This is a genomic window from Paenibacillus sp. ACRRY, assembly GCF_022346995.1.
Classification (GTDB): Bacteria; Bacillota; Bacilli; order Paenibacillales; family Paenibacillaceae; genus Paenibacillus.
In genome coordinates, this window is the sequence record NZ_JAKRNM010000017.1 from 1 (window position 1) to 57,671 (window position 57,671).

General features: G+C 47.6%; 56 protein-coding genes, 1 rRNA gene and 1 riboswitch (1 of these 58 running past the window's edge). Of the genes, 54 read left to right on the forward strand and 3 right to left on the reverse strand.

Annotated features, from left to right (window positions below):
- Window positions 1-105: ribosomal RNA gene (rrf, locus tag MH144_RS28495) — 5S ribosomal RNA — on the forward strand; the annotation flags it as partial.
- Window positions 106-306: 201 nt separating this feature from the next.
- Window positions 307-747, forward strand: a complete 441-nt coding sequence (locus MH144_RS28500) for a hypothetical protein (RefSeq protein WP_239305592.1) — start codon at window positions 307-309, stop codon at window positions 745-747.
- Window positions 748-1,372: 625 nt separating this feature from the next.
- Here MH144_RS28500 and MH144_RS28505 read toward each other — a convergent pair.
- Complete coding sequence (locus tag MH144_RS28505; protein WP_154896935.1) at window positions 1,373-1,897, reverse strand: hypothetical protein; 525 nt, start codon at window positions 1,895-1,897, stop codon at window positions 1,373-1,375.
- A gap of 475 nt (window positions 1,898-2,372) precedes the next feature.
- Between MH144_RS28505 and MH144_RS28510 the strand changes: the two genes are divergently transcribed.
- The 12 genes from MH144_RS28510 to rsmI all read left to right on the forward strand — a co-directional run bounded on the left by MH144_RS28510 (window position 2,373) and on the right by rsmI (window position 11,807).
- Window positions 2,373-2,558, forward strand: a complete 186-nt coding sequence (locus MH144_RS28510) for a sigma factor G inhibitor Gin (RefSeq protein ID WP_095293335.1) — start codon at window positions 2,373-2,375, stop codon at window positions 2,556-2,558.
- 289 nt (window positions 2,559-2,847) lie between these two features.
- Complete coding sequence (locus MH144_RS28515) at window positions 2,848-4,533, forward strand: aminotransferase class I/II-fold pyridoxal phosphate-dependent enzyme (RefSeq protein ID WP_239305593.1); 1,686 nt, start codon at window positions 2,848-2,850, stop codon at window positions 4,531-4,533.
- A 176-nt stretch (window positions 4,534-4,709) separates the two neighbouring features.
- A complete protein-coding gene (locus MH144_RS31130) occupies window positions 4,710-5,081 on the forward strand; it encodes a CidA/LrgA family protein (RefSeq protein ID WP_481857407.1) in 372 nt (123 codons plus the stop codon).
- A complete protein-coding gene (locus tag MH144_RS28520) occupies window positions 5,057-5,749 on the forward strand; it encodes an LrgB family protein (RefSeq protein WP_239305595.1) in 693 nt (230 codons plus the stop codon). The genes MH144_RS31130 and MH144_RS28520 overlap by 25 nt, the downstream gene beginning before the upstream one ends.
- A gap of 226 nt (window positions 5,750-5,975) precedes the next feature.
- A complete protein-coding gene (gene tmk, locus MH144_RS28525; RefSeq protein WP_239305597.1) occupies window positions 5,976-6,623 on the forward strand; it encodes a dTMP kinase in 648 nt (215 codons plus the stop codon).
- Between the two features lie 59 nt (window positions 6,624-6,682).
- A complete protein-coding gene (locus MH144_RS28530) occupies window positions 6,683-7,012 on the forward strand; it encodes a cyclic-di-AMP receptor (protein ID WP_017691391.1) in 330 nt (109 codons plus the stop codon).
- Window positions 7,013-7,297: 285 nt separating this feature from the next.
- On the forward strand, window positions 7,298-7,741 hold the full coding sequence (locus tag MH144_RS28535) for a YaaR family protein (protein ID WP_127540844.1): 444 nt from the start codon (window positions 7,298-7,300) through the stop codon (window positions 7,739-7,741).
- A 9-nt stretch (window positions 7,742-7,750) separates the two neighbouring features.
- Window positions 7,751-8,722: a DNA polymerase III subunit delta' gene (holB, locus tag MH144_RS28540; RefSeq protein ID WP_239305599.1), complete on the forward strand. Its 972-nt coding sequence runs from the start codon at window positions 7,751-7,753 to the stop codon at window positions 8,720-8,722.
- Between the two features lie 118 nt (window positions 8,723-8,840).
- The gene (locus MH144_RS28545; RefSeq protein WP_183526975.1) at window positions 8,841-9,641 is read left to right on the forward strand and encodes a PSP1 domain-containing protein; all 801 of its coding nucleotides are present in this window, start codon (window positions 8,841-8,843) and stop codon (window positions 9,639-9,641) included.
- A gap of 28 nt (window positions 9,642-9,669) precedes the next feature.
- Complete coding sequence (yabA, locus tag MH144_RS28550) at window positions 9,670-10,038, forward strand: DNA replication initiation control protein YabA (protein WP_095293343.1); 369 nt, start codon at window positions 9,670-9,672, stop codon at window positions 10,036-10,038.
- A gap of 98 nt (window positions 10,039-10,136) precedes the next feature.
- The gene (locus MH144_RS28555; protein WP_239305600.1) at window positions 10,137-10,925 is read left to right on the forward strand and encodes a tRNA1(Val) (adenine(37)-N6)-methyltransferase; all 789 of its coding nucleotides are present in this window, start codon (window positions 10,137-10,139) and stop codon (window positions 10,923-10,925) included.
- On the forward strand, window positions 10,926-11,807 hold the full coding sequence (gene rsmI, locus MH144_RS28560; RefSeq protein WP_239305601.1) for a 16S rRNA (cytidine(1402)-2'-O)-methyltransferase: 882 nt from the start codon (window positions 10,926-10,928) through the stop codon (window positions 11,805-11,807). It begins immediately after the preceding gene.
- Window positions 11,808-12,084: 277 nt separating this feature from the next.
- Here rsmI and MH144_RS28565 read toward each other — a convergent pair whose 3' ends face one another.
- Entirely contained in the window at window positions 12,085-12,339 is a 255-nt protein-coding gene (locus MH144_RS28565; protein WP_024633700.1) for an AbrB/MazE/SpoVT family DNA-binding domain-containing protein, read from the reverse strand.
- A 318-nt stretch (window positions 12,340-12,657) separates the two neighbouring features.
- Between MH144_RS28565 and MH144_RS28570 the strand changes: the two genes are divergently transcribed.
- From MH144_RS28570 to MH144_RS28630, 13 genes are all read left to right on the forward strand, one after another.
- Window positions 12,658-13,935: an HD domain-containing protein gene (locus tag MH144_RS28570; protein WP_239305602.1), complete on the forward strand. Its 1,278-nt coding sequence runs from the start codon at window positions 12,658-12,660 to the stop codon at window positions 13,933-13,935.
- Window positions 13,936-14,245: 310 nt separating this feature from the next.
- Window positions 14,246-15,016, forward strand: a complete 771-nt coding sequence (locus tag MH144_RS28575; RefSeq protein WP_170948305.1) for a TatD family hydrolase — start codon at window positions 14,246-14,248, stop codon at window positions 15,014-15,016.
- 242 nt (window positions 15,017-15,258) lie between these two features.
- Window positions 15,259-15,512, forward strand: a riboswitch (cyclic di-AMP (ydaO/yuaA leader).
- Between the two features lie 271 nt (window positions 15,513-15,783).
- Window positions 15,784-16,968 carry a ubiquitin-like domain-containing protein gene (locus tag MH144_RS28580; RefSeq protein ID WP_239305603.1) on the forward strand — a complete coding sequence of 395 codons (1,185 nt, stop codon included), beginning with the start codon at window positions 15,784-15,786 and terminating at the stop codon, window positions 16,966-16,968.
- Between the two features lie 152 nt (window positions 16,969-17,120).
- Window positions 17,121-17,666, forward strand: a complete 546-nt coding sequence (gene rnmV, locus MH144_RS28585) for a ribonuclease M5 (protein WP_095293348.1) — start codon at window positions 17,121-17,123, stop codon at window positions 17,664-17,666.
- 4 nt (window positions 17,667-17,670) lie between these two features.
- The gene (rsmA, locus tag MH144_RS28590; protein ID WP_239305634.1) at window positions 17,671-18,573 is read left to right on the forward strand and encodes a 16S rRNA (adenine(1518)-N(6)/adenine(1519)-N(6))-dimethyltransferase RsmA; all 903 of its coding nucleotides are present in this window, start codon (window positions 17,671-17,673) and stop codon (window positions 18,571-18,573) included.
- Window positions 18,574-18,635: 62 nt separating this feature from the next.
- Window positions 18,636-19,532 (forward strand): sporulation peptidase YabG, encoded by an 897-nt coding sequence (gene yabG / locus MH144_RS28595; RefSeq protein ID WP_239305604.1) that lies wholly within the window; start codon window positions 18,636-18,638, stop codon window positions 19,530-19,532.
- 153 nt (window positions 19,533-19,685) lie between these two features.
- On the forward strand, window positions 19,686-19,961 hold the full coding sequence (gene veg / locus MH144_RS28600; protein WP_095293350.1) for a biofilm formation stimulator Veg: 276 nt from the start codon (window positions 19,686-19,688) through the stop codon (window positions 19,959-19,961).
- A gap of 234 nt (window positions 19,962-20,195) precedes the next feature.
- A complete protein-coding gene (locus MH144_RS28605; protein WP_095293351.1) occupies window positions 20,196-20,372 on the forward strand; it encodes a small, acid-soluble spore protein, alpha/beta type in 177 nt (58 codons plus the stop codon).
- A gap of 148 nt (window positions 20,373-20,520) precedes the next feature.
- Window positions 20,521-21,375, forward strand: coding sequence for a 4-(cytidine 5'-diphospho)-2-C-methyl-D-erythritol kinase (gene ispE, locus MH144_RS28610; RefSeq protein ID WP_095293393.1), 855 nt, complete (start codon window positions 20,521-20,523; stop codon window positions 21,373-21,375).
- A gap of 98 nt (window positions 21,376-21,473) precedes the next feature.
- Window positions 21,474-22,301, forward strand: a complete 828-nt coding sequence (gene purR, locus MH144_RS28615; RefSeq protein WP_095293352.1) for a pur operon repressor — start codon at window positions 21,474-21,476, stop codon at window positions 22,299-22,301.
- A gap of 188 nt (window positions 22,302-22,489) precedes the next feature.
- Window positions 22,490-22,774 carry a septation regulator SpoVG gene (spoVG, locus tag MH144_RS28620; RefSeq protein ID WP_017691372.1) on the forward strand — a complete coding sequence of 95 codons (285 nt, stop codon included), beginning with the start codon at window positions 22,490-22,492 and terminating at the stop codon, window positions 22,772-22,774.
- Between the two features lie 397 nt (window positions 22,775-23,171).
- Complete coding sequence (gene glmU, locus MH144_RS28625) at window positions 23,172-24,563, forward strand: bifunctional UDP-N-acetylglucosamine diphosphorylase/glucosamine-1-phosphate N-acetyltransferase GlmU (RefSeq protein WP_481857408.1); 1,392 nt, start codon at window positions 23,172-23,174, stop codon at window positions 24,561-24,563.
- 100 nt (window positions 24,564-24,663) lie between these two features.
- A complete protein-coding gene (locus tag MH144_RS28630) occupies window positions 24,664-25,617 on the forward strand; it encodes a ribose-phosphate diphosphokinase (protein ID WP_017691370.1) in 954 nt (317 codons plus the stop codon).
- Window positions 25,618-25,720: 103 nt separating this feature from the next.
- On the opposite strand, the gene MH144_RS28635 is transcribed toward MH144_RS28630, so the two are convergent.
- Window positions 25,721-25,921, reverse strand: a complete 201-nt coding sequence (locus MH144_RS28635; protein WP_239305606.1) for a hypothetical protein — start codon at window positions 25,919-25,921, stop codon at window positions 25,721-25,723.
- Between the two features lie 139 nt (window positions 25,922-26,060).
- Between MH144_RS28635 and pth the strand changes: the two genes are divergently transcribed.
- The 27 genes from pth to MH144_RS28770 form a co-directional block, all read left to right on the forward strand.
- Window positions 26,061-26,621 (forward strand): aminoacyl-tRNA hydrolase, encoded by a 561-nt coding sequence (gene pth, locus MH144_RS28640; RefSeq protein WP_153976427.1) that lies wholly within the window; start codon window positions 26,061-26,063, stop codon window positions 26,619-26,621.
- A gap of 97 nt (window positions 26,622-26,718) precedes the next feature.
- Window positions 26,719-26,949 carry an anti-sigma-F factor Fin gene (gene fin, locus MH144_RS28645; RefSeq protein WP_095362254.1) on the forward strand — a complete coding sequence of 77 codons (231 nt, stop codon included), beginning with the start codon at window positions 26,719-26,721 and terminating at the stop codon, window positions 26,947-26,949.
- 276 nt (window positions 26,950-27,225) lie between these two features.
- The gene (mfd, locus tag MH144_RS28650) at window positions 27,226-30,753 is read left to right on the forward strand and encodes a transcription-repair coupling factor (RefSeq protein ID WP_239305607.1); all 3,528 of its coding nucleotides are present in this window, start codon (window positions 27,226-27,228) and stop codon (window positions 30,751-30,753) included.
- On the forward strand, window positions 30,737-31,903 hold the full coding sequence (locus tag MH144_RS28655) for a peptidylprolyl isomerase (RefSeq protein ID WP_481857406.1): 1,167 nt from the start codon (window positions 30,737-30,739) through the stop codon (window positions 31,901-31,903). Before mfd ends, MH144_RS28655 begins: the two co-directional genes overlap by 17 nt.
- Window positions 31,904-32,184: 281 nt before the next feature.
- Complete coding sequence (gene spoVT, locus MH144_RS28660) at window positions 32,185-32,727, forward strand: stage V sporulation protein T (RefSeq protein WP_239305608.1); 543 nt, start codon at window positions 32,185-32,187, stop codon at window positions 32,725-32,727.
- Between the two features lie 203 nt (window positions 32,728-32,930).
- Window positions 32,931-34,640: a putative polysaccharide biosynthesis protein gene (locus MH144_RS28665; RefSeq protein ID WP_239305609.1), complete on the forward strand. Its 1,710-nt coding sequence runs from the start codon at window positions 32,931-32,933 to the stop codon at window positions 34,638-34,640.
- Window positions 34,641-34,791: 151 nt separating this feature from the next.
- Entirely contained in the window at window positions 34,792-36,288 is a 1,497-nt protein-coding gene (yabN, locus tag MH144_RS28670; protein ID WP_239305610.1) for a bifunctional methyltransferase/pyrophosphohydrolase YabN, read from the forward strand.
- Between the two features lie 311 nt (window positions 36,289-36,599).
- Window positions 36,600-36,872 carry an HU family DNA-binding protein gene (locus tag MH144_RS28675; RefSeq protein WP_017691362.1) on the forward strand — a complete coding sequence of 91 codons (273 nt, stop codon included), beginning with the start codon at window positions 36,600-36,602 and terminating at the stop codon, window positions 36,870-36,872.
- Window positions 36,872-37,150, forward strand: a complete 279-nt coding sequence (locus MH144_RS28680) for an RNA-binding S4 domain-containing protein (RefSeq protein ID WP_095293361.1) — start codon at window positions 36,872-36,874, stop codon at window positions 37,148-37,150. The genes MH144_RS28675 and MH144_RS28680 overlap by 1 nt, the downstream gene beginning before the upstream one ends.
- A 184-nt stretch (window positions 37,151-37,334) precedes the next feature.
- Window positions 37,335-37,619, forward strand: coding sequence for a sporulation protein YabP (yabP, locus tag MH144_RS28685; protein WP_095293362.1), 285 nt, complete (start codon window positions 37,335-37,337; stop codon window positions 37,617-37,619).
- Window positions 37,616-38,185, forward strand: a complete 570-nt coding sequence (gene yabQ / locus MH144_RS28690) for a spore cortex biosynthesis protein YabQ (RefSeq protein ID WP_239305611.1) — start codon at window positions 37,616-37,618, stop codon at window positions 38,183-38,185. Before yabP ends, yabQ begins: the two co-directional genes overlap by 4 nt.
- A 12-nt stretch (window positions 38,186-38,197) precedes the next feature.
- Complete coding sequence (locus tag MH144_RS28695) at window positions 38,198-38,533, forward strand: FtsB family cell division protein (RefSeq protein ID WP_239305612.1); 336 nt, start codon at window positions 38,198-38,200, stop codon at window positions 38,531-38,533.
- A 199-nt stretch (window positions 38,534-38,732) separates the two neighbouring features.
- Window positions 38,733-39,257, forward strand: a complete 525-nt coding sequence (locus MH144_RS28700) for a S1 domain-containing RNA-binding protein (protein ID WP_095293365.1) — start codon at window positions 38,733-38,735, stop codon at window positions 39,255-39,257.
- A gap of 528 nt (window positions 39,258-39,785) precedes the next feature.
- A complete protein-coding gene (gene spoIIE, locus MH144_RS28705) occupies window positions 39,786-42,293 on the forward strand; it encodes a stage II sporulation protein E (protein ID WP_239305613.1) in 2,508 nt (835 codons plus the stop codon).
- A gap of 84 nt (window positions 42,294-42,377) precedes the next feature.
- Window positions 42,378-43,130, forward strand: a complete 753-nt coding sequence (locus tag MH144_RS28710) for a vWA domain-containing protein (RefSeq protein ID WP_239305614.1) — start codon at window positions 42,378-42,380, stop codon at window positions 43,128-43,130.
- Window positions 43,114-44,061, forward strand: coding sequence for a serine/threonine protein kinase (locus MH144_RS28715; protein ID WP_239305615.1), 948 nt, complete (start codon window positions 43,114-43,116; stop codon window positions 44,059-44,061). The genes MH144_RS28710 and MH144_RS28715 overlap by 17 nt, the downstream gene beginning before the upstream one ends.
- A gap of 44 nt (window positions 44,062-44,105) precedes the next feature.
- Window positions 44,106-45,545, forward strand: a complete 1,440-nt coding sequence (tilS, locus tag MH144_RS28720; protein ID WP_239305616.1) for a tRNA lysidine(34) synthetase TilS — start codon at window positions 44,106-44,108, stop codon at window positions 45,543-45,545.
- Between the two features lie 52 nt (window positions 45,546-45,597).
- Entirely contained in the window at window positions 45,598-46,137 is a 540-nt protein-coding gene (gene hpt, locus MH144_RS28725; RefSeq protein ID WP_127540872.1) for a hypoxanthine phosphoribosyltransferase, read from the forward strand.
- Window positions 46,138-46,238: 101 nt separating this feature from the next.
- Window positions 46,239-48,284: an ATP-dependent zinc metalloprotease FtsH gene (gene ftsH, locus MH144_RS28730; RefSeq protein ID WP_239305617.1), complete on the forward strand. Its 2,046-nt coding sequence runs from the start codon at window positions 46,239-46,241 to the stop codon at window positions 48,282-48,284.
- Window positions 48,285-48,578: 294 nt separating this feature from the next.
- Window positions 48,579-49,517, forward strand: a complete 939-nt coding sequence (nadA, locus tag MH144_RS28735) for a quinolinate synthase NadA (protein WP_239305618.1) — start codon at window positions 48,579-48,581, stop codon at window positions 49,515-49,517.
- Between the two features lie 35 nt (window positions 49,518-49,552).
- Entirely contained in the window at window positions 49,553-51,172 is a 1,620-nt protein-coding gene (nadB, locus tag MH144_RS28740; RefSeq protein WP_239305619.1) for an L-aspartate oxidase, read from the forward strand.
- Window positions 51,169-52,035, forward strand: coding sequence for a carboxylating nicotinate-nucleotide diphosphorylase (gene nadC, locus MH144_RS28745; protein WP_239305620.1), 867 nt, complete (start codon window positions 51,169-51,171; stop codon window positions 52,033-52,035). Before nadB ends, nadC begins: the two co-directional genes overlap by 4 nt.
- A gap of 6 nt (window positions 52,036-52,041) precedes the next feature.
- On the forward strand, window positions 52,042-52,812 hold the full coding sequence (locus MH144_RS28750) for a type III pantothenate kinase (protein WP_095293374.1): 771 nt from the start codon (window positions 52,042-52,044) through the stop codon (window positions 52,810-52,812).
- Window positions 52,813-52,970: 158 nt separating this feature from the next.
- Window positions 52,971-53,858, forward strand: coding sequence for an Hsp33 family molecular chaperone HslO (hslO, locus tag MH144_RS28755; protein WP_275440357.1), 888 nt, complete (start codon window positions 52,971-52,973; stop codon window positions 53,856-53,858).
- A gap of 23 nt (window positions 53,859-53,881) precedes the next feature.
- Complete coding sequence (locus MH144_RS28760; protein ID WP_239305621.1) at window positions 53,882-54,832, forward strand: peptidyl-prolyl cis-trans isomerase; 951 nt, start codon at window positions 53,882-53,884, stop codon at window positions 54,830-54,832.
- 339 nt (window positions 54,833-55,171) lie between these two features.
- The gene (gene cysK / locus MH144_RS28765) at window positions 55,172-56,110 is read left to right on the forward strand and encodes a cysteine synthase A (RefSeq protein ID WP_110756311.1); all 939 of its coding nucleotides are present in this window, start codon (window positions 55,172-55,174) and stop codon (window positions 56,108-56,110) included.
- A 140-nt stretch (window positions 56,111-56,250) separates the two neighbouring features.
- A protein-coding gene (locus MH144_RS28770; protein WP_239305622.1) for an anthranilate synthase component I family protein crosses the window boundary here: on the forward strand, window positions 56,251-57,671 show its 5' portion. 151 nt of this gene lie beyond the right edge of the window; the window shows 1,421 of its 1,572 coding nt (coding positions 1-1,421); the start codon lies at window positions 56,251-56,253; the stop codon falls past the right edge of the window.

Sequence of the window (57,671 nt, forward strand, 5' to 3'; positions counted from 1 at the left end):
AGCGGAGGGGTTCCACACGTACCCATCCCGAACACGACCGTTAAGCCCTCTAGCGCCGATGGTACTTGGACCGAAGGGTCCTGGGAGAGTAGGACGTTGCCAAGCAAAGAACCACTGCCGAAGATACTCGGTGGTGGTTTTTATTTGTTTATAAGGCTGTGTTAAGAGGATGCAAGCGTCATCAGAAGGTAACAGTATTGTTACAGAATATAAGTAAGAAATCAGTATAATAGGACTATGTTAAATATGCTAAAAGTACCTGACCACAGAGCTGTGAAATGTGCAGCTGTGAAAAGGAGGGTGTATGTGTTAAGTTGGCGGAGACTTGGGCTGTATTCATTTCTAATGATTGGTTTGTTGGGTGTGCTTACAGGATGCGGTGATGCAGGACCTTCCTGGACTTCATATGAAGGCGCAGTCAACGAGAAGAGTTTCCCTGTACCGAAAGTAGCGAATAAATCGGACCAATCCGGAAACAATTCGGAGATGGACTATGTTCGATATACATTGTCTGGTATTAGTGAGAGCACCAGCTTGCCTGAAGTATATCTAGACGAGATTAAAAGCTGGGGCTGGACGGAGACACAAGCCAAGAGTGCATCAAATACCTCAAACTCTCTTCGTGTGTTTGCTAAAGAGGGGCATATTGTGCATCTAGCTGTACATGATGGATTCTTTACGCTGATGGTACCTCGAAATGATACTGCGACAACAACGGTGAAATCCCTTGTTGATGATGAAGAGTAAGCGTACGGTTTGTTTTGTAACATTGTAATGTTCAGACGATACAAGTTCCCGTAAGCCTACGGGGGCTTTTTTTATTTCGGTGAAGAGGAGATACGCTGCGTTAGTTTAGAAGGCTATAAGTCCTTCCTAAACCTGATCCAGATAACTTGAGCTTCATAAGCTGCCAAGTTAATTTACGTACCATGGGCTCCATATGCTCCTGTATTAGAGGGAGGGCCCTAAAGTAGCATTTATGGGCGTGTAGCGATCTCAGTCATGGCAGTCCAAGACACTAGATAAAGTGTAGAGACACGAGCTAAGAGTAGGTTTGAGGCGAAGAGGAGCAGAAGTATAGCTGCTTATGGAGTTAGCCTAACAGCTAAAGTGTCTGATCAACAGATAGAGGAGAGAACGGGACTAAAATAAGTGGGGATAACCTTGATCGCTTGTACCCACGCTGTGGATAAAAGGAAGGTTAGCTAGAACAAACAAAGGTTATCCACTGTGGATAACCTTTGTTATTTATTAAAGAGTAGGAATGCTCGATTGCTTATGAAGACCAAAGGCCATTTTTTAAGACAAGCTGGGAGCATGGTTTATGTATTGCACTTGTACATAATGCTTTTTTAGAAATGAGGTAAGGCGTTTATTGCAGATAGTACGAAACGTCCTCTTCATTTAGTTTGATTAATCCGTCTTTGCGTTCACGTGAGAGAATCATAACCACGTACAGACGGGGGAAGAGCAGCCACAGATGCCAGAAAATCAGTGAAAGCGTGAAGGACAGCGGAGACCAGATCAGGCAAACGGTAATGATGCATAGTCCAATCCAGCTCATGTTCAAATGTACTCTGACAAACATACGGTAGCTAAAGTGCTGATCCGGAATGTAACCTAACCAAGGCATATGGAAGTTCCAGCGCCAGCGTTTGGCATAAGAAGCACGGACCAGAAGCAATATGGTTCTGGCAATGACATAATGAATCCAAAGGGTGATCGGCCCTGCCAGCAGAAAAAAGAAGAGGCCGGTCCAGGAGAATGCCAGTAAATTAAAGAAGAGCATAATGATAGGCAAGCACAGATAACTGTAGATGACACTGCGGGCAATAGCCTTTTTTTTCAGAAGCCGGTATTGATAAAATGTAGCTTTATTCTCCGGTTCAGCGGTCATACGATTAAAAATCCTCCTTTTGGGATCACGTTCGTGTGTGGACGTATGCTTATTACGTTGCTGTCATGTAAATGATCCATATGCGTATATGAACCTTGGAAGCGCTGTAGGGATAATGTACAAGTTTAAGAGTAGGAGACCTCATACAAGTATATCCTCGAACATATCGGCTGTCAGGTTCTGATGTATTATATATCGGCTGAAAATCAAAGTTTTTTTAAGATTATAGAATATAAGTTTTTAGTGGAGCCGAAGGTGAAAGTGTACATAAGAGGGAGGAGTTAATTTTATGGAGAGCATGAGGACAGAAAAGTACGAGCGGTATGCGATTTATTGAACTTTTGAATCGGTACAGACACCCAATGGGTGTTGGGCGAATATATATATTTTACAGAAAGAAAGCACTATGAAAAGGTTTAAAATAATAGAAACTGTGCAATACTGATAGTAAACGTAAAACAAGGTGGGATGGTTGATGGAAGAACACACCGAACACACATGTATTATCTGCGAACAGAAAAAAAGAGAAGGCATTTTTATTGTATCTGAATTTATATGCGATGCTTGCGAAGCAGAGATGGTTCATACTGATGCACAGGATGCCAAATATAATTATTTTATACACCAAATGAAACAGATTTGGGTGCAAAAAAACGCATAATGACCATAAACCGAAACATCCATTGATGTAGGTGTATTCAGGGGCCCATAGGGCCTTTTTCTGTTTGGTACGGGGAAATGTAGAACAGAGGATTGTGAAGAAGCCGTGGATTTGGCAAAAAGACTGATATAATAAAAGGGTTATTGAGGAACAGAATAAGAGTAATCTTGTGCTTTTCACTTAATACCTTATTGAGAGAGGGACAGTTCGCAAAAGAGCCCTTATTATAATAGGAAGTTAAAGAGCAAACGTGAATCCAAATTTAATGATTATATAGGAAGGTAATTCTATGAAATACAAACCATATCATGCTCCTTTGTACGAGGCTCTGCTTCATTACCAGGAGTCGGGAAATCGTTCTTTTCATGTGCCTGGGCATAAGAATGGACAAGCTTATCGAGGTTGGATGAATCCAGAAAATAGGAAGCAGCACGGAAGTTCTGACGTTATGCCAATGGCGGCCTTTCTCGACATGATGCAGATAGATGTAACGGAAATAACCGGTACGGATGATCTCCATCATCCAGAAGGGGTGATTCTGGGAGCTCAACAGCTGGCTGCTGATTGTTTTGGTGCGGAGGAGAGCTTCTTCCTTGTGGGTGGTAGTACGGCTGGTAATTTGGCTATGCTGCTAACAGTGTGTGATGAGCCAAACAGCATTGTACTAGTACAACGTAATGTACATAAATCAGTCATTCATGGGCTGATGCTTGCTGGCGCCAGAGCTGTGTTTCTGGAGCCACATGTTGATCCATCCAGCGGACTTGCTGTTATGCCGTCGGTAGAGACGGTCGGGGCTGCTGTCCAGGCATATCCTGAGGCAAAGGGGGTACTAGTTACTTTGCCGAATTATTACGGCATGGGCGCTGATCTGACGCCCATAGCCGACATATGTCACGCTGCTGGCATGCCACTGCTCGTGGACGAAGCGCATGGCGCACATTATGGACAGCATCCAGAGCTGCCTGCTTCAGCCCTGTCATGCGGAGCGGACGGGGTGGTGCAGTCGACCCATAAGATGCTGTCTGCCTTCACCATGGGAGCCATGCTGCACATACAGGGACCGTTGTTGAATCGGTCCCTGCTGAGGCAGCGTCTGGCCATGGTGCAGAGCTCAAGCCCATCATACCCGGTGATGGCTTCGCTTGATCTTGCACGCCGCCTGCTGCATGTGCAGGGCGCAGACACTTTCACGGCGGGGCTTGCCGCCGTGGATGCTTTCAAGCGCGGCCTTGCAGAGCTGCCGCGCTTTCAGCTGCTGCAGCCTGTGCAGGCGCTGCAGCAAGAGCAGCCAGCCGAGGCAGAGCCGGCTGCTGGCGGTAACAGGGCCGCCGATGCATCGGGGCGGCCAACAGCACCTCCCGCGGCGGCGATGCCATCTGCCGCGGGTTACACCGCTCAGGACCCGTTCAAAGCCGTCATATATGACGGGGCGGGGGTACTGAGCGGTTATGGGCTGCAGCAGCAGCTGGAAGCATACGGCTGCGTGCCCGAGATGAGCGACGAACGGTACGTCGTCCTGCTCTTCAGCCTTGGCTCAACGCGAAGTGACGCTGAGCACCTGCTGCAGGCGTTAGAGCGCATTAGTCAAGCCAATGAGAATGAGCTTAGACAAAGCCTGAACGAGCGACCAACGCAAGCTCCGAAGAAGGCAGTTCACTATATTTCCACGTGGAACAATTTACTAGATGCATCGGTGAAGTCCTTTTCAGAGCCTATATCATTCTCCCTACAACCTATATCAGAAAAAGACACAGCAGAAGTTGAACTCGAAGACTGTGCAGGCTATCGATCCGCTGAGATGATTATTCCGTACCCTCCAGGAATCCCAATTCTATATGCCGGGGAACGAATAAGTCCTGCTACAGTGAAACGTATAAAGCTTCTGAGGGATGAAGGGGCGAGGTTTCATGGTGCAGCGGATGGCACTCTTCGCTCATTGAAGATCATGAAAGAAGGGGAGAAGTTAAGTTAAACCCAAAATATGGGGCAATACTTCTCATTATGTACTCACTCCTTCACTTATTTCTCAATCATTTTATTATTCGTACCATCTAAGACATCATGTGCGGTCTGGACATAAGAAAGAAGGGAATTATTTTGGATATTCCGATAAAAAAATATACAGGAATAGTCCTGCAAGTCATGTTAATGTATGGCTTTTATTGGATAGGAACCTGGATACAGTCTATATTGCATCTACCTTTGACAGGCAGCATTGTAGGAATGCTGCTTTTGTTCATTGTCATTCAAATGGGGTGGATCAGGATCAGCTGGGGAAGTGAAGGTTCATCCTGGCTACAGTCTAATCTGCAGTTATTGTTTATCCCGCCTACGGTAGGTATCATTAATCACTTTGATTTCTTTACTGCGAATACAATTCTGCTTGTGTTGGGATTGATCCTCAGTACTCTAGTAACTTGCTTGCTATCTGCCAAAATTGGTGAGTGGCTCATGACGTGGATAAGATCGCATCGAGACAAGAAGGAGGCGATCACATGTCAACATTCATCATCGGAATAGCTATGATTGCTCTGACTGTGGCCTTGTATATCCCGGCAACTCGTCTATATAAGAAGGTAAAGTGGCCAATTCTTATGCCTGTATTAACAACAACGGCAGTAATTGTAGTTATTCTGCTTATTACAGGAATTAAACTGGATACCTATATGCTGGGTGGTAAATGGATACAGGATCTTCTGGGGCCTGCGGTCGTTTCCTTAGCCTTCCCTTTATCCAAACACATGGATGTGTTGAAACGGAACGTCATTCCTATTCTAGGTGGTACGCTTGGAGGGAGCATCGTAGGGATGTTTACCGGAGCATCGGTAGCTCTGCTGCTTGGTTATCCCAAAGATATCGTGATCGCCTTACTGCCAAAGTCAGTCACTACTCCTGTTGCCATCCAGTTGGCAGATCAGGCAGGAGGCAACGCATCATTTACGTCTCTATTTGTAATGATTGCCGGTTTTTCGGGGATATTACTTGGGCCGCTAATGATGAAATGGATTCGAATCAAGGATAATAGTGCATATGGCATTGGACTCGGCTCAGCATCTCATGCACTTGGCATGGCCAGATCTTTTGAATATGGCGAGAACGCTGTAGCATTAAGCTCCGTCTCCATGATTGTCAGTGCGATAGCTGGATCATTGTTCCTTCCCTTATGGGTATCCATTATCTATGGTTGACCGGTCTTCTCTATTGAAAATATTGGCGGAATAGCTGACCACTATCGCTTGATCATGTATAGTATTATAGTAAGAAGCTTGTACAACATGGCCCAAAGAACAATACCATGATCATGAACATACACCTCTGGGCGTGTCATTTCATAATCTGAAGTAGTAAGATCAGGCCATATAACATTCACAGCAGGGTAAGATGCCATTATCGACATAGAAAGCAGGGAAGCATATGCAGGGCAGAGGTAAATTCATTACGTTGGAAGGGGGAGAAGGGTCCGGTAAAACAACGATGATCAGCAGATTGGGTTCTTACTTCGAGGAACAGGGTATACCTTACGTAGTTACTCGTGAACCTGGCGGGATCGAGATCGCGGAGAAAATACGTGCAATTATCCTTGACCCTCTCCATACAGCAATGGATGCACGTACCGAAGCACTGCTCTATGCAGCTGCACGCAGCCAGCACTTGGCCGAGAAGGTGGAACCGGCGCTGAAGGCAGGCAAGACGGTCATCTGTGACCGCTTTGTCGACAGCAGTCTGGCATATCAAGGTCATGCACGTGGGCTCGGAATAGAGAATGTCTGGGCCATTAACCGGTTCGCAATAGGTGAACTCATGCCCGATGTTACACTATATCTGGACATCGAGCCTGAAGCTGGTCTTTCCCGGATTGATGCCCACGATGGACGTGAGGTAAACCGTCTTGATCTAGAGAGCCTGGAATTCCATCGTAAGGTTCGGGAGGGGTACTTCCTGTTGAAGGAACAATTCCCGGAACGAATCCATGTTATTGATGCTTCCAGACAACCTGATGAAGTCGCTGCAGCATTGATTTTGTCGTTAGAGACAGGGATTTTGAAGGATTTTGGCGAGTAACTGTCTAATATATAGACAGGGCATTTCAAAGGTGCTTATTCTGAAGGAGGTTATGCAGGATGAAACTGATTGTTGCGATTATACAGGATAAAGACAGCAACCGATTATCCAGCGCATTGGTCAAAGCTAATTTTCGTGCAACGAAATTGGCCAGTACCGGTGGATTTTTGAAGGCAGGCAACACGACGTTTATGATCGGTGTCGATGATGGTCAAGTCGAGTCCGTAATGAATGTCATTCGCAGCAGCTGTAAGGTTCGTGAACAGCTCGTGACTCCGGTCACACCGATGAGCGGAACAACCGACTCTTACCTGCCGCTGCCTGTTGAAGTCCAAGTGGGTGGAGCTACCGTGTTTGTTCTGCCAGTGGATCGTTTTGAACACTTCTAATGAAGCATTCTGTGTCTATGATGCAAAATGATTGCTGGTGTTCTTAGGCGACTTATATGCGTCCTTCTTGATAACAGGAATCGGCGCTTTCCGTCCGAAATTAGGCCATCTCATGAAGGGAATGTTTCTTTTTCGGGCGGAAGTTGACTACCAAGCAGGTTAATGGTGGCAAGTTTTATCTACCATTATATATAGAGACTCATACAAGGGTATCTTCCACGCACAGGCGCAGCGCGCACTGTGCTGATGGTCGATGGCCTACTATACTAGAAAGCAGGCATATCGATGAAAATCAATCCTGGATTCAGGCCGATGCAGAGTGGGATCAATTCTACGGACTCCAGTTCCAAACCGGTTCAATCCAAAAGTTTCTCTGACATGATGAGTCACCAGGGCGAACGAGCCTCACAAGCCGAGCTTAACCGCCGACTAAGTGAAATTCAGATGCAGGGCGATCGCTTGGCACGTTCCATGACGATTCGTGAACTGAAAGCATACAAGCAGCTTGTCAAAAGATTTCTGGAAGAAACGGTTCGCCGGGGTGTATCCATGAAAGAGACCAGAGGATGGGATCGGCGGGGCAGAGGAAAAAGATACAAGCTAATCGATGAAATCGACTCTGCGCTGTTATCCATGGCTGATGAACTGCTCGAAACGGAAGAAGGTAAAATCACGTTATTACAACAAGTAGGAGAAATTCGGGGAATGCTTATTAATTTAAGCTTCTGAGGAGGAAGTATGTCCTTTCAACAAATTATGGGTCAGCAGGCAGCCAAACAGATGTTGCAGAGCAGCTTGAGACGCCAGGCAATCAGTCATGCGTATTTGTTTAGTGGGCCAGCGGGTAGCGGGCAGCTGAAGACAGCGGTGACGTTTGCCAAAGCCATATTCTGTACAGAGCTTGAAGATGATGCCTGCGGACAATGTTTGGAGTGCCGCAAGGTCGAGCATGGTAATCATCCGGATCTAACGATGCTTGCACCAGATGGAAACAATATTAAAATCGATCAGATTAGGGATCTGCAGCGTATTTTCTCATATCGTTCAGAGGCTGGCCATCCCAAAGTTTATATTATAGAACAGGCAGAAAAAATGACCGTACAGGCGGCGAATAGTCTGCTGAAATTTCTGGAAGAACCACAGGTGCCTGCGGTAGGAATTCTGATCACGGACAATGGCCAAGCCATGCTTCCGACCATTCGTTCACGCTCACAGCTTGTTCCTTTCAGTGCACTAAATCCGGAAGAAATGCTGCAAGCTTTAATTGCGGAGGGCTACCCGGCCAATCTCGCAAGTTCAGCGGTTCAGTTGGCGTCAGGACTCGAATCATGTAGAGAAATTCTCCAGCAGAATTGGTTTGCAGAAATTAGAAACGTAATGTTACAATTAGGGAAGGAGTCCCTGGGCAGAGGCAGCACATCATTAATCTCTGCACAGCAGAAGCTTTTTAAAACCGGACTCTCAGAACATCTGGATATTATGCTTAGTCTATTCCATTTATGGTTTAGGGATATGCTGTACGTCCAGCACGGTAGGCATGAACATATCGTTTTTATAGATCAGTTGGACATGCTGTCTCAGTTGGCAAATACCCGCAGCACGGAGCAGTGGGTGTCCTATATGGATTTGGCCGCAGCATGCAGAAAAAAATTGCGTTTCAACGTCAATGGCCAGCTTTGTCTGGAGCAATTTTTGATCGGTTTGGCATAAGGCTGGGGAGAGGACAGTTTTTGTTCCATTCATATGCAAACGGTTAGTACTTCGGAGGGTTCCCTAAGAAGACAGGGCTTCAGACGAAGTGGGATTGGCTTACAAGGGGGTTAATTTTTTGTATAGTGTAGTGGGTGTCCGTTTCAAAAAAGCGGGCAAAATTTATTACTTCGATCCCCTGGACCTTCCCATTGAGAAAGAAAACTGCGTTATCGTGGAGACAGCGCGGGGGGTAGAGTACGGTAAGGTAGTTGTTGGCAAGAAGGAAGTAGGCGAGTCCGATGTAGTGCTGCCGCTCAAAAAGGTCATTCGGGTTGCGGGAGATACAGATGCCCGTGTGGTGGATGAGAACAAGCGGGCAGCCAAAGAAGCATTCGGTACTTGTTTAAATAAAATCAAAGACCATGGCCTCAAGATGAAGCTGGTCGATGTGGAATTTACGTTTGATCGCAACAAGATCATTTTTTATTTTACAGCTGAAGGAAGAGTAGATTTCCGGGAGCTGGTCAAGGATCTGGCAAGCATTTTTCGGACACGGATCGAGCTGCGGCAGATTGGTGTGCGGGATGAGGCTAAGATGCTTGGAGGAATCGGACCTTGCGGCCGTGTATTATGCTGTTCTTCCTGGTTGGGAGACTTTGAGCCGGTATCTATCAAGATGGCCAAAGATCAGAGCCTGTCACTGAATCCGACGAAAATTTCAGGGTTGTGCGGAAGACTCATGTGCTGTCTGAAATTTGAGCATGATAACTATGAAAGTGTGAGAGAAGAACTGCCGGCTGTAGGCAAGTTGGTCGTCACCTCTATGGGTGAAGGGAAAGTTGTCGGCATCAATGCCGGTAATCGCACAGTCCATGTTCAACTGTTCGACATCAGTAAAGTCAAAGAACTTCCGCTGGATGACGTCGTTATCAAGTAAACCATAAAGGTTGCTTCGGGGTGGAAACTTGGAAAAGAAAAATCTGTTTACGCACATTCATGAAATGGAAACCCAATTGGGTCAGTTGCACAGTGATTTAGGAGAGTTAAAAATGATTGTCAAAGAGCTGCTTGAAGATAATCAGCGGCTTACGATTGAGAATGAGCAGCTACGCAAACTGCTCAAGCGTGAGGCTCCGGTAGATCTACCTGTTTCATCTGCACTGGCTCCAGCCGCTAGACCGGCAGGTCCGGCTACAGGTGAAGATGTGGTAGGTGAAGGATATGATAATCTGGCCCGGCTGTATCACGAAGGATTCCATATCTGCAATGTCTATTACGGCCATTTGCGGACGGAAGGCGATTGTCTGTTCTGCCTGTCTTTTTTGAATAAATGAAGTGACCGTAGGGAAGAGCCCCTACGGTTTTTTTTCAAGGTTATAGACCTAAACTAAAGCTAAATGCGATATAGAGTACCGGAGGATGAACGTATCATATGACAGCCAATGAAGCTAAAGAAGTAATTTTGCATGAATCAGAACGGATTGATGATCTGCTCTCTCATGATTTGAGAATCATTCAAAGTGATGAAGTATTCAGTTTTTCCATGGACGCCGTGTTGCTCGCTCGGTTTGCTTCTGTTCCTAAACGAGGCCGTGTACTCGATTTATGTACGGGGAATGGGGTTGTTCCCATTCTGCTGACAACGCGTACACAGGCCGCCCTGGAAGGGATTGAGATACAGCCCCGATTGGCTGATATGGCACGGAGAAGCGTGCAGCTGAATGCTCTGGACCAATCGATCACAATCCATGAAGGCGACCTGCGGGAATTGGTGAAACAGACAGGGCATGCTGTGTATGATGCGATTACCGTGAATCCGCCGTATATGCCGCTGAATGGAAGTGATCTTAAAATGAATACACACCAAGCCATGGCCCGTCATGAGTTGGGATGTACATTGGAGGAAGTTATTCAGGCATGCAATCGCCTCGTGCGTAATGGAGGAAAAGTATCCATGGTTCACCGCCCTCAACGGCTCGGCGAGATTATCTCTCTAATGAGGGAGTACAAGCTTGAGCCGAAGCGGATCCGAATGGTACATCCACGCGCTCACCTCGAAGCCAACATGGTGTTAATCGAAGCGTTGAAGGATGGCAAACCGGAAGTGCGCATGCTTCCGCCCCTCATTGTCTACAATGAAGAAGGAACCTACTGTGATGAAATTATGGATATTTATTACGGATCACAACATACAACGCGTACTACGGAAGGAGGAGTGTAAGTGACACTGCACATTCAAAAAAGTTATGCTGAAGTTCATGATGGCAGGGGTAAATTATATTTGGTTGGAACACCTATTGGAAATCTGGATGATATGACATTTCGAGCAATTAAAACACTGCAGAGTTGTGATATTATTGCGGCAGAAGATACAAGGCAAACCCGAAAGCTGCTCACTCATTTTGAAATCACCCCTTCCATGTTATTTAGTTATCATGAACATAATAAGGCGGCAAGTGGCCCTGAACTGATACGCTATATAATAGAAGGAAAAAATTTGGCACTGGTCAGTGATGCTGGTTTGCCGGCCATCTCAGACCCGGGTTCTGATCTGGTACAACTAGCCATTGAAGCAGGGATTCATGTTATTCCGATTCCGGGTGCCAATGCAGCATTGTCTGCTCTCATTGTATCCGGACTACCGACGGAACGCTTCACGTTCGGCGGCTTTTTGCCGCGCGAGAAAAAGGATATGCGAAAAGTGCTGGAGGGTTTTGACGAATCTAACGGTACCTTGTTGTTTTATGAGTCACCGCATCGTATTCGCAAAACGTTGGTCAATCTGGAAGAGATTCTGGGGGATCGTTCGGTTGTGCTGGCTCGTGAGCTGACGAAGCGACATGAGGAATTTGCACGTGGCACGGTTCGCGAGTGCATAGACTGGCTGGAGGAACATCCGCCAATTGGAGAGTACTGTTTGCTTGTGGAAGGCATTAAGGAACAGGAACGTAAAGCAGAGCGTGAAGCCTGGTGGCAACAATTGTCCCTGGAAGACCACGTCAGCCATTATGAAGGTGAAGGACTACACCGCAAGGATGCGATGAAAAAAACAGCAGCAGACCGAGGATTAACGAAACGTGATGTATATAACGCGCTAATCTAATGCTATGCAGGATCCAAACACACGGTTAAATAGGGGAACATAACCTGAAAAGTTTCTTATTGGAAACCTTAGCGAAATATTAAAAGTCCGAGGCGGTGCAAAAATATTTTTGATTTTTCACCGCTTTTCTAGTTATGGATGAGCTGTATCAGGGTTTGTCTGAATGGGGTAATAAAAAAAAGACCTTCCAACGGTGGGGTTCACACCGGGAAGGCAAGTAAGGAATATAAAAAGGTTAGAATTAACAATTCAATAAGTCCATTATACCTGAAATTTCTTATTTTGTCACAGGTGCAGGGATTTCGGAAATACATTCGTTACAAACAATTTTACCTTTGAAGTATGTTACGTTCTCAGCGTTACCACAGAAGATACAAGCTGGCTCGTATTTTTTCAACATGATGCGCTCACCGTCAACATAGATTTCCAGAGCATCTTTTTCACCGATACCCAGTGTACGGCGCAATTCGATTGGAATAACTACCCGTCCCAGTTCGTCTACTTTTCTAACAATACCTGTTGATTTCATCATTATAATCAGTGCTCCTCTCAGCTACTTATCATTGTCATTATTCGACATTATTTTATGTTTTATGATACTCATCATACCAACGATTCCCAAAACAGTCAACCTTAAAATTAGCTTAAAATTAAGGCTGTTTTTGATAAGATTACGGGTGGCAAGGGGTTAAGAGCGATTTTTCATATTTAAACATCAATGTCAGCTTTGTCGATTTGGAAAACATTAAAAGTACCTTATTCGACAAAATTCGTCATTATGTGTCGAATAATCGGGCTGGATAAGACTGAAAGCGACAAACACAACTCAAATAAAAGGGAGCGAAGCGACATGGAACAGCGTTTAACGGAAGAGAAAGTGTTTAAAGATCCGGTACATAATTATATTCATGTGCAAGATCCGATTATATGGCAGTTGATCAATACACCAGAGTTTCAACGCTTACGACGGATCCGTCAGTTGGGAACATCCTATTTGACTTTTCACGGTGCTGAACACAGCCGGTTTTCACACTCATTGGGCGTTTACGAAATAACACGAAAGATTATCTCTCAATTTGAAAGAAGTCACTACTCCGATTGGCCTAAGGAAGAAAAAGCCGTTGCTCTCTGCGCCGCATTATTGCATGACTTGGGTCACGGGCCATTCTCTCACTCCATTGAAGAAGCCTTCGACATGAATCATGAGGACTGGACCTGCCGAATTATCCTTGGAGATACCGAAGTGGGGGCAATCCTGAGACGGTATGCTCCCGATTTCCCAGAGAAAGTGGCATCTGTTATCCAAAAAACATATGAAAAGCCAATCGTCGTAAATCTGGTCACTAGCCCGCTTGATGCAGACCGGATGGACTATTTGCTTCGAGATGCTTACTTCACAGGTGTAAACTACGGAACCATCGACCTTGACCGCATCCTGCGAATGCTTCGTCCCTATCACGGGAGAATTGTAGTCAAGGAATCGGGAATGCATGCCGTGGAAGACTATTTGATGTCACGTTACCAGATGTACTGGCAGATTTACTTCCATCCGGTGACCCGAAGCTCTGAAATTATTCTGAGACAAATATTTAAGCGTGCGAAAGAGCTGGTGAAGCAGGGATTCCAATTCCGTTTTATGCTGGAGCCGTTACCGCAGCTGTTTGACGGAGTGCTCTCTGTTGATGAATATTTGCAATTGGATGAGGCTTTAATACAGACAGCATTCATGCAGTGGCGCAAAGAGAACGATACTGTTCTGAGCGAGTTATGCGAACGTTTTATGGATCGCAGGTTGTATAAGTATGTAGAGGTCGAACAGATCGATGTGGAAACGATTGAAGAAATTCGGGTTGCCTTTGCCAAAGCGGGTCTTAATCCCGAATATGATCTGGAAATTGATTTTCCGACAGATCTTCCGTATGATGTTTTTCGTCCGGATGAATCAACAGACAAACAAATTCTGCTGCTGGATAGACAGGACAAGCTGCATGAATTGTCCGAGGTTTCAGACATCGTCCGTTCAATTAGCGGAATACATCGTGGTAAGCACCATCTGTACTATCCGCAAAACAAGGTGGACGCCATCATTCACGAGCTGCCATCTCATATTCGCCCATACTTCTCCTGATCATGAAGTGAGCCTTGAAGAGCAAATTTTTTACAAATTAGCTATGATAGAAAGAATTTCTAATTCGAGATATTATCATGATACAGTAATCTGCTTTAATGGAGAGTATATGTAGATCGACATAATTTTGTAATGTACACTTTTTTTGAACAAATTGAGGTCATAAGGACTCCTATATATAGTAGAAATTAAATTTGGTAATTCCACATGTTGTACTCTGAAAAATCAATTATGATGATAAAATGTGTGCATTTTATATAATTTTGATCGGGATAGAAAATAGTTATTCGACAGGAAGGGAGAAATACACATGATGTTATTCGACACACATACACACCTGGATGCACCGCAATTCGACGAGGACCGCGAGGAGATGATTCAACGTGCTGTAGACGCGGGGGTTGGCCGTATGATCAATGTCGGTTTCAACCGGGAGACCATTCCATCTACGATGAAACTTGCCGAAACGTATGATTTTATATATGCTGCTGTAGGCTGGCATCCCCAGGATGCCATTACGATGCAGGAGGGTGATCTCGAGTGGATTGCGTCTCTGTGCAAACATGAAAAAGTCGTTGCCATAGGCGAGATTGGCCTGGATTATTATTGGGACACTTCACCCAAGGATGTGCAGCATCGTGTATTAAGACAACAGATTGGACTGGCTCGTGAACTTAACATGCCTATTGTCATTCATAATCGCGATGCTCATGAGGACATTGTCAAAATTTTGCGTGAGGAGAAAGCTGGAGAAGTCGGGGGTGTAATGCACTCTTTCTCAGGAAGCTGGGAAACGGCAAAACTCTGTCTGGATCTAGGGTTCCATCTATCCTTCGGTGGACCAATTACGTTCAAAAACGCCAAGCAGCCGAAAGAGGTACTGGCGAAGGTGCCAATGGACCGATTTTTCATCGAAACGGACTCCCCATATCTTACACCACATCCTTATCGTGGAAAACGAAATGAAACAGCGCATGTACGTCTGGTTGCAGAAGCAGCTGCGGAAATTAAAGGCATTTCTGTAGAGGAAATTGCTGCAATAACAACCAAAAATGCCATGGAACGATTTGGTATTCGTTAAAAAACGAAGCAAATGCGGTGAAAAAGAGAGTTAGACGGAGCGAATTTGCTTTTTGATCCAAATAAATGAAGAATATTACAATATTTTAACCAAATATTTAGAAAAACGTACTTGAACAACGCTTTACAACATGCATCGAAACAGGATATCATCTTTTCAGTGAATTGTTGTGAGGAAAATTGGACAGATGTTCGGGGGATGAACAAAGGGACACTTTCCGATGACACAACAATACTTTTCATGAACCGATCTCGCTGAGTCTCCGTTAACGGAGAGCGGGGGAACCAATAGGGCTTAAACATCAGTGTAAGCAGCTGATGCGCATCGTTCGCTGACCCAAAAGCAGCGGATGCATTTGCGAAGCGCTATTTGATTTCTTCTTTGGGTCTCGGGGTGAATTCAAGGGCATACGCCATGAGCGGGTGACCGGAGATAGGGCGGCTCTCTTTCGCCCGAACCCGACAGCTAACCTCGCAAGCGGAAAAAGAGAGGCAACCTCGTGCATGAATTTCCGATATTCAAAATCATTCGGAAGCCACGAAAGAGTTCCTCTTACACTCTTTCTTTGGCTTTTTTGTTTTTGAATAAAAGAAATAAGGTCATCATACGGTAAGTATTCAGGTGGTGACATCATGTTGCGAAGAGTGGTTCATGGTGCAGAACCGGTCATTGAGATATCGATCAGTTCTGTAGAAAATTTGGTATAGTCGCGTCAAAGACATCATGCATTAACTTTAGACGGCGAGGCTATGAAGGAGGACGGAGAAGTGGGCACATTCCAACCAGAAGAGACCCATGAGTCACGATCATCCAGTAAGTCTTACGCGTTGCGGTGGAAGCATGAGAACATGCGTCAAATGGCACTGATCGCTATTTTCTCAATCGCGCTTACAATCATGATCTTGTTAGTCGTTTACGGTCAAGCCGGGAAACAAATTTCGCTGGTTATTGATGGCAAAGCTCAAGCGGTAGAGACTCGTACAGGAATGCTTCAAGAAATGCTGGAGGAGCAATCAATCACAGTCAGCCCCCATGATGAGGTATCCATGCCTTTGAACGGGGCAATCGCAGATGGAGACCGCATTGTTATTGAGCGGGCCGTTCCAGTCAACATTACGGCAGACGGAGACACCAAGACTCTGTATACAACCGATTCATCGGTAGAAGATGCAATTCAGAAATCTGGAATTGAAGTTGCCAGTGAGGATAAGGTTTATCCTGCGCTCGCAACACCAATCAAGGCAGATATGAAAATTCGCGTAGTGCGTGTAACAAAGCGTACAGTGGATGTGGAACAGCCGATCGCGTATAAAGTAATCAAAACGGCTGACCCTAGCTTGTACAAAGGTGATAATCGTGTCATCGTAAACGGTAAAGAAGGTACACTTGTACAGCATATCGAAAAGGTGTTTCAGGATGGAGAGTTAGTCTCCAAAAAGATGGTGGGCAAATCGGTATCGACCAACCGTGTCGATAAAGTTATTGCTGTCGGAACCAAAGCGAAACCTGTTGTGAAGCAGCCGGAGATTCAGACGGTATCGGCCCAAACCTCCACAGCAAAGAAAGAAACAACAACGAACTCGAAGAAAACCGCTGCATCAGGCAGCAAAGTGATTACCGTCTCAGGCACTTCTTTTAAATATTCCAAAGTACTTAAAAATGTATCGATGACCGCGTACTCTTCTGAGGAGCCTGGCATTGGTACAAAAACAGCTTCCGGTACCCGGGTAACTGAAGGACGGACCATTGCGGTCGATCCAAAAGTGATTCCGATTGGCTGGTGGGTGTACATTGAGGGCCTCGGCTTCCGTCGTGCGGAAGATACTGGCGGCGCCATTAAAGGCAACAAAATCGATGTGTATTATGACAGTGTGAAGCATGCCCTGAATTTCGGACGTAAGAAAGGCAAGACGGTATATGTGATCGGTCCGGTTAAGCCGGAAGCGAACTAAAATCGTTTTACTTTGAAATGGGAATGCTATAAAATAGTTGCATGAATGAATCATGCGGAATATGCGGCGGTGGAGTCTGAACAGGCTCGCCGCCGTTTGGCAGAGAAGAGGATATTCCTCTTCTTTTTGCGTTAGAAAGGAAGAAATGGAACATGATAAAAGAAGTCATCGTTGTAGAAGGACGCGACGATACCGTCGCCATCCGGCGGGCTGTTGAGGCAGACACCATAGAGACCGGCGGATCAGCCATCAACCAGCGAATCCTGAAGCGAATTGCACTGGCACAGGAGAGACGAGGTGTGATTGTTCTTACGGACCCGGATCATGCCGGTGAGCGGATTCGCAAAATCATTGCAAATAAGGTCCCAGGCTGCAAGCATGCTTTTATTCCGGAAGCGGATGCAACCCGCAAAGGGGACATCGGGGTAGAGAATGCTTCACCTGAAGCAATCCGCCATGCACTGGAGCGTGTGCATACCTCGTATGAGGGTGTACCGAGCCTGATCGATTGGGAGGACTTGATTGCGGCAGGACTGATTGTGCACCCGCAGGCAGCCGCAAGGCGTATGGAGATGGGCAATCTGCTCGGCATAGGTTACTGCAACGGAAAGCAGTTCCACAAGCGGCTGGGTGTATTCCAAATTAGCCGGGAAGAGTTTTCTGCAGCATTATCGCAAATTGAACGTGAAGGATTGTGAGTGTATGAATGGCATGGATGAGACTTTGGAAATTGCAACACCCAAGCGAACGAAAGAGATAATTCAAAGACACGGATTCTCATTTAAAAAAAGTCTAGGTCAGAACTTTCTGATTGATCAGAATATATTGAATAAAATTGTAAATGCAGCGGATCTGGACGAGTCTAAGGGCGCACTCGAAATTGGCCCAGGGATTGGGGCACTTACGGAGAGACTGGCCCGAGTAGCCGGCCCTGTAACGGCTGTGGAAATCGATCAGCGTTTATTGCCGATCCTTGGTGAAGTAATGGAGCCTTATCCTAATGTTCGGATACAGCACGGTGATGTGCTGAAGCTGGACTTGGCAGAGCTTTTCAGCACAGACTTTGCTAGTGTGAGCAAGGTGAGCGTTGTAGCTAATCTGCCGTATTATGTGACGACTCCTATTATGATGAAACTGCTGGAAGAGAAACTACCGGTAGACAGCATTGTCGTTATGATTCAGAAGGAAGTAGCAGAACGTATGGCAGCTGCACCCGGCTCGAAGGACTACGGAAGTCTGAGCATCGCGGTCCAATACTACAGTGTGCCTGAATTGGTTTGCATTGTGCCGCCAACCGTATTTATTCCACAGCCCAATGTGGAATCGGCTGTCATTAAGCTCAAGGTCCGTGAGCAGCCCCCTGTCGAAGTGCCGAGCGAAGCACACTTTTTCGAAGTGGTACAAGCCTCATTTGCCCAGCGGAGAAAAACCATCTCGAACAATCTGAAAGCTCGCTTCTTCACCAAGGAGAATCGGGAGCAGGCGGACCAGTTACTGGAGCAGGCTGGCATTCAGCCGTCTAGACGTGGGGAGACACTCAGTCTGCAGGAATATGCGACTCTGAGCACGGTAATGTGGGATGCAGGAGTTCGCGCTGGCTTGTAAATAAATTCGGATGAACCAAACCGGGTCTTTGCCCATACGATGGGGTAGAGGTGATTATGTTGATGAATATCGGAGACTTGGTCGTTCGTAAGTCATACGGTGGAGATGTGACTTTTCGGGTGGAAGGCCTCCAGTTGGATAGCGCGGTCATTAAAGGGACCGAATTCCGGCTGCTTGCTGACTCCCCGGTGGACGATTTGATACAGGTTCCTTATGAACCGCAGAGTGCCAAGACCAGGCAGGCACATGTTAAAGCGCATCAGACACTCTCCAGACTGCAGCAGAACCGGATTGAACAGGCGGAACGCAACCGTGAAGGCCTGACGCAGGACTGGTCTGCACAGCGGGAGCCCGCTTATTTTGAAATGCCAGGCAAGGTACTTCACTTGGATGGGGATCCAAATTACCTAAAGAAAAGTATGGCTCTCTATGAGCAGCTTCGTGTCCCGGCAGAGGGTCAATATGTCCATGAGTCAGCTATGGCCGATGCCTTGTATCGTCTTCTTCCCAAAGTCCAGCCTGACATTGTGGTCATTACGGGCCATGATGGGGTGCTGAAGACCCGTCAGCCTTACGACTTATACAGTCTCGGAAGTTACAAGAACTCACAAAATTTTGTGGCGGCAATCCAGGTTGCAAGACAATATGAGCGTCATCTGGATGCGCTCACGATCGTTGCAGGAGCATGTCAGTCCCATTTCGAGGCACTTCTGCGGGCAGGTGCAAACTTTGCCAGCTCACCAGGCCGAATTCTGATTCATGCCCTTGACCCGGTATATGTGGCAGCCAAGGCAGCCTTTACATCCGTTAGAGAAACGGTGAATATGAATGATATTCTGCATAACACAATTAGTGGCAGCCAAGGTGTAGGTGGTGTCGAAACACGCGGCAGTTACCGCGTTGGCCTGCCTGGTTTGAACGATTTATCTACACTTAAAGTTAACCCCTCAGCCGTCTGATACAGGTCATTTAAAGTCCCGATTTGGGGCTTTTTTCATTTGCAAAAAAATTCATTGACAGCAACTTTTCCATGCTGATATAATATTTAGTTTTGATTTGACATTGACTGTAAATTCAGGTATAATGGACAAGAAAAGAGGTGGTCGTCGACAATGGCTAAAAATACGCTATTGGATATCAAACGCAATCTCGATGCTCATATAGGTCAAAAAATTATGTTGCGGGCTAATGGTGGCCGCCGTAAGACTATCGAGCGTACGGGTGTATTGGAAGAAACGTACCCTTCTGTTTTTATCGTCAAGCTTGATGAGGAGCAAGAAACTTTCAAGCGAGTATCTTACAGTTATGCAGATATACTTACGGAGTCGGTGGAAGTCATGGTATTTAACCCAGGCGACCAGACGCCTAACTCCTACATGGAGACGTAAGCATCGTTTTACAGGCAGTTCGCCCCTCATGGCGAACTGCTTTTTTATTTGTATAGAATTACCGTCCAGGCAGGCATGTACAGGAATGAGGTTCGACCAGAAACGGCATACTACTTGAACAGGCTTATACTGATATGCTGAACAGTTCGTCGGAAATGGTGGCTCTGAAGCTGTCAGGAAGAATCCTGGTGTAAATGGACTAATCAGAACTGCTACTTCAAGGAGGATGGTTTCATGAGCCGCAGAAGAAGAAGTGTGATGTCAGATGAGCTTAAGTATGAGCTGGCAAAAGACCTGGGATTTTATGATACCGTACAGCAGGAAGGCTGGGGTGGCATCAAAGCCAAGGATGCAGGCAATATGGTAAAGCGTGCCATTCAGCTTGCTGAAGAGGCAGCACGCAAATCGTAATTCGATCTAGACGGTTTGGAGAGCGGGGCCTTCCACGAGGTTGACCTCGCTTTTTCCCCATGAACTCGGAATAAAAATGACTTGACAGCCCCATTTTGATATAATATGTTAAGTTGTCTTAGGGAAAAGGTGAGGACGGGTGAACGCCTTGAAAATTTACGAAAAAGCGCCTGCTAAAATTAATTTGATGCTGGACGTTTTACATAAACGAAGCGACGGCTTCCACGAAGTCGAGATGATCATGACCATGGTCGATTTGGCAGATCGGCTGGAAATGTCAGAACTGCCTCGCGATACGATATTTATCTCCAGTCAGGCCGGGTATATTCCGCTTGATGAGAAGAATCTGGCATTTCAGGCGGCCAGATTAATCAAAGAGCGTTACGACGTGCGTACTGGAGTGCACATTCATCTGGACAAAAAGATTCCGGTGGCTGCCGGCCTGGCAGGCGGCAGCAGTGACGCTGCAGCTACGCTGCGCGGCTTGAACCGCCTCTGGCGTCTGAATATCCCGGATCATGAGCTCCAGGAGCTTGGGGCAGAGCTTGGTTCGGATGTACCTTTCTGTATTACGGGGGGGACAGCGCTCGCTACAGGCCGTGGAGAGAAACTGAAACCAATGCCTAATCCACCGCAATGTTGGGTCATCTTGGCGAAGCCACCAATCAATGTATCGACAGCGGATGTGTACGGAAGATTCCGCAGTGACAAGATTGTTCGGCATCCAAGTGCAGCCAAAATGGAGCAGGCCATTCGTAATCATTCCTTTGCAGAGGTGTGCGGACAGATGGGGAATGTGCTTGAGGATGTTACGCTTAAGCTGTACCCGGAAGTCCAGCATCTGAAGGATGCCATGATGAAGCTGGGTGCAGATGGGGTACTCATGTCGGGTAGTGGCCCAACCGTATTCGGGTTGGTCTCCAAGGAAGCGAAGGTTGCACGGATCTATAATGGGCTGCGCGGCTTCTGCAAAGAAGTGTACGCAGTACGCATGTTGACTTAGAATTCGCTTTTATAATGTACAAACACGTATAAAGGTGGTATATTTTTAAATAATTATTCGGATTTGGATGTTTTCCGTGATCGTGAGGATGGATCTCTGTGAAGAAATTAAAACGAAGCGCTAGGCTGGTTGAAATGACGCAGTATTTATTGTCAAGACCGCATACGGTTATTCCGTTAACCACTTTTGCCGAACGTTATGGTGCCGCGAAGTCGTCAATCAGTGAAGATTTGGCGATTATCAAGGAAGTGTTCGAAGAAGGTGGGTCGGGAGAACTGCAGACACTGGCAGGGGCTGCTGGGGGAGTTAAATGGATTCCGAAGGTGTCCAGAGAACATGCTCTGGCTTTTGCCGAACGACTAAGCAATCAGTTGGAGCAGCCTGACCGTATCTTGCCTGGCGGGTACCTCTACATGTCTGACCTGCTTGGACAGCCTGCATTGATGAATGAAGCAGGTAAAATATTTGCGACTGCTTTTGGCAACATGGATATCGATGTAGTCATGACGGTAGAAACGAAGGGTATTCCTCTGGCATATGCGACTGGAGCCCAGCTTAACCTGCCTGTAGTGCTCGTACGCAGGGACCATCAGGCTACGGAAGGATCGGCCGTAAGTATCAATTATGTATCGGGGTCCCATAAAAGTCTCCATACCATGTCCCTATCCCGCAGGGCGATGCGTGAGCATTCGCGGGTCCTGATCGTGGATGATTTCATGAAAGCCGGTGGAACGGTACAGGGCATGATTGATTTGCTCGCCGAGTTTAATGCAACAGTAGCAGGTGTAGGGGTATTGGTTGAATCCGGTTCAGTTGATTCGGAAGAGCGTTTGCTGACCGATTACGTATCCCTTGCGCAACTGACAGCTGTGGATGCAAAAAGCAGACACATTTCGGTGAAGCCTGGTAACTATTTTGACCTGTAGAAAGATGACGAATGACATGTCGGGAAAGGTTCTATTCCATCGACCCGGCACTAACGTTGTCGAATTGTGTATTAAATAAAAAAATTCCTGAAATTAGGACATTTTTGTGGTTATAAAAAGAAGGAGTTCGTATAGGCTGTGTGGAATTATACACCAAGTTCTGATGGAAAAAGGTGGTGAACACACACATGCAAATTACGGATGTCAGACTCCGCCGTGTTAACTCGGAAGGGAGAATGAAGGCTATCGCATCCATTACCATCGATAACGAATTCGTCGTTCATGACATTCGCGTCATTGATGGGAACAACGGAATGTTTGTTGCTATGCCGAGCAAGCGGACTCCTGACGGAGAATTCCGTGATATCGCCCACCCGATCTCTTCCGGTACTCGTGAGAAGATTCAGGCTGCTGTTTTGACTGAGTATGACCGCGCTGCAACTGAGGAAGAAGTCATTGAAGAAGGTGCCTGAGAACATTATTGGGGTTCGAAGGAAAAGAGAGCCATGTCTTATGGCTCTCTTTTCTTTTTGACCGGAATAAGATATATTCAGTATTGAGTTTATTCAAACAGGAACATTTATCAGCTTTATTGCTGGAAAATGTTGAAGAAAACAATAGCGCAGCGTGCGCTTGGTGACAGGGCGGCATCTTAAGAGTCATTGGGATTCGGTTAAGGCTCGCAGGTACACGGCGTATACATATAGGTCACGATTGCTCGTGTCCGCGTTGTTACGTGTGATAACAGAGACAGCAGGCGATGAACAAGACCGGCTTCAGGCCGGCTGAACGATACTTGTCAGGGATGATCCACTAAGGTAGGTCTCACAGATGGGGTTTTCAGAACAGGAGGTCGTGAAATTGAAACGAATGGCAATTGTACTTGCTGCAGGGCAAGGTAAACGAATGAAATCTAAATTGTACAAAGTACTGCATCCCGTATGCGGTAAACCTATGGTAGCTCATGTGCTGGATGCGGCTCTACGCGCAGGCGTGGAGCGTAGTGTGGTCGTGGTTGGTCATGGTGCCGAAGCGGTGCAGTCATTTTTGGGTTCCAAAGCAGAGTATGCACTTCAGGCTGAACAATTGGGAACGGGTCACGCGGTGAAACAAGTGAAGTCATTGCTTGGTAGTGAGCAAGGCTCTACTATTGTCGTCTGTGGAGATACACCACTGGTAACTAGTGAAACGCTCGAAGGTCTGATGAAGCTTCATGAGAGTCGCGGAGCTGCTGCAACAGTGCTAACGGCTCAATTGGACAATCCAAAAGGCTACGGCCGTGTCATTCGCGGAGAAGACGGTTCTGTACAACGCATTGTGGAACAGAAGGACTGCAACGAGCAGGAAGATGCTGTGAATGAAATTAACACAGGGACTTACTGTTTCGACAATGCGAAATTGTTTGCTGCACTGGAGAAAGTGACCAACCAGAACGCTCAAGGAGAGTATTACCTGACAGATGTTGTTGGTATTTTCCGTAACGATGGTGAAGTGGTTGAAGCTTATATGTCAGATGATATCGCGGAATCCATCGGAGTTAACGATCGACTTGCTCTGTCCCAAGCAGAAGCATATATGCGTGAACGTTTGGCTGTAAAACATATGTTGAACGGTGTTACGATCATTGATCCGTCATCGACATATATCGGAGCGGATGTTACGATTGGATCAGACACGGTATTGTACCCGGGAACCATTCTGAAAGGGACAACTTCCATTGGTGAAGCCTGTCATATTGGCCCTCAGGCCGATATTGAAGACAGTGTTATTCAGAACGGTGTAACGATTAAACATTCCGTGTTGTCTCAGGCCGAAGTAGGCGAAGAGACAACGGTAGGACCATTTGCTTACCTGCGTCCTGGCACCAAGCTGGGCCGGAAAGTAAAAATTGGTGACTTTGTCGAAGTGAAAAATGCTACAATTGATGAAGGATCCAAAGTATCACATCTCAGCTATATTGGGGATGCTAATGTAGGGAAGAACGTAAATGTTGGATGCGGGGCAATAACGGTTAATTATGATGGATATAATAAAGCTGTAACGACAATCGAAGATGATGCGTTCGTAGGCAGCAATGTCAATCTGATTGCACCCATCACGGTAGGAAAAGGCGCTTATGTGGTTGCTGGCTCAACCGTTACACATTCCGTTCCGGAGAACGATCTGGCTATTGCTCGTCCTCGCCAGGAGAACAAACCTGGTTACGCGGAGAAAATTCGTGGACGTGCCAAAGCCAAGAAACAAAATGCCAAACCCGAATAAGGGGTATTGATATTCTGATTGCCTCCCGATCTTGGGGAGGTGCCGACATGTCGCAGACGCTTATAGATTCCAATGAACCAGCACGGAGGGTTTTTATTTTATGACTTATTTTGATTCGAAATTAAAAATATTTACTTGCAATTCTAACCCCAAGCTTGCCCATCAAATTGCTGATTATATCGGAATTCCTATGGGTGAATCTCACACAACCAGCTTCAGCGATGGTGAGATTCAAGTGAAGCTCTCCGAGAGCGTTCGGGGCTGTCACGTATACATTGTGCAGTCCACTTGCTTGCCGGTTAATGACAACCTGATGGAGATGCTCGTCATGATTGATGCACTGAAACGGGCATCAGCCAAGACAATTAACGTTGTAATTCCGTATTACGGTTATGCACGACAGGATCGTAAGGCACGTTCTCGTGACCCAATTACAGCGAAACTGGTAGCTAATTTGATCGAAAAAGCAGGAGCTACCCGCGTAATCGCGATGGACTTGCATGCCATGCAAATCCAGGGCTTTTTTGATATTCCAGTGGATCATCTTCTTGGTGTGCCGATTCTGGCTCAATATTTCCGGTCCAAACAGATCGAAAATCCGGTCGTTGTATCCCCTGACCACGGTGGTGTAGTTCGTGCGCGGAAATTGGCTGATTTCCTGAATGCACCTCTGGCGATCATTGATAAACGTCGTCCGGAACCGAACGTAAGTGAAGTTATGAACATTATCGGTAACATTGAAGGTAAAACAGCGATCCTCATCGATGATATCATCGATACAGCGGGAACCATTGTGCTGGGTGCAAACGCCCTGATGGAAGGCGGCGTGAAAGAAGTATACGCATGCTGTACCCACCCGGTATTGTCTGGACCAGCGATGGAGCGTTTGGAGAATGCACCGTTGAAGGAAGTTATCGTAACGGATACGATTCCAATTACGCATGCCAATCCGACAAGCAAACTTAAAGTGTTGTCTGTAGCACCTTTGCTCGGGGAAGCCATTATCCGGGTTCATGAGGAATTGTCAATCAGCAAGCTGTTTGAAATTGAATAAGGATGTCTGCACAAAGTAGTAGAGGGGTTACGTTTTCCGGTCGAACGGAAAATGTAACCCCTGTCGGCGTGCCATTATAACGATGCATGGAGAGGCCGGATGATTAATATCCTGGCCGTGAAATGAAGCGGAAACGCCGCCGATGGAAAAGAGTGTCGGCAATTTCGACAAATTGATTATCGAAACGTGTAATTAATCCGATCTCAATATGGGCGTCGCGGTCATATACCTGTACAGGTACATGATATTCGAGATGGTAGATAAAATCACTATGTTGAGTCAGCTGTCCGTTATCTTCGCGCAAAACCCGCTCACCTTCCTGGGTTAATAAGATAATAATCGTGAAAATTACAGTAAATAGGAAGTTCACTTTCTTGATATTATATGAAATATAACATTCGAAGTCTATGCCTCACCTCATGTGATCCGAAGGAGGGAATAAGATGAAGTGGATTGTAGGCCTGGGAAACCCGGGCTCAAACTATGCCAAAACACGACATAATATTGGCTTTATGGCACTGGATCAACTGGCCAGTCGTCACGGGATCTCCATTACTCAGAGCAAATGCAAAGCGTTAATCGGAGAAGGAAACATTGGTGGTGTAAAAACCGTGTTGATCAAACCCATGACATTCATGAATCTGTCCGGTGAATCGGTACGGGCATATATGGACTTTTACAAAGTCAGTCTGGAAGATCTGATTGTCGTTTATGATGACATGGACACGGAGATTGGCAAAGTCAGACTGCGTTATCAAGGAAGCGCTGGCGGCCATAATGGAATCAAGTCCATTATTCAGCATACCGGCACACAGCAGTTCAACCGTGTACGGATGGGCATTTCCCGCCCGGAACCCGGACATGCCATTGTTGATTATGTATTATCCACGTTTATGAAGAAAGAGAAGGAAGCGCTCGATCATACTATTGAGCAAACCTGTGATGCTCTGGAGCATAGCCTGAATCATACGTTTGAGCAGACAATGGCCAAGTTTAACGGGTAGTACTTGTGGAAGCATACTGGGAAAATGATCAAAACCGGGTTCAATTCAGTCATAATGGGCATACTGAACGTATAAACCATGTTCAGGAGGCATAAACATGTCAGTGAATTATGTATGCAGGCACTGCCGTACCTTTATTGGACGAATCGATTCTGCCCGAATATCAGAAGCACAGTTAGGCTTTCATTTCTTGACCCCCGACGAGCGGAGGGATATAATAGCGTATAATTCCGGTGGGGATATTACCGTTCGGATTACATGCGATTATTGCAAAGAAGCACTTGAACTCAATCCTGAGCTCAGCCTGCTGGCGAGCCCGCTTCAATAATAAGTCTGGTTCGCAGCGAAGATGGATAACAGATGATGGGGGCTGCGGAATACCGCTCCACCTTTATAGCCTTGGCAGCCTGCTGAGGCTTCTTTTCAATTTGGAATGAAAATGACCATGACGGAATTTAGGAAATTGGTTTAACCCGATGTGGTAATGCAGCGAGTAATCCGATATGATGAAACAGGACAAAAAGGAATTTGTATCCAATTTAAAGATGATAATACTGCGCTTAGGCGTGAACTAATCAAGTAAGTTATAAGAGAGGTGCCCCTTTTGTTACAAGCACTTATACAGGCTTTTTCCAAAGATCCCGATTTTGGATCCATTACTGCCGGTATTACGTCCGGTATGAAAGAGCAGCTGGTTTCAGGATTGTCCGGATCAGCGCGCCAGATCATGCTGGCAGCTCTGCACCAAGAGATGAACCGACCACTGCTTGTCGTTACACACAATATGTTTTCCGCACAAAAAATCGCAGAAGATTTACAGGAAGCGCTTTCACCTGATCAGGTGCTGCTCTATCCTGCGAATGAACTTGTTGCCGCTGAAGCCGCCGTTTCCAGTCCGGAAACACTGGGTCAGCGTATTGATGTGTTAGTTCGTTGCGCCCAAGGTTTTAGGGGCGTTGTTGTCATTCCATTTTCCGGCGTGCGGCGTTATGTACCCCTTCCGGAAGTGATGGCGAATGCCCAAATTACCATCAAACAAGGGAACACACTCGATCTGGACTCGTTCCTTCTGGAGATGGTGAAGCTTGGGTATGAGCGTGTGGAACGGGTTGAATCTCGCGGCGAGATGAGCGTGCGCGGAGGAATTATCGACTTTTATCCAGTAACTTCGTCCATTGCCTACCGGGTAGAATTGTTTGACGATGAAATCGACTCCATACGAACATTTGATCCAGCGGATCAACGCTCAATTGAACGTATCGATGAAGTTACCGTACTGCCGTGCAAGGAATTGATTGCTGACCGCGAACGTATGGAGAAGGCTGCGGATGAAGCTGTCGTTTTGCTGGAAAAACAGCTGGAGAAAATGACTGACCGCCAGGCCAAGCTGCGTCTCCGTGAAGAAATTCACCGGGAGATCGAGCTGCTGCGGGAGCATGTGTATTTCTCTGAAATGTATAAATATATATCACCGCTCTATCCAGAGCATAAAACCATCTACGATTACATGCCAGAGGACACCCTGCTTGTTCTGGACGAACCTGCGCGACTGGCTGAAACGTCCAAGCAGCTCGACCGGGATGAATCGGAGTGGAACCTGCATTTGATGCAAAACGGAAAGACGCTGCCTGATCTTCATTTGTCGGCAGATGGGGATGAGCTGTTATATGAACGTCCATTCCAGACACTGTTTATGTCGATCTTCCTGCGTCAGGTTCCACACACGCAGCCTCAAAATATTCTGAATTTTATCAGTCGTGGCATGCAGGATTTCCATGGACAGATGAATGTACTTAAAGCAGAGATGGAGCGCTGGCAAAAAGCCGGAGTGCATGTGCTTATGCTGGCGAGCGGGGAAGAGAGACTCGATCGTATGCGGCGCGTCCTCATGGACTACGATATACCAGAACCGGAAATGCTTATCGGTAACTTGCAGACCGGATTCGAACTGCCGTCCATTCATTTAGCCGTTGTAACCGAGGGTGAAATGTTCTCCCAAAAGCAGCGCAAGGCACGTAAACCAAGCCGTAATGTGGACAATGCAGAACGGATTAAATCGTATAGTGAGCTGAAAGTGGGCGATTATGTTGTCCATCAGAATCACGGGATTGGTAAGTATCTTGGTATTGGTACGCTTGAGGTAGGCGGCATTCATAAGGACTATATGCATATTCTCTATGCTGGTGGGGATAAACTGTCCGTACCGATCGAACAGATCGATCTGATTCAGAAATATGTCGGGTCAGAAGAGAAAGAGCCCAAGATCTACAAGCTGGGTGGTAATGAGTGGACACGGGTTAAAAATAAAGTTCGTTCATCTGTACAGGATATCGCTGACGATCTGATCAAGCTCTATGCGGAGCGTCAGACCTCAAAAGGTTTTGGCTTCGAGAAGGACTCTGCTGAGCAGCAGGAATTCGAGGCAATGTTCCCTTATGATGAGACCCGTGATCAGGTCCGTGCAATTGAAGAAATCAAAAAGGACATGGAACAAAATCGTCCCATGGACCGTCTGCTATGTGGAGACGTCGGTTACGGAAAAACCGAGGTTGCCATTCGTGCTGCATTCAAAGCGGCAATTGAAGGCAAACAGGTTGCGGTACTCGTTCCAACCACGATCTTGGCACAGCAGCATTATGAGACATTCCGTGAACGTTTCTCGGGATATCCATTCAATATTCATGTACTTAGCCGCTTCCGTTCCCGTAAGGAACAAAATGAGACGGCTAAAGGCATAAAAAGTGGTACGGTCGACATTGTCATTGGTACGCACCGGCTGTTATCACAGGATCTGGTATTCAAGGATCTTGGACTGCTTATCGTTGATGAAGAGCAGCGCTTCGGTGTAACACATAAGGAGAAACTGAAGAAGCTGAAAACAAACGTGGACGTGCTCACACTGACGGCTACACCAATTCCGCGTACCCTTCACATGTCCATGCTGGGAGTCCGTGATCTCTCGGTTATTGAAACACCACCAGAGAATCGTTTCCCGGTGCAGACTTATGTCGTGGAACATAGTCAGGCCCTTGTTCGGGAAGCCATTGAGCGGGAACTGGCACGTGGAGGTCAGGTTTATTATTTGTATAACCGTGTTCAAGGGATTCAGGAGATGGCTGCCGAAATTGCTGATCTGGTTCCTGGAGCCAGAGTCGGCGTGGGGCATGGTCAGATGTCCGAGACAGAGCTGGAGAAAACGATCCTGGACTTCCTGGATGGCGAATATGACGTGCTCGTAAGCACAAGCATCATTGAGACAGGGGTAGATATCCCGAATGTAAATACCCTGATTGTTCATGATGCGGACAAGATGGGCCTTTCCCAGCTGTACCAGCTGCGTGGGCGCGTAGGACGGTCCAATCGGATTGCTTATGCGTACTTTACGTACCAACGGGATAAAGTGCTGACCGAGGTTGCAGAGAAACGACTGCAATCAATTAAGGAATTTACTGAGCTGGGATCCGGATTCAAAATTGCGATGCGAGATCTATCGATCCGTGGAGCGGGGAACCTGCTCGGTGCAGAGCAGCACGGCTTCATTGCCTCAGTCGGATTCGACCTGTATTCTCAGATGCTGGCAGAGGAAATTAACAAACGTAAAGTCACCATGCTGGGGGAAGAGCCGGTACCTTCCGATCAATGGAACACCACGCTCGATCTTAGCATTGATGCCTACTTGCCGGGCGATTATATCTATGACAGTATACAGAAGATTGAAATTTACAAAAAAGTGGCGGTCATTGCCTCTTTCGACGATGCAATGGAACTGGAAGACGAATTGGTTGACCGATTCGGCGACCTTCCGGAAGCGGTCATTAATCTGATGGCTGTAGCCAGATTGAAAGTGTATGGCAAAATGTATGGAATTGAGTCCATTACGCAGCGTGGTGACGACCTTACCGTGAAGTTCTACGAAGGCCGTGAGCATGCGTTTGAGCTCTCGAAAATTGCGCACATTGGAAATCAGTTCGAAAGACGTGTACAATTTGAACAAGGACCCCATATGCTTATTCATGTCAAAGGCAAAGGGCTTGGGGACAAGCAACTGATGGAGCTGGTAGAGAAATTTCTGGAGTCCATGAAGAGTGCTTTTAAATCAAAGGGGGAACCAAAGGATGTTACCAAAGTATAAAAAAGTAGGGAAAGTACTCTCCGTGAGTATGGTTGCAGTACTGTCCTTATCACTGCTTGCTGCATGCGGCAAGAAGGAAGAAGCAGCTACACCAGAAACCAATGATACAAGTGCTGTAGTAGCGACATATGATGGCGGTACAATTACAGCCAATGAATTCGATATGGAGCAACGGGTCATGAAATTCCTCTATCCGGAATATGCACAAATGATGGAGATGGATGATTTCAAGGACTACCTGGTACGCCAGGAAGTTGCTTATGAATATTTGAGTGGCAAGGCCAGTGAAGAAGCCAAAACAGAAGGTGCCAAAGTGGCAACCGAGCAGTTCGACAAAATGAAGGCTTCTGTTCAAGCCGATCAATGGACTGAAATGTTGAAAGCTCAAAACCTGACAGATCAAAACATCAAGGATTACATGACTCGCATCATGACCGTTATCAAGGATAAAGAAACTGGTGTTACGGAAGATGCAATTAAAAAAGAATTTGAAACAAACAAGGATCAGTTCACAACGGCTTCAGTTCGTCACGTTCTGATTAACTTCACGGACCCAGATACGCAAAAAGAGCGTAAAAAAGAAGATGCATTGAAAATTGCGAAAGAAGTTAAAGCCAAACTGGATGCCGGCGAAGACTTTGCAAAAGTTGCAAAAGAGTACTCCGAAGATCCAGGCTCTGCAGATAATGGCGGTTTGTACGAAAATACCCCTGTATCCAACTGGGTAGAAGCGTTCAAAGAAGCTGCCAAAACATTGCCGCTCAACAAAATCAGTGATCCGGTTGAAACGGAATACGGATATCACGTGATGAAAGTGGAATCCCGTACTGAAGCAGACTATAGCAAATTGACAGATGAGCAAAAAGAAACACTCAAAAGCCAATTGGCAGCTGCAGAGATCGATACGTTTATGACGAATGAACTGGATAAGATCGTGAAAGAAGTAAATCTGCCGAAGACAGACAAGGCTGAAGAAGGTACTACGGAAGGTACTGAAGGCACAACGGGTACTGGAACTGGAACCGAAGGTGATCAATCTACAGAAACCAAAACGGACGAGTCTACAGGTACTGATGCTAAGACAGATCAAGGTACTAAAACAGAGTCCGATGCAACAACAGGCGATAGCGCAGATACAAGCAGCAAGTAAGAAACGAGCTACAGCAGACTTACTTTCTGGACAAGCTTAGAGAAGCAAGGGGAGGACTTATGGCCTGCCCCTTGCTTCTTTTTGTACAGACAGCAGCGTAATGGGTACATGGTCACCTTCTGTGAAGAGAACACAACTATATTCTTCAAAGTATGTATAAGGAAATGGGAACAGATGAATACTATGGTCAAGATATCACACTAAACGTTCTGGGACTTTCCTCTACCCATTAAGGAACAGTAGTTGAAAAATCTTCTCGAGAAAGTGGGGCAACATGTGAAATGAAAGCTACTGGTATTGTCCGCCGTATTGATGACCTCGGCCGTGTGGTCATTCCAAAAGAAATCCGTCGTACGTTACGAATTCGTGAAGGAGATCCGCTTGAGATTTTTGTGGATCGTGATGGAGAAGTCATTCTAAAAAAATATTCGCCTATCGGCGAATTGGGCGATTTCGCCAAAGAATATGCTGAATCGTTGTATGAGAGTACAGGTCACGTAACCATGATCTCTGACCGCGATACCATTATTACGGTAGCGGGTGGCTCCAAGAAGGAATATCTGGACAAGCAGGTAGGTCAGCTGGTAGAGAGCTGCATGGAAAACCGCAAGACCATCGTTGAGACAGCTAGTGGCTCCTATGAGATCAGCAAGGATCATGATGAAACATTATCCTCTTTCGTCATTGCACCCATCATTTCGGGTGGAGACCCTATTGGAACCGTCATTCTGTACAACAAGGATGAATCCGTGAAAATGTCCCAGATGGAAGTTAAAATGGCTGAGACAGCTGCTGGCTTCCTTGGCAAACAGATGGAACAATAAACAGCAGATCAACTCCTGGTGCCTTTCCGGCAGACAGGAGTTTTTTGCTTTTAAAAAGGCATAATGCTCAGGCTGAATGAAGAGCGGATAGCGGGAACTTCAAAGGGAACTTCAACAGAATGTTAGTCTGTGCGGCTTCAGGCAGGTATAATAGCAAAGTATGCTTAATGGATATAATCGCTTGGATAATGTAGGAGGGACTTATGAAACAGCCGTCTACTACTGGCTCAAGATTGCTGCAGGGTGCATTTGTGCTTGGCCTTGCTGCCATTATTTCTAAAATCATCGGTGCTTTTCAAAAGATTCCGTTACAGAATCTAGGGGGCGACGGTGTTTTTGGTATTTATAACACGGTTTATCCGTTCTATATGCTTATTATTACGATTGCTGCCGCCGGACTGCCTGTTGCCGTATCCAAATTTGTTGCCGAACAACATGCGCTGGGGAGGCCCGAGGAAGGCAAACGGATTATCCGTCTGTCTTCGATACTTCTTGGAGGCATCGGATTAACCCTGGCCATCCTGATGTACATTGGTGCACCGCTTATAGGTCATCTGATTGGTAATGGACATGTCATTCCTTCTATTCGGGCTGCAGCGCTTGCGCTGCTATTTGTCCCGCTAATGACTGGACTTCGTGGATATTTTCAGGGTTTACAGCAGATGGTGCCAACCGCTGTGTCACAGGTCGTAGAGCAGACGATTCGTGTGACGGTAATGATTGTGCTGCTGCTATGGCTGATGAAGCAGGATGCATCGCTGGAGACTATTGCTGCCGGAGCCATGCTGGGTTCCGTTGCCGGTGGATTCGTGGGGCTACTCACCATGCTAGCCTATGTGTACAGTCGGCGGCGAAAGAGCAGGAAACCTGGTCTATCCCAAGAAGAGGTCTATGGCTTGCAGAGATCGGAAGCCAGGGAGGGACAACCGGAGCTATGGACAGGAGAAGACCTTCGGGCGGAGAAGCTTCCCACCAATGGTCAATGGATTCGAACCTTGCTGGTATATGCCATTCCAGTCTGCCTGGGTTCGCTCGCTGTACCTCTGATGAACCTGGTGGATACCTTCACGGTACCCCGGCTTCTAAGGAGTGAAGGATTGGATGAAGTCGAATCCATGGTGTCGTTCGGAATTTACAATCGAGGCTTGCCGCTTGTACAGCTGGTGACGATGCTCGCCACGTCGCTTTCCGTGCTGTTCATCCCGGCGATGGCCGAAGCTCGCCTGAAGGGAGGGCCGGAAGCCGTCAGGCAGCAGGCAAGCATCGCGCTGCGCTGGTTCTGGTTAATCGGTCTGGCCGCCTCCGCTGGCCTCGCGGTGTTGGCAGAACCGATCAACCGCATGCTGTACGGTGATGCCGCAGGCACCGAAGCTCTGCGCTACATGGCGCTGACGGCAGCAGGCAGCACCGTCAGCATCATTGCGGCGGCGCTCCTGCAGGGGCTCGGCGCCGTACGCGCACCCGCGTTCAGCATGCTGGCCGCCGCAGGCGTCAAGGTGCTGCTGAACGTCATGCTTGTGCCCGCGCTGGGCATCAGTGGCGCGGCCCTGGCAGGCGCAGTCGCCTATATGCTGGCGGCTGGCCTGAATGTGGCCCTGCTGGCGCGGCGTACCGCGATGCGCCCTGCCCCTGGCGCCGTCCTGGTGAAGCCGGCGCTGGTGATCGCCGCCATGAGCGTGGCGGCGGCAGGCATGGCCTGGGCTGCCGGAGCAGTGCTCGGCGGCATGGGCATCGCGGCCGATCGCAGGTTGGCCGCGGTAGGCATAAGCCTGCTTGGCATTGCCGCAGGTGCAGCCGTGTTCTTGCTGGCGTCAGCCCGTACCGGGCTGCTGACCGCCACAGATCTGGCCGCGATCCCGAAGCTAGGACCGCGCCTGGCCCAATTGCTTCGCAGGCTGCATGTCCTGCGGTAGCCCTGTCTCGCCCTTTTGTGTGTGAAGTTATTGGATAACCGCGGATTCTGTTATAATACGTGTAATTATAGAGCGCTGTTCTGCGTATGTTCCTCATTTCAATGTAACAATGGGAAGCATTCTGCAGAATGGTTCGGATGGAGGCTTGAAAATGAGCGCAGCAGCTTTGACCGTCGTTGGTCTCGGATCAGGAGATGCAGATCAGCTGACAGTAGGTATTATCAAGAAAATGAAACAGGCGGCTACGCTGTATGTCCGCACATTGGATCATCCCGTGCTGAATGACCTGAAGCAGGAAGGGCTGGAGATGACATCATTCGATGCAATTTACGAGGCGAAAGCGTCGTTCCCGGAGGTCTATGACGAGATTGCCAATCGCCTCATTGAGGCAGCCCGTCAGGGAGAGCCGGGAACCGAGATTGTCTATGCTGTTCCAGGTCATCCGATGGTGGCAGAAGCAAGTGTACGCCTGCTGAAAGAACGCTGCCCGCAAATGGGTATTTCACTTCGTGTCATGGGGGGGGAGAGTTTTCTGGATGAAGCTTTTATCCGTCTCGGATTTGATCCCATTGAAGGTTTCCAACTTCTCGATGCCAGCAGCCTGAGCACGGAGCTGGTGCAGCCTCAGCTGCATACCTTGATCGGACAGGTCTATGATGTGTTTACTGCGTCTGATGTGAAGCTATGCCTGATGGAAGTATATCCGGATGACTATCCGGTATTTGTTGGACATGCCCTCGGTGTACAGGATCAGGAGATCATTCACAAGGTACCGCTTCATGAGCTGGACCGGATTGAAGGTTACGGAAACCTCTCCCTCATTTATGTGCCGAAAAACACGGATGATGCCCTGCGACGTCGCTCTTTTGCAAGGTTGCATGAGATCGTTAATATACTTCGCAGCCCGGGTGGATGCCCATGGGATCAGGAGCAGACCCATCTGTCGATTCGCAAGAACCTGATTGAAGAGACGTATGAAGTCATTGAAACGATCGATGAAGATGACCCTGATCACATGAAAGAGGAGCTTGGGGACTTATTGCTGCAGATTCTGCTGCATTCCCAGATGGAAGAGGAAGTGGGCACATTCAATGTGTATGATGTGATTGAAGGGCTTAATGACAAGCTCATTTTCCGTCATCCTCATGTATTTGGCGAGCATCAGGCCGAGAATGCGAATGAGGCATTGCAGAACTGGGAACAGATGAAGGCAGAGGAGAAGAAGCGCAAAGGACTTGATCAACAGACCATCTCGGTGCTGGATGGTATTCCCCGCGATTTGCCTGCCTTGATGAAAGGGTACAAGCTCCAGAAGAAAGCAGCCAAGGTTGGTTTTGACTGGGATGATGTGAATGGCGTATTTGCCAAGATTGAAGAAGAACTGGCTGAACTGAAAGAAGCGGTGCAAAGCAATCAATCGGCTGAAGAGCGGAAGCTGGAACTGGGCGATTTGCTGTTTGCTACGGCCAATGTGGCTCGTTTCATTGATACAGACCCGGAGGAGGCTCTTGCCGCCACCAACCGCAAGTTCACCCAGCGCTTCCAATATATCGAGGAGCGGCTGCGTGAACTTGGACGGACACCTGCAGATAGCAACGTCGAAGAGATGGAGCAATTCTGGCAAGCAGCGAAGAAGGCTGGACTGTAATATAGGATTGTCCATGTAGACTGTTCAAATATCCTTGTTCCATGTTTTTCAATGGTATGTTATGCTATACGAACATGTGTTCATATTTGGATTAGGGTTATTTCTGATTGATCGGATGACATTCCGGGTATTGGACTTAGACTTTCCATAGGCACAGGTTCATCCTAAGCCAAAAAAAGTCGCAGGCCGAGGCAGGAATTCAGAATCCTAGCCAGAATACATGTGTAGTAACCTTGCGCGAAAGCCGCGGCAATCACGCGGATTGCCAGGATTCGCAGATACTTTTTTTTTAATTTGGGAGGCTTTTAAAAATGAACAAAACAGATCTGATTAACAACATTTCCACCAAAAGCGGTTTGACTAAAAAAGACGTTGAGTCCGTATTGAACGGCTTCTTGGGAGAAATTACAGATGCACTCGCAAGCGGAGACAAAGTACAACTGATCGGCTTTGGCACTTTTGAAACCCGCAAACGTTCCGGTCGTACCGGACGTAACCCACAAACAGGGAATGAAATCGTTATTCCTGAGTCCACTGTTCCTGCATTCAAAGCAGGCAACAAACTTAAAGAAGCCGTAAAATAATGCGTCTTGATAAATTCCTGAAGGTCTCCCGGCTGATCAAACGCCGCACTGTGGCCAAGGACGTCTCCGAACAGGGACGTGTTCTGATTAACGGACGTGAAGCGAAGCCAAGCGCCGCTGTTAAAGTGGGCGATGAGCTGACGGTTCAGTTCGGTCAGAAGCTGGTCACCGTGAAGGTGGAACGTCTTGCTGAGAGCACCAAGAAGGACGAGGCGAGCAGCCTCTATACCTTGGTTAAGGAAGAGCCGATCGCCAAGGATAACGGGCTGAACTGGTAATCATCTGCCCGATATGCTCTTTTATGAATGAAATCAAGTGAGATAGAAGCGCCTTTCCCATACAGGAAGGGCGCTTTTGTGTTTGGATAAGCAGAAGCATTTCAGAAGCATTTCCTTCATGATCGCTGGTTCTATTCCCGCCTTCGCCTCCATAAGCTAGGTGTAAGAAGGAGGGGTACATGCCATGGTTGAGCACGGTAAACCGAAACAGCATCATTTGAGCATGCAAAATCGCAAACTGCTGGATCTGACAGGTGTCTCCAATGTAGAGAGCTTCGACAGTGAGGAATTTTTGCTGCAGACTGAACTTGGGCATCTGACCATCCGGGGGCACAATTTACATATCAAAAACTTGAGCCTGGAGGAAGGCTTGCTATCCATTGAAGGCACAGTCAGTTCTCTGCAATATCTGGACCCCGGTTCCCAGAACAAGAATAGTAAAGGCCTGTTCGGCAAGATGTTCCGATGAGTCTGGACACGCAGTGGATTACATTAACATGGATGCTGTTATCGGGAATCGTAATGGGTATGGCCTACGACAGTTACCGGGTACTGTCCGGTCAGCTGCGCTTCCCGAGATGGAGCATGCACACGCTTGACCTGTTGTACTGGGTTGCTTCCGCGCTGTTCGTCTTCCGGATGCTGTATGCCGGAAACCACGGACAGCTGCGGTTTTATGTCTTTTTGGGACTAATTATAGGGGTTTGCTTCTATTTTTGGCTTTTAAGTGTTACAACCCAGCGTTTTGTGGTAATGTTAATTAAACTCGCAAGAACACTTATTCATTGGTGTGGACATATCCTTAACATCCTGTTCGTTATGCCAGCGAAGGGACTATACAAGCTAGTTCGCGTGATATTGGGTTTTGTGCTCGCGATACTGATATTCCTGGGCAAGCTGGTATTGCAATGTTTGGTACCTTTCTGCAAGTTGTTCCGCTGGATGTTTAGGCCGCTCCTGAAACATTGGGTAACGCCCCGTTGGATGATCCGTGCGGGTTCAAGTATTGCAACGATATGGAAACGCTGGTTTTAAGGAGGTCCAAAAATGGGTAAAACACCTGTGGGGAGATCTGCAGCCCCAACAGGCCAAGGGAAATCTGCCGGCGCAAGAAGACGCCTCATGCTCTGGATGACATTCATCGTTGTATTTGTCATTTGGGCAGGATATACGTTCCTTGTACAGAATGCACAGATTTCGGACAAGAGTTCGCACTTGGCCGCACAGCAGGCTTCGAAGGAAGAGACGCAGAAAAAGCTGGATCAGTTGAAGTATGAAGTCAGTCGGTTGAAGGACCCTGAATACATAGGACAGCTGGCGCGGAAAAAAGGTTATTACCTGCCTGAAGAGACGCCAATCCAGGTTGAAGAGTCAGGGAACTGATGGAATTACGCTCATAACAGAGCAAGGATTATTATCCATATATCTGAAGCCGTCATACTGTAAAAAATAGGCTCTCCTGCGGGGTAGAGCTCTGTTGACCTTGGTTTGCGGCATAAGGTATAATTACATTTAGCACAGCATTGATTTTGGCATCTAAAAAATCGGGTTGTATATTTTTAAGGGAGGATCATTTTATTCTATGGCAATTGAAGTGGGCACCAAGTTAGAGGGCAAGGTGACAGGCATCACGCATTTTGGAGCATTTGTGGATCTGTCAGGAGGTGTCACGGGTCTCGTTCACATCTCGGAAATCGCCGACAATTATGTCAAAGATGTCAACGACCACCTGAAACTTAATGACGTCGTTACAGTGAAGGTCATCAACGTTGACAAGGATGGCAAAATCGGACTTTCCATTAAGCAAGCTGTTGACAAACCGGTTGAGCAACAAACACAATCCAGACCCCCAAGAGCTCCAAGACCGGAACGCAGTGGAGGAGATCGCGAACGATTCAGCGGTGGAGGCCCAAGTGGCGGCCAAGGCCGTGGCGGCGGCGGTGGATTTAACCGCGACCGTGGAGGCCGTTCTTTCAAGCCCGCAGCAGGCAAACCTTCATTTGAGGATAAAATGTCACGCTTCCTGAAAGATAGTGAAGAGCGGATCTCTTCGCTCAAGAAGAACACAGAGGGCAAACGCGGAGGCCGTGGAGCCAAGCGCGTGTAATCTGTCTCAACCTGATTTAAAATATAAGAAAAGCCGTTAACCCGTAAGGGTCGACGGCTTTTTTGCGTTTTGTCCTTTTTTTCTTATAGTCCGTTGCTTGCGTAAACATTTTGGGGTTTACCGTCGCCTATGCGCGTTCCACTGGATTTCTGGCTTTTTTTGTAAAGTAGTGCTCCGCTCATGCACTTTTTTCGCACAAGGACCAGGGGAGATAAGAACATTTGTCGTCTACCATTTTTTACCGACATGTTTCCATGCCATTCCGCAGGTATCCCGTTCAATTCAAGTTGAAGGCAGAACAAATGCCATTCAAAATCAGACAACCCCGTCCTCGGTAAATCAGGTGGTGAAGGAAGAAATGACAATAAGGCCGGGGGTTTCGCTCCTCCGCGCCACGCTTGATTCTTTTGTCGTAAACTTTTTGAACCCTATCCACCTATTGTGACAAACTACGTCTTCTAATCTATCTATAATCAGAACCATCGAGAATGAAACACGAAAACAAATAATCGAATGGGGTGCCTTGGGATGATGGAAAAGTGGAATGTCATTCAATTTCCGGGAATGAAAGCTGGTAAAGGGAGTACAGAAGCTCGGGAGGAGCTGTCCGTACGTCTCAAACAGTGGATTACCTCCCGGAAGGCTGTCCAGTTCGTTGCTGCACGTAAATGGGTGCTGCTCCTTACATTTATGGGATTTTTATTGGGGAAAGCCATGATCCTGAATGAACTATCGCCATTTGCAATTGCATACTTCGCGGTGATTGCCTTTATGCGCAGGGATTACATTATTCCCGTTGGTGCCGCTTTGCTGGCAGGGAGCCTTTTTGCTCCGTTTCCGGTTCCGCTTATCGTTGCGTCTGAGATGGCGATCTTCTATCTCTTGTTTAGAGGGCTGGAGGCTTATGACCGTGCTGAATTATCTTATGCACCAACAATGGTGTTTACGACTACTTTTATGGTCAAGTTGTTCGCGGTCGTCATTGGGCCGTCTTTCAGCTGGTACGCCATGTTAATGCTCACGATGGACTCCATACTCAGCTTCGTGCTCACCCTGGTTTTTATACAAGCCATACCGATTTTTACGTATCGCAAAAAGAAATTCAACCTAAAGAGCGAGGAGATCCTCTGCCTGATCATATTGCTGGCCTCCGTTATGACAGGAGCGGTGGGCTGGACCATTCAGTCCCTTTCCGTGGAGCATATGCTCTCTCGTTATTTAATTCTGATCTTCGCGCTGGTGGGCGGAGCCCCCCTTGGGGCATCGGTCGGGGTCATTACAGGTCTGATTTTGAGTCTCGCTGACATGTCTGCTGTATACCAAATGAGCTTGCTGGCTTTTGCCGGGATGCTGGCGGGTATGCTTAGAGAGGGCAAACGTGCAGGCGTTGCACTGGGGATGCTGCTGGGCTCATCCATTCTATCCATATATCTGGGCGGTCCAGGTGACGTGATGAATTCCTTATGGGAGACGTGCGCAGCCATTGTTCTGTTCATGCTTACACCTAAGAGCATGATGGCGGCCATATCCAAATATGTGCCAGGCACACAGGATCATACCAAATCGCAGCATGAATATGCGAAGCGGATTCGGGATATCACGGCAGAACGGGTGACCCGCTTCTCACAGGTATTCCGCCAGCTTTCCCGCAGCTTCGATCAGATGTCCGGTACGGGGGAACCGGTACAGAACGAAGGCGGCATGGAGCATTTCATGAATGAGGTAGCAGAGGGAACGTGCGCAGGGTGCTTTAAACGTGCACAGTGCTGGGATGCAAAGTTTATTCAAACCTATAAATACATGACGGATGTGATGAGTTCCATTGAGGCCAATCCGGAGATGTCTGGCAAACAAATCCCGGTGGAGTGGAACAGGGTATGTGCCAAACCGGAGGAGGTGCTCGAGGTTATGCGTGCCCAGTACGGGCTCTACCAGCATAATATGCAGTGGAAGCGTCAGATAGTGGACAGTCGGCAGCTGGTTGCCGAGCAATTATCCGGAGTATCCCAGGTGATGGAGGACCTGGCGAGAGAAATTCAACGGGAAAGTGAGGAGATGGTACAGCAGGAGGAGCAGATTCGGGATGCACTGGAGTCACTGGGCCTGTCCATTCATTCAATTGAAATTATCAATCTGGAAGCAGGCAATGTGGAAATCGAGATTGTTCATGCCTACACGAGGGGGTTTGATGAATGCCGGAAGATGATTGCGCCGCTGATCTCGGATGTCCTGGACGAGCATATTGCAGTTCTCCATGAGACGATGACGGATCCCCGTCAGGGTCTGGCTACCGTGACCTTTGGCTCAGCCAAAACCTATGAAGTGACTACAGGGGTAGCTGCGGCTGCCAAAGGGGGAGATTTATTATCCGGGGACAGCTTCAGCACCGTTGAACTGGGAAATGGTACCTTCGCGGTGGCGCTCAGTGATGGTATGGGCAACGGGGAACGTGCACGCATGGAGAGCAGTGCCGCATTAAATATTCTGGAACAACTGCTTCAATCCGGCATGGATGAGAAGCTGGCGATAAAATCCGTGAATTCTGTGCTGATGCTGCGCTCTCCTGAAGAGATGTATGCCACGGTGGACATGGCTTTAATCGATGAATATACGGCAGAGACCACATTTATGAAAATCGGCTCAACTCCGAGCTTTATTAAACGCGGACAGGAGGTTATTCAGGTATCGGCCAGCAACCTGCCCATTGGCATTATTAAAGACATCGAAGTCGATCTGGTCACTGTACAGCTTCAACCGGGCGATATATTGATTATGATGACGGATGGAATCTATGATGCCCCAGGGTATGCCGTCAACAAGGAGCTATGGATGAAACGTCTCATTCAGGAGATTGATAGTGACGATCCACAAGAGGTAGCAGACTGCCTGCTTGAGAGCGTAATTCGATATCAGCAGCATGAGATTTTGGATGATATGACTGTCGTTGTAGGAAAAGTAGAGCATTACCGTCCTGAATGGGCAACATTGCGCGTACCGGGTATTAACCGGATGGAGCGTCCGCGTACAGTAAGTTAATTGCATGATTCTCTGTTTGAAGTCTCTCCATTCTGGCAATGCTAGTCATAGAATTGGAGAGTAACAAAAACGGAGGGATTTCGGATGAAGCAGATCTTGTTGATCACCGACGGTTGTTCTAATGTAGGTACAAGTCCTGTGCTGGCAGCGGCAGAAGCCCGTGAAGAGGGAATTACGGTTAATGTGGTTGGTGTGATTGATTATGGGACCATTGGTGAACTGGGTAGCCGGGAGATTGAGGATATTGCCAAAGCTGGGGGTGGAATCAGCCAGATTGTCGGAACAAGGCAGCTTGCCCATACGATGCAGATGATGACAAGGAAAACGGTGGTTCAGACCATTCAGCAGGCGGTTAATAGAGAGTTAACACAAATTCTGGGAGAGAAGGTGTCCAAAACCGTAACTGACCTTGAACCTACACAGCGTGCTCAGGTGGTAGAAGTGATAGATAACCTGGCTGAAACGGCCCCTCTTCAGGTCATTCTGTTAATCGATGTAAGTGCAAGCATGAAGCCGAAGCTCGCTGCAGTTGAAGAAGGAATCCGGGATTTGATGTTGAGCTTGCAGTCACGTGTAGGGCAGAGCAAGCTCTCGGTATTTCATTTCCCGGGTCGCCATAGTGGAGAAGAGGCTGTGATGGATATCAACTGGACATCGGATCTGGGCAGTGTCCGTTCGCTGTTTGGACGTCTGCAGATGAAGGGTGCGACCCCGACAGGTCCTGCGATTCAGAAGGTGATTGATTTTTACCGTTATGGTACACTGGAGGGACAGCAGGAAATAGAAGGGAACTATCGCATTGAAAGAGAAGGGATGCTCGGTGACAACGTTGTCTGATGCCTCTTTCCCGCCAGGAACAGTAATTACGGGGAAATGGAATCGCAGCCGTTATACGATTCGCAAGCTGCTGGGCAAAGGCGCCAACGGCATCGTTTTTCTTGTCCAGCGGGGTGAGAATGGCAAACACTATGCACTTAAGATGGGATTTGATCCGTTCGATCTGCAATCAGAGATCAATGTACTCAAATCGTTTCAGCTACAGCGTAATCATGAGGCCCTGAAGCAGAGTGGTATTCCTTCCTATCTCAAGGATGTGGACGATTATGCCATTCAGGGACGGGATATTCCCTTTTATGTGATGCGTTATGTTCGGGGTGAAGCTCTTCACCACTTCATCAGGCGTCAAGGGACGGACTGGACGCTGCTGGTTGGGCTTAGACTCTTGCAGAAGCTGGCACAATTACATCAGGCGGGATGGGTATTTGGCGATCTTAAGCCTCAGAACGTACTGGTATCCGATTTTGGTCAAGTGGAGCTCATTGATTATGGTGGAGTTACGTCGATTGGACGAAGCGTGAAACAGTTTACCGAATGGTATGACAGGGGCTTCTGGAATGGCGGAAGCCGAACAGCAGATGGCACCTACGATGTCTTTGCTTTTGCTTTGTTACTGATTCACGTATTGGAGGGGGAAGCGCTCAAGGCGCTAGCTGCCGAAGGATTGCCACAACTGCGGAGTGTCAATCAGCTCACGACCCTGGTGGAGCGCAGCGAAAGGCTGCGACCGTTTCGTAACTGGACGATTCAGGCCCTTCGGGGACAGTTCCGGGATGCCGGACATGCAGCCAAATCCTGGAAAGACATGATGGCCCGGCCTACACCTCTTCGCCGGCGTTCATCGAGCTCTACACCACGCTGGCTAAAAAATGCATTCGCTGTATCCGTTATATTACTTATTGGGGTACTCATCTATGCACTGCGTTTTTAATTTTTACAGGTGCATATACATAACGCAAGGAATGAGGAACAGGTATGGAGGCTTTACGCTGGAATGAGCTGGTGAATCATGTGCTGGAGGCAGCGGAAGAGCATCAGTTATGGGTTCCCGGGGATCGGATCATCGTCGCAGTATCGGGCGGACCGGACTCGGTGGCTTTTTTGCATATTATGCATGAGATCAGTACAAGACATGTTCCGCTGGAACTGGTCTGTGCTCATGTGCATCACGGGTTCCGTACAGAATCGGATGAAGAGGCCGAAATGGTTGGGAAAATGGCAGCACAGCTGAACATTCCTTTTGAATGGGTGAAGGCCGATATTCCTTCTTATATGAAGCTTACAGGGAAGGGATCACAGGAAGCGGCACGCGATAGGCGGTATGCATTTCTGCATGAGGTAGCTGACAAATATGGTGCAGCAAGCATTGCTCTGGCACATCATGCGGATGATCAGGCAGAGACAGTTATGCTTCATTTATTACGTGGCAGCGGACTAACTGGACTGTCCGGAATGAAGTTTAAACGGCGCGAAAAAAATGTGGAACTTATTCGCCCATGTCTTCGTATAAACAAGACAGACCTTGTAGAAGCTTGTAATACTCAGGGATTTCTGTACTTTAATGATGCAAGCAATTCCCAGCGTAAATATCGGCGTAATGCCATTCGCTTGGATGTGCTTCCTTATTTGGGGCAATATAATGGACAGCTCACGCCGTCTTTGAATCGGCTTGCCGAAATTGTGGGCGATGAAGACGATTTCATGGAACAAAGTGCATATGACGCATACAGGTGTCTAGTGCAGGTGAACGGCGGAAGGCAAACCTTTGAGGTGCCTTCCTTTTTGAAGTTACATGTCGCTTTACAACGAAGGTTGATTAAACTAATATTGAATTATCTGCCTTTGGACAGTGATTTTGTCGACTTTACCCGTATCGAAACCATTCGCCGCAAGGTAATAGAGCCTTATGCGAAGACCTGGAGCCTAGATTTAGGACAGACACTCGCTTGTACCCGGGAGTATGATCTGGTTTCCTTTGGCATACGGACAGACGTACAGGATCAATCTTTCGAGTATCGTCTCGTGCAATGGAACGGAACTTATGAGCTTTCACTCAGGGAGATTGACCGATATCTTCGGATCGTTCCTATGAGTCCCGAGGACTATCTTGTGCCGGAAACGGCAGATCAGGCCGCATTTGATGCGGATCAACTGCTCATGCCGCTGGTTGTGCGTTCACGGTTACCTGGAGATACCATGAAAGTCATGGGATTAAACGGAAGCAAAAAGGTGAAAAATATTTTCATCGATGAAAAAATCCCCCCCTCTGTCCGTCCGCGTATTCCCGTGGTTTGTGACGGAGCAGGCAACATTGTCTGGTTGCCGGGTGTTCGCCGGTCGAATATTGCACCGGTGAAGGAGGATACTTCCGCCATCCTGTACATGACTGTAGGCAATTCAGCGATTCAGGGGTAGTGGTTATGGTTCAGGTAAGGCTTTCATAGTATAACTTAGGAGGTTCGCACAGTTGCAGAACGACATTCAGGAAGTATTGATCAGTGAAGAAGAAATTCAAAGTAAAGTCAAGGAATTAGGCGCAACACTAAGTGCCGAATATGCAGGTCGCAATCCTTTGGTCATTTGTGTGCTCAAGGGTGCGTTTATATTTATGGCTGATTTGGTTAAAAACATAACGGTACCTGTTGAAATGGATTTCATGGCAGTATCCAGTTATGGAGCATCCACCAAATCGTCAGGCGTTGTTAAGATCATCAAGGATCTCGACGTCTCGGTTGAAGGTCGTGAGGTTCTCATTGTCGAGGATATTATCGATAGTGGACTTACGCTCAGCTATTTGATTGAGCTGCTTCAAAATCGCGGTGCCGAAACGGTGCGCGTGGTTACGCTTTTTGACAAACCTTCAGGCCGTAAGGTGGAGCTTGAAGCTCATTACACCGGCTTTGACATTCCTGATGCATTCATCGTTGGATATGGTTTGGATTATGCCGAGAAGTACCGGAATCTCCCTTACATCGGGATTTTGAAACCGGAAGTATACAGCAGTTAATAAGCATGCTAGTTCCAAGCCCAGTTCTGCTCGTGCCTTCTGTTGAGAAGCCATGTCGGGCTATGTTAAAATAATTAAAGTGTCTCGAGAGGAGGTAGGGGATGAATCGGTTCATCCGGAATTCTGGTTTTTATTTGATTCTTTTTTTAGTCGTGGTGGGCATAGTGCAGTTCGTCAGCAATGGCGGCGAAGCCACAGATAATCCTAGATATGATCAGTTGCGCACGGCGGTTAAGGCGAACAACATCTCGGAATTGACGGTTCAATTTGACGGTCAGTCTTTTCTTGTGACCGGTCAATATAGAGAGAAGCCTAGCGAAGCCAAATCAGAAAATTTCTCAACGTACATTCCTCCTACGGATGAAGCGATTAGTGAGCTTGTAGCGGCAAGTGAAGCTAATAATTTCAAGTTAAATCAGGAGCCAATGAGAGGTGACAGCATCTGGCTGACACTTCTGACATCCTTTATTCCTTTGATCATTATGTTCCTGCTGTTCTTCTTCCTGTTTAATCAGGCGCAAGGCGGCGGCGGTAAAGTAATGAACTTTGGTAAAAGCCGTGCCCGTCTCTATAACGAAGAGAAGAAGCGGGTTACATTTGAAGACGTCGCAGGTGCGGACGAAGAGAAGCAGGAGCTTGTTGAGGTCGTTGACTTCCTCAAAGATCCTCGCAAATTCGCAGCTGTAGGTGCACGGATTCCTAAGGGCGTATTGCTCGTGGGGCCTCCGGGTACTGGTAAAACGTTGCTTGCTCGTGCCGTTGCAGGTGAAGCGGGTGTGCCGTTCTTCAGTATCTCGGGTTCTGACTTCGTCGAAATGTTTGTCGGTGTCGGTGCATCCCGTGTACGTGACTTGTTTGAAAATGCAAAGAAAAACGCCCCATGTATCATCTTTATTGACGAGATTGATGCTGTGGGTCGTCAGCGTGGAGCTGGCCTTGGCGGTGGTCACGATGAACGTGAACAAACGCTCAACCAGTTGCTCGTTGAAATGGACGGATTCGGAGCTAACGAGGGAATTATCATCGTTGCTGCAACGAACCGTGCAGACATTTTGGACCCTGCCTTGCTGCGTCCGGGACGTTTTGACCGTCAAATCACGGTTGACCGCCCTGATGTAAAAGGTCGTGAAGCGGTACTGAAAGTACACTCCCGCAACAAACCACTCACAAAAGATGTGAAACTGGACATTATTGCGAAACGTACAACAGGCTTCTCTGGTGCGGATCTTGAGAATCTCCTGAATGAAGCGGCACTGCTTGCGGCACGCCGTAACAGAAAAGATATTTCCATGCGTGAGGTAGATGAGGCGATCGACCGTGTCATTGTAGGTACGGAGAAGAAAAGCCGTGTCATCAGTGATCGTGAGAAACGAATCGTTGCTTATCACGAAGCAGGCCATACCATTGTAGGATACTTCCTGGAACATGCCGATATGGTACATAAAGTGACCATCATTCCACGCGGACGTGCGGGTGGATATGTAATCATGTTGCCAAAAGAAGACCGAATGCTGGTAACCAAGCAAGAACTCTTGGACAAAGTAACAGGGCTCCTCGGGGGTCGTGTAGCAGAAGAATTGTTCATTGGTGAAATTGGTACTGGTGCATACAGTGACTTCCAGCAAGCGACAGGTATTGTTCGCAGCATGGTTATGGAGTACGGTATGAGTGAGAAATTGGGACCTATGCAATTCGGAAGTTCACAAGGACAGGTATTCCTAGGACGGGATATCGGCCATGAACAGAATTACTCGGATTCCATCGCTTATGAGATCGATCAGGAAATGCAGCGCTTTATCAATGAATGTTACGAGAAATGTAAAGACCTGCTCGTAAAACATTCCAAAGAAATGCACTTGATCGCTCAAACGTTGCTTGAAGTGGAGACACTGGAAATGGATCAGATCAAACAATTGATCGAGACAGGTTCCCTGACTCCAAAACCGGAGAGCGATAATGACAACGAAGGTACGCCAAGTGAAGGCGGAGAGCCAATCGTCGATAATATCGGTGATGTGCGTGTTCGCATTCAAGGCAAAGACGAAACACCTGAGCCACCAGCCGGAGATATCCCTAACGATGCTCCGAATCTGGATAAAGGCAACAGTAATGACCCAGATGATGGCGGTACGAAGCCAACATCTTAATGTCTAACAGAACCTGTTCTGAGAACAGATCAAAGAGAGCCGAGAGGCTCTCTTTTTTTGTGCGTTTTATTCAAATTACAGAGATAATGATAACTGCGAGCTAGAGCGCGAACTACGCAGGAAATGGTTGATTAAGGTGTTGTTCTGTGCCCTTTTCATTTATTGACAGAGTCGTGAACGTTGTGTACATTAGGTGTTAAACCGCTTGTGATTCGTTTCTCAAGCGAAAATATCGACGCAGATAGTCACAGGAAACGGCGCATGGCGCTGTCCCGTCAAAGGAGAGGATCACAGGTGGAAGCTCTGGCTTTAGAGCGCAAGGCTGAGATGAACCGGGAGCTGCGAGAGCGGCTGATGGAGTTGAAGAAGGAACGTAACGCTATTATTCTTGCTCATTATTACCAACGTGACGAAGTACAGGAAGTAGCCGATTTTCGTGGAGATTCATTCCTATTGGCACAGAAAGCCGCGCAAACAGATGCGGATGTCATTGTATTTTGCGGGGTTCACTTTATGGGTGAAAGCGCTAAAATTTTGGCCCCGAACAAGACGGTTATCATTCCGGATGAACGTGCAGGATGCCCCATGGCAGACATGGTCAATGTTGAGGGCCTGCGTAAACTGAAAGCGCAGCATCCCAATGCAAAAGTAGTGACGTATATCAATTCCTCGGCTGAGATCAAGGCAGAGACCGACATCTGTTGTACATCGGCCAACGCAGTCCGGGTTATTCAATCTGTTGATTCTGATGAGATTATCTGGGTGCCGGATAAAAACCTGGGACATTATGTTCAGCAGCACACAGACAAAAAAATGATCATCTGGGAAGGGTATTGCAACACACACGATATGCTGACTGTAAAAGACGTCGTTGAGATGAGAGCCAAATATCCAAATGCCGAGTTTGTCGTCCACCCGGAATGCCGTCCGGAAGTCGTGGAGATGGGAGACTTTGTAGGCAGCACGACAGCAATTCTTGAATACTGCAAAAATTCTTCCGCCAAGGAATTTATCGTAGGAACGGAAGATGGTACAGGATACCAGCTGCGACTGGATAGCCCGGATAAAGAGTTTCATTTTGCCACCAAGTTCCTGGTGTGTCCAAACATGAAGGTCAATAACCTGAAGAAACTGGTTAAATGCCTGGAAACGATGAAGCCACAAATTTACGTACCACCGGCCGTTGCCGACAAAGCTAGAGAATCGCTAGAGCGCATGTTACTGGTGAAGTAGCATGCGCTACTCTTGCTCCGAGACAGGTGAATAGGATGATACCGCAATATTTAGTGGATTTTGATCTGTCCCAGCTGCCAGCGGTGGAGACGGATGTATTGGTTATTGGTTCTGGCATTGCCGGATTGTATACAGCCATCAGGGCAAGCAAACATAATCAGGTATTGATGATCACGAAGAAGTCATTACTGGAGAGCAATACCCGTTATGCGCAAGGAGGCATCGCTGCGGTAATCGCTGAAGATGACTCCCCTGCATACCATCTACAGGATACACTTGTGGCTGGAGCGGGCCTGTGTCGCCGCGAGGCAGTGGAAGCATTGGTAAACGAAGGCCCAGATGGAGTGCAGGAACTGATCCGTCTGGGCACATTGTTTGATGTGGAGAACGGCGAGCTGGCGTTGACGCAGGAAGGTGCGCACAGTCACCGCCGTATTTTGCATGCAAATGGCGATGCGACTGGATATGAGATCGTAAGGGCTCTTGCAGCTCAGGCGAGTGCACATTCAGGTATTGAAGTCTGGGATGAGCATTTTGTCATTGATTTGATCACGGATCACGGAGAATGTGTTGGGGCTCTGGTCCAGAAATCGAACGGTGAAAAGGTGTTTGTAAAAGCGCGTGCTACGGTTCTCTGCTCCGGTGGGGCAGGGCAATTGTACCGCTATACAACCAATCCGGAGGTAGCTACGGCTGATGGCGTTGCCATGGCATATCGTGCAGGTGCAGTCATTCGGGATATGGAATTCATCCAATTTCACCCGACATCCCTATGTTATCCGGGTGCTCCGCGCTTCTTGGTTTCTGAAGCGGTACGGGGCGAAGGAGCGTTTCTGCGAAATATCAAAGGTGAGCGTTTTATGGAACGTTATCATCCACAGCTTGAGCTCGCTCCGCGCGATATTGTTGCAAGAGCGATTGTTAGTGAGATGGAGGCGACGAACAGTACATTCGTGTATCTGGATATTACTCATGAATCGGCTGAGTTAATCAAGCATCGATTCCCTACCATATATGAGACATGTATGCGGTACGGACTGGATATGACCACAGACTGGATTCCGGTTGCTCCTGCAGCACACTATATGATGGGCGGCGTTAAAACGGATTTGAACGGGGAGAGCAGCATTGGAAGGTTGTTTGCTTGTGGTGAGGTTTCCTCAACGGGAGTCCACGGAGCCAATCGTCTGGCGAGTAACTCATTGTCTGAAGCCATTGTTTTTGGGCACAGAATTTTTGAACGCATTCAAACACTGCCACCGCTGAATTTAATTCAGATTAAAAAACCTTTGCCGCATAGTGTCGGAAATAGAGAATGGGAAGAGCAGCAGCCAATTTCGGAACGGCGCTTGCGTTTGCAGAAGATGATGGTTCGTCAGGTTGGTCTCAGACGTAACGGTGCCAGCTTACAGGGAGCCCTGGATAAACTGGAGATGGAAATGGACATCTTCAATTATTTGCTGACACACAAGGAAGAGATGGAATACGCCAATCTTTTGACCTGTGCTTGGCTGGTCACCAGTGGAGCATTACATCGTCAGGAGAGTCGGGGAGCACATTACCGTGAGGATTACCCGCTTCGTGATGATACGGCTTGGCAGAAGCATAGTTTGCAGCAAAGAGAACAAGCGATTGTGGAGGAATTGATGTCATGATACTGAACGGATATAATGAAGGACTCATCGAATCCATCAAAAATTGGCTTCGCGAGGATGTGGGTGCAGGGGATGTTACTACAAGTGTGACGATTCCGGCAGGCCATCAATCCAAGGCAGTTATTCATGCTAAAGACCATGGGTTCATCGCGGGCATTTCGGTAGCTGAACTGGTATTTCAGGTGGTTGACCCATTCCTCGTATTTAGACCGATGGTACAAGATGGAGATGAGGTTACTCGGGGAACAACTTTGGCCGAAGTGGAAGGAAGCACCCATAGTTTACTTACAGGTGAGCGCCTGGCGCTGAACCTCCTGCAACGCATGTCTGGTATTGCAACGCGCACACGTTCATATGTTGATGCATTAGAGGGCCTCTCTACCCGATTGGTTGATACACGCAAAACAACCCCTGGTCACCGCATGCTTGAAAAATATGCAGTACGGGTCGGTGGAGGGGCGAATCACCGATTCGGATTGTACGATGCCGTTATGATTAAGGATAATCACATTAAAGGAGCAGGCGGCATTACAGAAGCCGTGAAGCGGGCAAGAGAAGTCATTCCTCATACGATGACTATTGAGGTGGAGACAGAAAATCTGACGCAGGTGAACGAAGCCTTGCATGCAGGTGCGGATATTATTATGCTGGACAATATGCATCCGGATCAGATGCGTGAGGCCGTTACGGTTATTCGTAAACAGGCTCCGCATGTGAAGGTGGAGGCATCAGGCAATGTCTCTCTGGATACAATCCGTGGAATTGCCGAGAGTGGTGTGGATGTAATTTCGGTTGGAAGGTTAACCTATTCTTTCGAGAGCCTTGATATCAGCCTAGATTTAAACGAAAAGAAAGAGGGGTGAACCTCTTTGATTCTTGTTGTAGACGTGGGCAACAGTAATATTGTACTCGGCGTGTATCAAGGCCGGTCGTTGCTCCACCATTTTCGTCTGAGCACATCCCGTCAGTCCACAGTGGATGAATACGGCGTATTGATTTATAATTTATTTCATATGTCGGATATATCAACACGCGACATTGAAGGAGTCATCATCTCATCGGTGGTTCCTCCTCTTGTGCATGTGATGGAAACGATGTGTGAAAAATATGTTGGCAAAAAGCCGATGGTTGTGGGACCTGGCATCAAAACCGGCCTAAACCTAAGGTACGAGAATCCGCGTGAGGTAGGCGCAGATCGCATTGTTAATGCAGTGGCAGCTGTTGAGAAATACGGTGGTCCACTTGTGGTTGTTGATTTTGGTACTGCGACGACCTTCGACTGTATTGATGAGAAGGGCAACTACCTTGGGGGAGCCATCGTACCGGGCATTCATATTGCCACTGAAGCGCTCTATGAGCGGGCATCCAAGCTGCCTCGCATCGAACTGGAGAAGCCCAAGAAGGTTATAGGACGCAATACGGTGCATGCCATGCAGGCTGGTATCATTTACGGCTATGCTGGACAGGTCGACGGGATTGTTGATCGCATTCGTACAGAGATGGGCGTACAGCCCAAAGTTATTGCAACCGGGGGGCTTGCACCGCTGATTGCAGAGGAAACACGCAGCATCGAGGAAGTCGATCCGCTGCTTACGCTGGAAGGGCTGCGTATCATTTATGAGCGGAACCGGGAAAGGTAAGGAAAGAGACGGCATGCAGCGGGCTGATTTTACAGTCTTACGTATTGTGCCGTTTTTTCTGTAAATTGAACGGATTTATAAGTTGAACGAATATTATATTCAATTTATATATCGTGTATCAGAGATACTATAGTATACGCCAAAGGAGGCTGAATGACTTGGAAAACAACAAACAGGACCGCTTGATTCGAGGTACAGCAATGGAAGGACGGGTTAGAGCCTTTGCTGTCCAAACAACAGAGTTGGTTGAGGAATTGCGCAGAAGACATGATACGTTTCCCACGGCTACAGCTGCCATGGGGCGTACGGTAACAACTGCAGCCATCATGGGTGCAATGCTTAAAGGTGAAGAGAAGCTGACCATTCAGGTCAAGGGAGACGGTCCCATTGGACAGATTGTTGCCGATGCGAATGCCAAAGGGGAAGTGCGTGGCTATGTGACGAATCCGCATGTACATTTACCTAGCAACAGTATGGGTAAGCTTGACGTTAGAGGCGTTGTGGGTACAGAGGGCTTCGTGAACGTAACGAAGGACCTTGGCCTGAAGGAGCCTTATCGTGGCAGTGTACCGATTGTTTCGGGAGAGCTGGGCGAAGACTTCACATACTATTTTGCCAAATCGGAGCAGACTCCTTCAGCTGTAGGCGTTGGCGTGCTTGTCGATACTGATAATTCTGTCATTGTCTCCGGCGGATTCATTATACAGCTGCTGCCAGGGCTGACCGACGATGAAATTACCGTTATTGAGAATTCTATCGGCACGTTGCCTGCTGTGACGACGCTGCTGGAGCAAGGGCTTGAACTGGAAGAATTGCTGAAGCGTGTACTGCCGGATGTACAGGTTATGGATGGAATGGACATTCATTTCCGCTGTCAATGTTCCCGTGAACGGGTCGAAAAAACGTTGATCAGTCTAGGTCAGCACGAAATGGAGCAACTGATCGAAGAAGAAGGCAAAGCAGAAGTAGTATGCCAGTTCTGCAATGAAGCTTATGATTTCAATAAGGAACAACTCGAGACCATTCTAGAGCAAGCCAAGAACTGATATAAGCGGGGACGGGACGCGGAATGACGAGACAGGAAAAAGGGCTGTGGACAGCTGTTATTGTCCTGACCCTCGGCATGCTGGTGATGGGGACGGTAATGGTTGTCCAGGGTATGAGATCAGGTCGGGATGATGCAGATGCACCTCATGATAAAGGTCAGGAAGAAGGGAGTGCCATTGCCACAATTAACGGAGAGGTCATTACTGACAAGGAATGGACCGATGCGCTAAAACGACGTTATGGTAGCGACATGCTCCTTCAGATGCTGAACCGCAAAGCGGTTTATGCAGAGGCTGTTGATCGGAACCTGACAGTCACGCCAGAGGAAATAGCAAAGGAACTGACTGTTGCGATGGATGGCTATGATTCGGAGCAGGCGTACTTTGACGAGATGAAGTCCCAGCTTGGCTTGACGAGACAAGAGCTTGAACTGGAAGCTGGTTATCGACTTTTGTTGGAGAAAATTGCTACGAGCGGCATTCAGGTCAAGGATGCAGACATTGAGCATTATTGGGACGAGCATCGCGAGGACTTTATCTCTCCCGAGAAATACGATCTGTCCATGATTATGGTGGAAGATGAAGAGCAAGCCGATTCGTTACTGGATGATTTGGGGCAGGGTGCAGACTTCGAAGATATGGCAAGAGCTGAATCAACAGACAGCTTCACTCGTGATGCTGGAGGGCGGCTTGGCTGGATTGAACAGAATGATCCGTTTCAGCCGGAAGACGTCATGAACCTGGCTGAACAATTGGATGTGGGTGATATTGCTGGGCCAGTGCAGGTCGAAGATGCATATGCCATTATCAAATTAAACGATAAGCAGGATGCCCAGGTTCAATCCGCAGAAGAGGTGCGCGAAGATATCCGGATGCAGTTGGCTCTGAGCCAGGCCGATCCACTTCCCCAGGTGGAAGAGAGGCTGCGCAACAAATATGAAGCCGTGATTATTGCCGAAATTCCTGCTTCCTGATCTTTTTGATCCATGGATGAGTTGGGATGCTGCATCGTGATAAAAATACTCTGTCTACAGGCTTAGGGCCCAGGACAGAGTATTTTTTTGAGTACTCATATTGACAATGACGCGCAACGTTGATAAGATAAAAATAATAAATACCTACTCGTTTACTCGGATTAAAAGCAATGTTTAAACCCTAAGAAACCTTCGGAGACCTCAGATCCATTCCATGGTTAGGGCCAGGTGGAGTAAGGGATATCCGCAGTTCTTCTATAACATCAAGAGGCTGCTCCGGCCGCACAATATAAGCAACAGGACTTAAGTATTATTCATCCCACTAAGGAGGGCATTCATATGGCTAAAGTTGTTAATAACGTAACAGAACTCATCGGAGGTACTCCGCTTGTTCGTCTCAACCGTATCGTACCTGAGGGCAGTGCTGAAGTATTCGTGAAACTTGAGTATCAGAATCCAGGTTCGAGCGTTAAGGACCGTATCGCGATCAGCATCGTGGAAGAAGCGGAAAAAGAAGGCAAGTTGAAACCAGGTGATACCATCATTGAAGCAACTAGCGGTAACACAGGGATTGGTCTTGCAATGGTAGCTGCAGCCAAAGGCTACAAGTCTGTCATTGTTATGCCTGAAACGATGAGCTTGGAGCGTCGTAACTTGCTTCGTGCCTATGGTTCTGAGCTGGTGCTCACGCCCGGATCCGAGGGAATGAACGGTGCTGTCAAAAAAGCAGAAGAATTGCTTAAGGAAAACCCAACGTACTTCATGGCTGAGCAATTTAAGAATAAAGCAAACGTAAAAATTCACCGTGAAACAACAGGTCCTGAGATCGTTGAAGCGATTCAATCTGTTGGTGGTACATTGGATGCCTTTGTTGCAGGGATAGGTACTGGTGGAACAATTACAGGTACAGGCGAAGTGTTGAAAGAAGCCTTCCCTTCGATCAAAGTAATTGCTGTAGAGCCAGCCGCATCTCCAATTCTGGCAGGCGGCAAGCCGGGTCCTCACAAAATCCAAGGAATCGGTGCAAACTTCATTCCTGAGATTCTGGATCAGGAAATCTATGACGAGATCATTCACATTGAGAATGATGATGCGTTCGAAACGGCTCGTCAGGTAGCGAAGGAAGAGGGCATTCTGTCCGGTATTTCTTCCGGTGCAGCAATTCGTGCAGGTCTGCAAGTAGCCAAACAACTGGGTGCAGGCAAACGTGTTGTTGTTATCGTGCCAAGTAACGGAGAGCGTTACCTCAGCACACCACTATACAACTTCGAAGCTTAAGCATAAGTATAATGCTATCAATCCTCCGTACCCACATGCTGGGTATGGGGGATTTTTTGCTGAATGCTTTTAAAAGATGCGGCGCTTTAGTATACTATCAGACAATAGAACTAGCGACAGATGGAGGGCGGCTAACCGCAATGACACACCTGATGACAACATACGCCGACTGGACAGACTGGGCCAGACAAGGATGGACCATGATGCCGTATATGATCAAGTCGGATGAGGGACCGGTTCATGGCGGTTTACCGTTAACATGGGAAGCAGCTTGGCACAAGGCTTCGCCCTATTCCATGGTGCTGGAGAACGGGAAGGGCGGAAGATATACATTTCTGGGATTGCACCCGGTATCCGTTATTTCAGGCAAGGGACATGAAGCAGTGATTTATGATCTGAAAAAAGGATTCACGTCCACAGATACGGGTAAGCCGCTGGACGTATTAAAAAGGTGGTCTGCTCCGTACAGTGCCCCCAAAGTGAGTGGGGCTCCGGACTTTGGTGGGGGGAGTGCAGGTTACCTCAGTTATGACGTAGCCAGATCACTGGAGAAGCTGCCAACATTGGCTGAAGACAATCCCGCTTTACCTGACTACTGGTGGATGCGCTTTGAAGAGCTCTGGGCATATGACCATGAACAAGAGGCACTGTACTGCATGGTCCATCTGCCGCTAAGAGCTGAACCGGACGAGTCTCACCTTCAAGTCTTGTATGCAGAAGCCGAAGAGCGAGCTGAAGCCATGAGGCAGCGGTGGCTGCATATTGTGGGCTTTGCTCAGGCAGAGGAGCAGCAGCAAGCATTGGAGCATCGCAGCAGGCACATGCATCTGGCGCAGAAGCAGGAAGATGCGGACAGGGAAGCAGAAGGATGGCAGACATCATTTCCCCAACAAGATTTCGAACAGGCTGTACGTACCGTGCAGGAATATATCCGGCAGGGTGATGTGTTCCAAGTAAACCTTTCGCTGCGGCAGGAAAAGCAAATCCAATCCAGTGCCGAGCATATATACGAATGGCTGCGTCTTGTGAACCCATCGCCTTATATGGGAATGCTTCGCAGTCCGGACTTTCAACTGGTGAGTGGTTCACCGGAGCTTCTTGTCAAAGTGGATAACGGCAAGGTAAGTGCACGCCCAATTGCGGGCACACGGAGAAGAGGTCGTGACACAGCTGAGGATGAAGCCATGGCGGCAGAGCTGTTGAACAGTGAGAAGGAACGGGCCGAGCATATTATGCTGGTTGATCTGGAGCGCAATGATATTGGGCGCATTGCAGCCTATGGGTCGGTTCATGTACCCGAACTGATGACCATCGAGAAGTACTCGCATGTTATGCATCTGGTTTCCCAAGTGGAGGGGAGGCTTGCTGATGGTTTGTCCGTTTTCGATGTCATTGCAGCCACATTCCCTGGTGGAACGATTACTGGCGCTCCCAAAGTACGGACTATGGAAATTATTGAGGAGCTTGAGCCTGTGCGGAGAGGCCCCTATACAGGATCCATCGGGTGGATGGACTACAGTGGGAATATGGAGCTGAACATCGTCATCCGAACACTGGCCAT

What these genes read in the sequence shown, in the direction of transcription:
- yabP (WP_095293362.1), top strand. Translation starts at nt 37,335, where the DNA reads ATGGTTGAGCACGGTAAACCGAAACAGCATCATTTGAGCATGCAAAAT.
- MH144_RS28680 (WP_095293361.1), top strand. Translation starts at nt 36,872, where the DNA reads ATGCGTCTTGATAAATTCCTGAAGGTCTCCCGGCTGATCAAACGCCGC.
- MH144_RS28520 (WP_239305595.1), top strand. Translation starts at nt 5,057, where the DNA reads ATGTCAACATTCATCATCGGAATAGCTATGATTGCTCTGACTGTGGCC.
- MH144_RS28665 (WP_239305609.1), top strand. Translation starts at nt 32,931, where the DNA reads ATGAAACAGCCGTCTACTACTGGCTCAAGATTGCTGCAGGGTGCATTT.
- pth (WP_153976427.1), top strand. Translation starts at nt 26,061, where the DNA reads ATGAAGTGGATTGTAGGCCTGGGAAACCCGGGCTCAAACTATGCCAAA.
- ftsH (WP_239305617.1), top strand. Translation starts at nt 46,239, where the DNA reads ATGAATCGGTTCATCCGGAATTCTGGTTTTTATTTGATTCTTTTTTTA.
- holB (WP_239305599.1), top strand. Translation starts at nt 7,751, where the DNA reads ATGTCCTTTCAACAAATTATGGGTCAGCAGGCAGCCAAACAGATGTTG.
- MH144_RS28565 (WP_024633700.1), bottom strand. Translation starts at nt 12,339, where the DNA reads ATGATGAAATCAACAGGTATTGTTAGAAAAGTAGACGAACTGGGACGG.
- MH144_RS28605 (WP_095293351.1), top strand. Translation starts at nt 20,196, where the DNA reads ATGAGCCGCAGAAGAAGAAGTGTGATGTCAGATGAGCTTAAGTATGAG.
- cysK (WP_110756311.1), top strand. Translation starts at nt 55,172, where the DNA reads ATGGCTAAAGTTGTTAATAACGTAACAGAACTCATCGGAGGTACTCCG.
- rnmV (WP_095293348.1), top strand. Translation starts at nt 17,121, where the DNA reads ATGATAAAAGAAGTCATCGTTGTAGAAGGACGCGACGATACCGTCGCC.
- MH144_RS28630 (WP_017691370.1), top strand. Translation starts at nt 24,664, where the DNA reads ATGACTTATTTTGATTCGAAATTAAAAATATTTACTTGCAATTCTAAC.
- MH144_RS28655 (WP_481857406.1), top strand. Translation starts at nt 30,737, where the DNA reads ATGTTACCAAAGTATAAAAAAGTAGGGAAAGTACTCTCCGTGAGTATG.
- yabG (WP_239305604.1), top strand. Translation starts at nt 18,636, where the DNA reads ATGAATATCGGAGACTTGGTCGTTCGTAAGTCATACGGTGGAGATGTG.
- fin (WP_095362254.1), top strand. Translation starts at nt 26,719, where the DNA reads ATGTCAGTGAATTATGTATGCAGGCACTGCCGTACCTTTATTGGACGA.
- MH144_RS28505 (WP_154896935.1), bottom strand. Translation starts at nt 1,897, where the DNA reads ATGACCGCTGAACCGGAGAATAAAGCTACATTTTATCAATACCGGCTT.
- MH144_RS28710 (WP_239305614.1), top strand. Translation starts at nt 42,378, where the DNA reads ATGAAGCAGATCTTGTTGATCACCGACGGTTGTTCTAATGTAGGTACA.
- yabQ (WP_239305611.1), top strand. Translation starts at nt 37,616, where the DNA reads ATGAGTCTGGACACGCAGTGGATTACATTAACATGGATGCTGTTATCG.
- spoVT (WP_239305608.1), top strand. Translation starts at nt 32,185, where the DNA reads ATGAAAGCTACTGGTATTGTCCGCCGTATTGATGACCTCGGCCGTGTG.
- nadC (WP_239305620.1), top strand. Translation starts at nt 51,169, where the DNA reads ATGATACTGAACGGATATAATGAAGGACTCATCGAATCCATCAAAAAT.
- glmU (WP_481857408.1), top strand. Translation starts at nt 23,172, where the DNA reads ATGGCAATTGTACTTGCTGCAGGGCAAGGTAAACGAATGAAATCTAAA.
- MH144_RS28535 (WP_127540844.1), top strand. Translation starts at nt 7,298, where the DNA reads ATGAAAATCAATCCTGGATTCAGGCCGATGCAGAGTGGGATCAATTCT.
- yabN (WP_239305610.1), top strand. Translation starts at nt 34,792, where the DNA reads ATGAGCGCAGCAGCTTTGACCGTCGTTGGTCTCGGATCAGGAGATGCA.
- MH144_RS28700 (WP_095293365.1), top strand. Translation starts at nt 38,733, where the DNA reads ATGGCAATTGAAGTGGGCACCAAGTTAGAGGGCAAGGTGACAGGCATC.
- MH144_RS28515 (WP_239305593.1), top strand. Translation starts at nt 2,848, where the DNA reads ATGAAATACAAACCATATCATGCTCCTTTGTACGAGGCTCTGCTTCAT.
- MH144_RS28510 (WP_095293335.1), top strand. Translation starts at nt 2,373, where the DNA reads ATGGAAGAACACACCGAACACACATGTATTATCTGCGAACAGAAAAAA.
- MH144_RS31130 (WP_481857407.1), top strand. Translation starts at nt 4,710, where the DNA reads ATGTATGGCTTTTATTGGATAGGAACCTGGATACAGTCTATATTGCAT.
- spoVG (WP_017691372.1), top strand. Translation starts at nt 22,490, where the DNA reads ATGCAAATTACGGATGTCAGACTCCGCCGTGTTAACTCGGAAGGGAGA.
- veg (WP_095293350.1), top strand. Translation starts at nt 19,686, where the DNA reads ATGGCTAAAAATACGCTATTGGATATCAAACGCAATCTCGATGCTCAT.
- MH144_RS28695 (WP_239305612.1), top strand. Translation starts at nt 38,198, where the DNA reads ATGGGTAAAACACCTGTGGGGAGATCTGCAGCCCCAACAGGCCAAGGG.
- MH144_RS28760 (WP_239305621.1), top strand. Translation starts at nt 53,882, where the DNA reads ATGACGAGACAGGAAAAAGGGCTGTGGACAGCTGTTATTGTCCTGACC.
- MH144_RS28570 (WP_239305602.1), top strand. Translation starts at nt 12,658, where the DNA reads ATGGAACAGCGTTTAACGGAAGAGAAAGTGTTTAAAGATCCGGTACAT.
- MH144_RS28575 (WP_170948305.1), top strand. Translation starts at nt 14,246, where the DNA reads ATGATGTTATTCGACACACATACACACCTGGATGCACCGCAATTCGAC.
- MH144_RS28530 (WP_017691391.1), top strand. Translation starts at nt 6,683, where the DNA reads ATGAAACTGATTGTTGCGATTATACAGGATAAAGACAGCAACCGATTA.
- MH144_RS28555 (WP_239305600.1), top strand. Translation starts at nt 10,137, where the DNA reads ATGACAGCCAATGAAGCTAAAGAAGTAATTTTGCATGAATCAGAACGG.
- tmk (WP_239305597.1), top strand. Translation starts at nt 5,976, where the DNA reads ATGCAGGGCAGAGGTAAATTCATTACGTTGGAAGGGGGAGAAGGGTCC.
- rsmA (WP_239305634.1), top strand. Translation starts at nt 17,671, where the DNA reads ATGAATGGCATGGATGAGACTTTGGAAATTGCAACACCCAAGCGAACG.
- nadB (WP_239305619.1), top strand. Translation starts at nt 49,553, where the DNA reads ATGATACCGCAATATTTAGTGGATTTTGATCTGTCCCAGCTGCCAGCG.
- spoIIE (WP_239305613.1), top strand. Translation starts at nt 39,786, where the DNA reads ATGATGGAAAAGTGGAATGTCATTCAATTTCCGGGAATGAAAGCTGGT.
- tilS (WP_239305616.1), top strand. Translation starts at nt 44,106, where the DNA reads ATGGAGGCTTTACGCTGGAATGAGCTGGTGAATCATGTGCTGGAGGCA.
- MH144_RS28675 (WP_017691362.1), top strand. Translation starts at nt 36,600, where the DNA reads ATGAACAAAACAGATCTGATTAACAACATTTCCACCAAAAGCGGTTTG.